The organism is Pseudomonas asplenii (assembly GCF_001293465.1).
GTDB lineage: Bacteria > Pseudomonadota > Gammaproteobacteria > Pseudomonadales > Pseudomonadaceae > Aquipseudomonas > Aquipseudomonas fuscovaginae_B.
In genome coordinates this window covers 84,655-141,287 of record NZ_JSYZ01000002.1, presented here as the reverse complement: position 1 = coordinate 141,287, position 56,633 = coordinate 84,655, and the positions used below count along the sequence as shown (strand labels likewise).

Below are 56,633 nucleotides of genomic sequence, written 5' to 3'. Positions count from 1 at the left end.
AGCGCGGCCCATCTGCGCGAGGCCCAGGAGTTGCTGGATGACCTGGCCGAAATCGACCTGGACAACGCCCAGGCCCATTCCCGCTATGACTGGCTGGGCATGCCGTCACTGGCCCTGGATGCGCTCGCCGAGTTGTCCGAGGCACGCCAGCGCAACCTGTTGCGCCACTGGCTGGAACCGCTGACGCAATTGCCGGACAGCGACCATTGGGCCGGCTGGGAGGACCTGCGCGATGCCGGGCATGATGCCCGGCCCAAGTGGCGCCTGGCCGAGGGCGAGTTGCACCGGGCCGACGAGCACCTGTGGTGGCTGAGTGGTTCCTGGTTGCGCCAGCCGCGGGCGGATATCGACTGGCGCGACCCGCGGCGTGGCCTGGAATTGCCGGACAATGGCGAGTTGCTGATCGTCGGCGAGGCACCCTCCGGTCCGTTGCAGGTGCGCTATCGCCAGGGAGGCGAGGTGCTGCACCTGCCGGATCGCGGGCATCGCGATCTCAAGCGGCTGCTCAATGAAAGCGGGGTGCCCTGGTTCGTCCGTGGCCGCTTGCCACTGGTCTACCGGGACGGCCAGTTGCTGGCCGTGGCCAACCTGGCCGGGCTCGACGGGCGGGCGTTCGGCGACTGGCATTTGCAGTGGCAGCCACCTTCGAGCGATCAAGGTTTGAGCTGAAAGCCGCTTTCCGGTAGACTACGCTCCCTTCTTGATACAACTTCTGTTGATTCGCCTGAATGACAGCAGTTGCCGATTACCAAGCAGTCTTTGCTGGGCGATTCCAAAAAATGTGTAGCGAGCAACGTACCGGTGTTGTCACTTCCGGTCTGTCCCAACGCGGCGGTTTTTTTGAAAGATGCACTGTGATTAATGCTGGTGATCGGGGGCTTCGGCCTTCCTTCGCTTTCCCGGGCGGCTCGGACCGCTTTAACGCAGACTTCTAGGGTTTTTCATGACGCGCTATATATTCGTCACGGGCGGTGTTGTTTCTTCATTGGGGAAAGGCATTGCCTCGGCTTCATTGGCGGCCATCCTGGAGGCGCGGGGGCTGAAAGTCACCATGCTCAAGCTGGATCCGTACATCAACGTCGATCCGGGCACCATGAGCCCGTTCCAGCACGGTGAAGTGTTCGTCACCCATGATGGCGCCGAGACCGACCTGGACCTGGGTCACTACGAGCGGTTCATCCGCACCACCATGACCCAGAACAACAACTTCACCACCGGCCGCGTGTACGAGCACGTCCTGCGCAAGGAGCGCCGTGGTGACTACCTGGGTGCGACCATCCAGGTGATCCCGCACATCACCGACGAAATCAAGCGTCGCATCATCAAGGGTGCCGGCGATGCCGACGTGGCCCTGGTGGAAATCGGCGGTACCGTGGGCGACATCGAGTCGCAACCGTTCCTCGAAGCCATCCGCCAGTTGCGGGTCGAGGTCGGCTCCAAGCGCGCGATGCTGATGCACCTGACCCTGGTTCCGTACATCGCCACCGCTGGCGAGACCAAGACCAAGCCGACCCAACACTCGGTGAAGGAGCTGCGCTCCATCGGCCTGCAGCCTGACGTGCTGATCTGCCGCTCCGACCATCCGGTGGATGTCTCCTCGCGTCGCAAGATCGCCCTGTTCACCAACGTTGAAGAGCGTGCGGTGATCTCCCTGGAAGACGTCGACACCATCTACAAGATCCCGGCCGTGCTGCACGCCCAGGGCCTGGACGATTTCGTCGTCGAGCGTTTCGGCCTGCAGTGCAACGGTGCCGACCTGTCCGAATGGGAAAAGGTCGTCGATGCCAAGCTCAATCCCGAGCACGAAGTCACCATCGCCATGGTCGGCAAGTACATGGAACTGCTGGACGCCTACAAGTCGCTGATCGAGGCGATGAGTCACGCCGGCATCACCAACCGCACCAAGGTCAACCTGCGCTACATCGATTCCGAGGATATCGAGAACCAGGGTACCGGCCTGCTCGAAGGCGTCGATGCGATCCTGGTTCCTGGCGGCTTCGGCCTGCGCGGCGTGGAGGGCAAGATCACTGCCGTCCAGTACGCTCGCGAGAACAAGGTTCCCTACCTCGGTATCTGCCTGGGCATGCAGGTGGCGGTCATCGAGTTCGCCCGTAACGTGCTGGGCTGGAAGGACGCCAACTCCACCGAGTTCGACCGCAGCAGCGGCCACCCCGTGGTCGGCCTGATCACCGAATGGGAAGACGCCTCCGGTGCCGTCGAGACCCGTACCGAAGCCTCCGACCTGGGTGGCACCATGCGCCTGGGCGCCCAGGAATGCCTGCTCGAAGCCGGTTCCCAGGTCCATGGTTGCTACGGCAAGGACGTGATCGTCGAGCGTCATCGCCACCGCTACGAAGTGAACAACAAGCTGCTGCCGCAGATCATGGAAGCCGGTCTGAAGATTTCCGGTCGTTCCGGTGATGGCGCGCTGGTGGAAGTGGTCGAGGCTCCGGATCATCCATGGTTCGTCGCCTGCCAGTTCCACCCCGAGTTCACCTCGACCCCGCGTGACGGTCATCCGCTGTTCAGCGGTTTCGTCAAGGCGGCACTGGCCCAACACCAGAAGAAGGCGTGAGACTGATGGCCCAGAAGATCATTCGCGTCGGCGACATCGAGATCGCCAACGACAAGCCGATGGTGCTGTTCGGTGGCATGAACGTGCTGGAAAGCCGTGACATGGCGATGCAGGTCTGCGAAGAGTACGTGCGGGTCACCGAGAAACTCGGTATCCCCTACGTGTTCAAGGCCAGCTTCGACAAGGCCAACCGTTCCTCCGTGACCTCCTTCCGTGGCCCCGGCCTGGAAGAGGGCATGCGGATCTTCCAGGACATCAAGCAGGCCTTCGGCGTGCCGATCATCACCGACGTCCACGAGCCTGCCCAGGCCGCCGTGGCCGCCGAGGTCTGCGACATCATCCAGTTGCCGGCCTTCCTGTCGCGCCAGACCGACCTGGTGGTCGCCATGGCCAAGACCGGTGCGGTGATCAACATCAAGAAAGCCCAGTTCCTCGCCCCCCAGGAAATGAAGCACATCCTGAACAAGTGCGTGGAAGCCGGCAACGACCAGTTGATCCTCTGCGAGCGTGGTTCGAGCTTCGGCTACAACAACCTGGTGGTCGACATGCTCGGCTTCGGCATCATGAAGCAGTTCGAGTACCCGGTGTTCTTCGACGTCACCCACGCCCTGCAGATGCCGGGCGGCCGTGCGGATTCGGCCGGTGGTCGCCGCGCCCAGGTTACCGACCTGGCCAAGGCCGGCATCAGCCAGGGCCTGGCGGGGTTGTTCCTTGAGGCGCACCCGGATCCGGACCATGCCAAGTGCGATGGCCCTTGTGCCCTGCGTCTGAACAAACTGGAGCAGTTCCTCAGCCAGCTCAAGGCTCTGGATGAACTGATTAAGAGTTTTCCGACCGTAGAAACGGCCTGATCCTCATTTCTCCGGTAAACTGCCACACAATTTTTCGCTCTGGCCTGCCGGCCGCATTGCTTTTGCAGTCGCCGGCTTGCCGGCGATCAGACCCGGCGGTCGGCTATCGACCCCCGCGGACAGCTGATCGCCGGCAAGCCGGTGCCTGCATGGTTTCGTCAACTGTGGAGTGTTTACAACAATGGCAAAAATCGTCGACATCAAAGGTCGTGAAGTTCTCGACTCCCGTGGCAACCCCACTGTGGAAGCGGACGTGCTTCTGGACAACGGCATCATCGGCAGCGCCTGCGCTCCGTCCGGTGCTTCCACCGGCTCGCGTGAAGCGCTGGAGCTGCGTGATGGCGACAAGAGCCGTTACCTGGGCAAGGGTGTACTGAAGGCCGTCGCCAACATCAACGGCCCGATCCGTGACCTGCTGCTGGGCAAGGACCCAGCGGACCAGAAGGCTCTGGACCATGCGATGATCGCCCTCGACGGTACCGAGAACAAGGCGAACCTGGGGGCCAACGCCATCCTCGCGGTGTCCCTGGCCGCGGCCAAGGCTGCAGCCCAGGACCAGGACCTGCCGCTGTACGCACACATTGCCAACCTGAACGGTACTCCAGGTGTCTACTCGATGCCGGTTCCGATGATGAACATCATCAACGGTGGCGAACATGCCGACAACAACGTCGATATCCAGGAATTCATGGTTCAGCCGGTTGGCGCCAAGTCCTTCTCCGAAGGCCTGCGCATGGGCACCGAGATTTTCCATCACCTCAAAGCCGTGCTCAAAGCCCGTGGCCTGAGCACCGCGGTAGGTGACGAAGGTGGTTTCGCACCGAACCTGGCATCCAACGAAGATGCCCTGAAAGTCATCTCCGAAGCAGTTGCCAATGCCGGTTACACCCTGGGCACCGACGTGACCCTGGCTCTGGACTGCGCGGCCAGCGAGTTCTTCGAAGACGGCAAATACAACCTGTCCGGCGAAGGCCAGGTGTTCACCGCCGAAGGTTTCGCCGAATACCTGAAGGGCCTGACCCAGCGCTACCCGATCATCTCGATCGAAGACGGCCTGGACGAGTCCGACTGGGCCGGCTGGAAGATCCTTACCGACAAGATCGGCGAGAAAACCCAACTGGTGGGTGACGACCTGTTCGTGACCAACACCAAGATCCTGAAGGAAGGCATCGACAAGAAGATCGCCAACTCCATCCTGATCAAGTTCAACCAGATCGGCTCCCTGACCGAAACCCTGGAAGCCATCCAGATGGCCAAGGCTGCCGGCTACACCGCGGTGATCTCGCACCGTTCCGGTGAAACCGAAGACTCGACCATTGCCGACCTGGCCGTGGGTACCGCTGCCGGCCAGATCAAGACCGGTTCGCTGTGCCGCTCCGACCGCGTTTCCAAGTACAACCAACTGCTGCGTATCGAAGAGCAATTGGGCGCCAAGGCGAAGTACAACGGTCGTTCCGAGTTTCGCGGTTAAGCCGTAGATGGTAAAAAGACACCGGATTGTGTCGGAAAAGTCGCTATAACGGTTTTTTCGCAACTAATCTGATGGCTGACAAGCACGGGCCTGGGTATATCCAGGCTCTTGCTGTTGGTATATGGACGTCGGCTTGGCTGTCTTTTCACTGGGTAAACGAAATTCGATGCGCAGTCCCAACTGGTTGTTCCTTGTCCTGCTCCTGCTGCTGGCTGGCCTGCAGTACCGCCTTTGGGTGGGTAACGGGAGCCTGGCACAGGTAGCCGACCTGACCCAACAGATTGCCGAACAGCATGCCGAGAACGAGCGGCTGCTGGAGCGCAACCGTGTCCTCGATGCGGAAGTCCTTGAACTGAAGAAAGGCATGGAGACCGTTGAAGAGCGTGCTCGCCATGAGCTGGGCATGGTCAAGGACGGCGAAACCCTTTATCAGCTGGCACAATGACTGACTCATCGCTACCGGCCTTCTGGGCCGTGATTCCTGCCGCGGGTGTGGGTGCCCGTATGGCGGCCGACCGTCCCAAGCAGTATCTGCAACTGGGCGGACGAACCATTCTCGAACACAGCCTCGGCTGTTTTCTCGATCATCCGGGCCTCAAGGGGCTGGTGCTGAGCCTGGCACCCGATGATCCCTACTGGCCGACCCTGGCCTGTGCAGGCGATTCGCGTATCCGGCGTGTCGACGGTGGCGCCGAGCGTGCCGACTCGGTACTCAATGCCTTGTTGCATCTGCATGCCCTGGGGGCGGCGGATGACGACTGGGTGCTGGTTCACGATGCGGCCCGGCCGAATCTGTCCCGCGACGACCTCGATGCCTTGCTCGCCGAACTGGCGGACGACCCGGTGGGTGGCCTGCTGGCCGTACCGGCGCGGGATACGCTCAAGCGGGTGGACAAACAGGGGCGGGTGCTGGAAACCGTCGATCGGGCGCTGATCTGGCAGGCCTATACGCCACAGATGTTCCGCCTGGGCGCCCTGCATCGAGCCCTGGCCGACAGCCTGGTGGCTGACGCGACCATCACCGACGAAGCTTCGGCGATGGAGTGGGCCGGCCAGGCGCCGCGCCTGATCGAGGGACGTTCGGACAACATCAAGGTCACCCGTCCCGAGGACCTGGAGTGGCTGCGCCTGCGCTGGGCCAATCGCCGCTGAGGCGGTTGCTGTTCGCGGGCAAGCCCGGCTCCTACAGCTCATCCTCTTTTATACGACGCGGATCTGTAGGAGCCGGGCTTGCCCGCGAAAGCACCAGGCCCGGCGCCGCCGATCTTCAGGCCTGGTACTCCGGCCGCTTCGCCAACCCCTCCCGGAGATAATCCACCAGCTTGCGTACCTTTGGCGACAGGTGCCGCTGTTGCGGGTACAGCGCCCACACCGCGGTATTCGGCGGCTGGTGCGCTTCGAGCAGGGAAATCAGCGTGCCGTTGTGCAAATGCTCCAGCACGTAATAGTCCGGTAACTGGCACAACCCTACCCCCTGCAACGCCGCATCGAGTACTGCCTGGCCACTGTTGCAGCGCCAGTTGCCCTGGACCCGTTGGGAAAATTCGCGGCCATCCTGCTCCAGTTGCCAGATATCCGAACTGCCGATCAGGCAATTGTGCCGGCTTAGTTCCGACAGGCTGTGGGGCCGGCCATACCGCTCCAGGTAGGAAGGGGAGGCGCACAGGTACATCCGCCTGGGCGCCAGCCGTGTTGCCACCAACCGGGAATCCTGGAGGCGGCCCAGCCGAATGGCCAGGTCGAGGCCTTCATGCACCAGGTCCAGGGTGCGGTTGCTCAACTCGATATCCACCCGCAACTGTGGATACAGCCCCATGAACGCGGTGACCAGCGGCACGATGAAGCGCTCGCCATAGGCCACCGCGCAGGTCATGCGCAGCATGCCCTTGGGTTCGCTGGTCAGGTCACCCACTGCCCGCAGGGCCTCTTCGCGCCCGTCCTGCAGACGCTGGCAGTGTTGCAGGAACGTCTGCCCGGCCTCGGTCAGCGTCACACGTCGGGTGCTGCGATAGAGCAGGCGGGTCTGCAGGCGTTCCTCCAGCCGGGCGATCTGCCGGCTGATGTGCGAAGAGGACACTCCCAGGCGCTCCGCCGCCGCGGTGAACTGGCTGCACTCGGCTACGGCGACGAACTCGTCGATCCCTTCCCAGCCGTTCTCGCTCATCCGATTATCCCTGTATGGCAATAATGTTTTGCTTTCGGCTTGATTATTCACCAATAGTCGATGATTTACACTCTGGTCTTTGCCATTCACTTTTCAGGAGTTGCTGGATGATCAAGTCACGTGCTGCCGTTGCCTTCGAGGCGAAGAAGCCGCTGGAAATCGTCGAAGTCGATGTTGCCATGCCCAAGGCCGGCGAAGTGCTGTTGCGTGTCGTGGCCACCGGCGTCTGTCACACCGACGCCTACACCCTGTCCGGTGCGGACCCGGAAGGTATCTTCCCGTCCATCCTCGGCCACGAGGGCGGTGCGATCGTCGAGGCGATCGGCGAGGGTGTGACCTCGGTGGCCGTCGGCGACCACGTCATCCCGCTGTACACCCCGGAATGCGGCAAGTGCAAATTCTGCCTGTCGGGCAAGACCAACCTTTGCCAGGCGATCCGCGCCACCCAGGGCAAGGGCCTGATGCCGGACGGTACTTCGCGTTTCTCCTACAAGGGCGAGACTATTTTCCACTACATGGGCACCTCGACCTTCTCCGAGTACACCGTGCTGCCGGAAATCTCCGTGGCCAAGATCGCCAAGGATGCGCCGCTGGAGAAGGTCTGCCTGCTCGGCTGTGGCGTCACCACCGGGATCGGTGCGGTGATCAATACCGCCAAGGTCAAGGCTGGCGATACCGTGGCGATCTTCGGCCTGGGCGGCATCGGCCTGTCGACGGTGATCGGCGCGGTGAAAGCCAAGGCCGGCCGTATCATCGCCATCGATATCAACCCGGCCAAGTTCGAGATCGCCCGGCAACTGGGCGCCACCGATTGCGTCAACCCGAAGGATTTCGATCGTCCGATCCAGGAAGTCATCGTCGACATGACCGATGGCGGTGTGGATTTCTCCTTCGAGTGCATCGGCAATGTGCAATTGATGCGTGCGGCGCTGGAGTGCTGCCACAAGGGATGGGGCGAGTCGGTGATCATCGGCGTGGCCGGTGCCGGCCAGGAAATCGCCACCCGTCCGTTCCAACTGGTGACCGGTCGCGTCTGGCGCGGTTCGGCGTTCGGTGGCGTGCGTGGCCGCAGCGAGCTGCCGAGCTATGTCGACATGGCGCAGAAGGGCGAGATCCCGCTGGATACCTTCATCACCCACACCATGGGCCTGGAAGACATCAACAAGGCGTTCGACCTGATGCATGAAGGCAAGAGCATCCGTACCGTCATCCACTTCTGATTACCTTGCAGGGGCCAGCCGTCAGCCGGCCCCTGCAGTGTGGAGTTGTGCTTATGTCCCTGGAAAACCTCTCTTGCCAGAAGAGCTTCGGCGGCTGGCATAAACGCTATAAACATCATTCCGATGTGCTCGGTTGCGACATGGTGTTTGCCGTCTACCTGCCGCCGCAGGCCGAGCAGGGTGTCAAGCTGCCGGTGCTGTACTGGCTGTCCGGGCTGACCTGTACCGATGAAAACTTCATGCAAAAGGCCGGCGCCCAGCGCATGGCCGCGCAACTGGGGTTGATCATCGTTGCCCCGGATACCAGTCCGCGTGGTCCGGAAGTGCCCGGCGATCCCGAGAATGCCTGGGATTTTGGCCTCGGCGCCGGTTTCTACCTGAATGCGACGCAACAGCCCTGGGCCCGCCACTACCGGATGCACGACTATGTGGTGCACGAGCTGCCGGCCCTGATCGAGGCGCATTTCCCGGCCTCCGACAAGCGCGGAATCAGTGGCCACTCCATGGGCGGCCATGGCGCGCTGGTGTGCGCCTTGCGCAATCCGGGGCGTTACCAGTCGCTGTCGGCCTTCGCGCCGATCAGCAACCCGATGGATTGCCCGTGGGGGCAGAAGGCGTTCTCGCGTTACCTGGGCGAGGAGCGTGCACGCTGGCGCGAATGGGATGCCTGCGCGCTGATCAGCGAGGCGAGCGAGAAGCTGCCGATCCTGGTGGATCAGGGCGACCGCGACGACTTCCTGGCCAATCAGCTCAAGCCCGAGGCCTTGCAGCAGGCGGCCAGGCAGGCCGGGCATCCGCTGACCCTGCGCCTGCAGCCGGGCTACGACCACAGCTACTTTTTCATCGCCAGCTTCATCGATGATCATTTGAAGCATCACAGCGAAGCTCTTAGCGGCTAATGTCGGACAAAGCAGGTAGAATCACGCCCTGACTAAATCGGGGCGTTTTTTTATGCGTATTGGCCACGGCTATGATGTTCACCGTTTCGCCGAAGGCGAATTCATCACTCTGGGTGGCGTGCGGATCGCGCACCACCGTGGGCTGCTGGCTCATTCCGACGGCGACGTACTGCTGCATGCCCTGAGTGACGCATTGCTGGGTGCGGCGGCATTGGGCGACATCGGCAAGCATTTTCCCGACACCGACCCGACCTACAAGGGCGCCGACAGCCGCGTGCTGTTGCGTCACGTGATGTCGTTGCTCAAGGAGCGCGGCTGGCGGGTCGGCAACGTCGACAACACCATCGTTGCCCAGGCACCGAAAATGGCACCGTATATCGAGTCGATGCGCGCGTTGATCGCCGAGGACCTTGAAGTTGAGCTGGACCAAGTGAACGTAAAAGCCACCACCACCGAAAAGCTCGGCTTTACCGGGCGTGAGGAAGGCATCGCGGTGCATTCCGTCGCCTTGTTGCTGCGCGCATGACGGAACTGGAACTGCTGGGCCCCCGCGCCCATGGCGAGGCGCTGGGCAGCGCGGTGCTCAAGGCCACCGCGGAAGATTTCCAGGTCGATGAAGTGCTCGACATTCCCCTGTCCGGCGATGGCGAACACCTGTGGCTGTGGGTGGAGAAACGCGGCCTGAACACCGAGGAAGCGGCCCGCCGTCTTGCCCGGGCCGCCGGCGTGCCCTTGCGCACCGTCAGCTACGCCGGGCTGAAGGACCGCCAGGCGCTGACCCGGCAATGGTTCAGCATCCAGTTGCCGGGCAAGGCCGATCCGGACATGACCGCCGCGCAGAACGACACGCTGCGAATCCTCAAGAGTGTCCGGCACAAGCGCAAGCTGCAGCGCGGCGCCCACTCGGCCAACGGTTTCACCCTGCGCCTGAGCCAACTGGCGGCGGATCGGCAGGGGCTGGAGCAACGCCTGGAACAGATCAGCCGGCTGGGCATTCCGAATTACTTTGGTACCCAGCGCTTCGGCCACCAGGGCGGCAATCTCGGCGAGGCCCGTGACTATGCGGCGCGCCAGGCCCTGCCGGAGCAGCGCAATGTGCGTTCGCGGCTGCTTTCCAGCGCCCGCAGCTATCTGTTCAACCAGGTGCTGGCGGCGCGGGTCGCCGATGGCAGCTGGAACCGCGCCCAGGTGGGCGACCTGCTGGCCTTTACCGACAGCCGCAGTTTTTTCCCGGCCAACGAAGCCGAATGCCATGACCCGCGCCTGGCGATTCTCGACCTGCATCCGACCGGCCCGCAGTGGGGGCAGGGGCCTTCCCCGGCGGCCGCCGCGACCTTCGAACTGGAGCAGGCCGTTGCCGCGGGTGAGCCGCAATTGTGCCAATGGCTGGCCAAGGCGGGAATGGAGCACGAACGTCGCATCCTGCGGCTGCCCATTGGCGGGCTGACGTGGCATTATCCATCGCTGGACATTCTGCAACTGGAATTCGTCCTGCCGGCCGGATGCTTCGCCACTGTTCTGGTGCGCGAGCTCGTTGATCTGGTGCCGGTGGGACAGACGGACAGCTCATGCGTATTCTGATTTCCAACGACGACGGGGTTTTCGCCCCCGGTCTCGCCGCGCTTCATGCTGCGCTGGCGGACTATGCCGAGTGCCGGGTGATTGCCCCGGACCAGGACAGGAGCGGCACCAGCAGTGCGCTGACCCTCGACCGTCCGCTGCATCCGCACACCCAGCCCAACGGCTTCATCAGCCTGAACGGCACGCCGACCGACTGCGTGCACCTGGGCGTCAATGGCCTGTTGGGCCACGAACCGGACATGGTGGTCTCGGGCATCAACCTGGGCGCCAACCTCGGCGACGACGTTCTGTATTCCGGCACGGTCGGCGCTGCGCTGGAAGGCCGTTTCCTGGGCCGGACCTCCTTCGCCTTTTCGCTCGCTTCCCATCAGGTCGACAACCTGGCCACTGCGGCGCATTTCGCCCGTTTGCTGGTGCAGGCCCATGAAGGTCTCGAGTTGCCGCCGCGCACAGTACTCAACGTCAACGTGCCGAACCTGCCGCTGGAGCATATCCGCGGCATCCGCCTGACCCGCCTGGGGCACCGGGCGCGGGCGGCGGCGCCGATCCGCGAAGTCAATCCGCGGGGCAAGGCCGGGTACTGGATCGCCGCGGCCGGGGATGTCGAGGATGGCGGCCCGGGTACGGACTTCCATGCGTTGATGCAGGGTTTCGTTTCGGTTACACCGCTGCAACTGGATCGTACCTTCAACGATGCCTTTGCCAGCCTGGGTGGTTGGCTGGAGGGGCTTGCCTGATGGCGCGTGAGAACGATTTGTTGCGGGGCGGGATCGGCATGACCTCGCAGAGAACCCGCGAACGCCTGATTCAGCGGCTTTACGAGGAAGGGCTGTCCAACCCCCAGGTGCTGGAGGTGATCCGTCGCACTCCGCGTCATCTGTTCGTCGATGAAGCCCTGGCCCACCGGGCCTATGAAGACACCGCGCTACCGATCGGCCACAACCAGACCATTTCCCAACCCTACATGGTGGCGCGCATGAGCGAGCTGCTGCTGGAGGCCGGGCCGCTGGACAAGGTGCTGGAGATCGGCACCGGTTCCGGCTACCAGACCGCGGTGCTGTCGCAACTGGTCGAACGGGTGTTTTCGGTCGAACGGATCAAGGTCCTGCAGGACCGTGCCAAGGAGCGTCTGGTCGAGCTCAACCTGCGCAACGTGGTGTTCCGTTGGGGTGATGGCTGGGAAGGCTGGCCGGCCCTGGCACCCTATAACGGCATCATCGTCACCGCGGTTGCCACCGATGTACCCCAGGCGTTACTCGACCAACTGGCTCCTGGCGGGCGCCTGGTGATTCCGGTAGGGTCGGGTGAGGTCCAGCAACTGATGCTGATCGTGCGTGAGGAACATGGATTTTCCCGGCATGTGCTCGGTGCAGTCCGTTTTGTTCCATTGCTCAACGGGCCTCTGGCCTGAACCCGGCTTTATTTGTTCAACAAGTGCGCTGAATTCTGTTGAGTGTTATCGGTCCTAGTGTCGGAACTTGCGAGCAGCGCCTGTTTAAAGTGTGTCGACTTTCGCTGTCGAACTGTACAAGCTGCTCGCCCATGACAGCTTTGCTGTCCGTAAAACTCCAACGGCCAGTTATACTTGCGTCACACTGGCGCCTGTATGGGCACTCCATATTCATTTCAGACAACACAAAGGGAGCGGCGGGTGCATCTCACAGTCATTCGGCAGCGTATGGGTAAAACAAGCGTTCAGCGCCTGATGATCGGTCTTGCCCTCAGTGCTTTACTGGCTGGTTGCTCCAGTGCTCCCAAGAACGGCGTGCGCGTCGTCGATCGCAATGGCAATGTAACTAATTCCGTCAGCTCCGCCCCGCAACGACCGATGACCACCACTGGTCAACATGTTGTTGTCCGCGGCGATACATTGTTCTCGATTGCCTTTCGCTACGGCTGGGACTGGAAAGCCCTGGCCGCGCGCAACAATATCCAGGAGCCGTATACCATCCATGTCGGTCAGGCGATTCGCTTCGACAGCCGTTCAAATTCAACGCCGGCCGTAGCGACTTCGACCACCAGTTCGTCATCCTCGTCGTCGAGCAAGATCACCGTCACGAGGCGTCCGGCGACTGCCGCCGGAGCGCCTGCCACGACTGCGGCAGCGACACCGGCCCCGACCGGTGCGGCGACTGCGACCCCGCCTGCGGGGCCCGCGCCGAAGGGCTGGGCGTGGCCGGCAAACGGTATTTTAATTGGAAAATTTGCTTCAAACGGTAGTTTGAATAAAGGTATTGATATCGCCGGAGATTTGGGACAGCCTGTTTTAGCTGCGTCTGATGGTTCGGTTGTATACGCCGGAAGTGGGTTACGGGGCTACGGCGAACTTGTCATCATCAAACACAGCGATACCTACGTCAGTGCCTACGGTCACAACCGCAGGCTGTTGGTTCGGGAGGGGCAGCAGGTCAAAGTCGGACAGACAATTGCCGAGATGGGATCAACTGGTACAGACCGGGTGAAACTGCACTTTGAGATTCGCCGCCAGGGCAAACCCGTAGACCCATTGCAATTCCTGCCGCGTCGTTGATCCGTTTTCCAGCCTGTTCTCATGACGTAGTGGGAACAGGTTCCAGCGTTGCCAGGGATAAAGGCGCCGCTTGAGCCTGAGGTCGAACTCACCAAAGGACTATAACAATGGCTCTCAGTAAAGAAGCGCCGGGGTTTGACATCGACGATGAGGTGCTCCTTATGGACTCCGACATTGTCATGGATATGATGCCGGAGGACGATAGTTCTCCACCCCCAGTTCGTGCCAAGACCAAAAATGCTGCTGCACTCAAGCAGCACAAATACATTGACTACACCCGGGCCCTGGATGCGACCCAGTTGTATCTCAATGAAATCGGTTTTTCCCCCTTGTTGTCCCCGGAAGAAGAAGTCCATTTTGCGCGGCTGTCGCAAAGCGGCGATCCGGCGGGCCGCAAACGCATGATTGAAAGCAACTTGCGTCTGGTGGTGAAAATTGCCCGACGTTACGTCAACCGTGGGCTTTCGCTGCTGGACCTGATCGAGGAGGGCAATCTCGGGTTGATCAGGGCGGTCGAGAAATTCGACCCGGAGCGCGGTTTCCGCTTTTCGACCTATGCCACCTGGTGGATTCGCCAGACGATCGAACGGGCGATCATGAATCAGACCCGTACCATCCGTCTGCCGATCCATGTGGTCAAGGAACTCAACGTCTACCTGCGGGCAGCCCGCGAGTTGACGCAGAAGCTCGACCACGAGCCTTCTCCCGAGGAAATCGCCAACCTGCTGGAAAAGCCGGTCGGGGAGGTCAAGCGCATGCTCGGCCTGAACGAGCGGGTGTCTTCGGTGGACGTTTCCCTCGGCCCGGACTCGGACAAGACCCTGCTCGACACGCTGACGGATGATCGGCCGACCGATCCCTGCGAGTTGCTGCAGGACGACGACCTCTCCCAGAGCATCGACCAGTGGCTATCGGAGTTGACCGACAAGCAACGTGAGGTGGTGGTGCGGCGTTTCGGCCTGCGCGGTCATGAGAGCAGCACGTTGGAGGACGTTGGCCTGGAAATCGGCCTGACCCGTGAACGGGTACGGCAGATTCAGGTCGAGGGCCTCAAACGCTTGCGCGAGATCCTGGAGAAGAACGGCCTGTCGAGCGAATCGCTGTTCCAGTGACGACAGGTGGGTCATAGCCAGCCGCTTTGGAAGCGGCTTTTTGTGCATGCCGGTGGAAGCAGGCTTGCTGTGGGAGCGGGCTTGCCCGCGAAGCCTTTTGCGGTGCCCCCAAGGCCCTCTTCGCGGGCAGGCCCGCTCCCACAAGGATTCAAGCCACGGGTTTGTCCTTCCGCGCCAGCAGGCTGTAGATGCACGGCAGCACGAACAGCGTAAACAGCGTCCCCACCGACATCCCGGTGGCGATCACCGTGCCGATATCGAAGCGACTCACCGCCCCCGCGCCGCTGGCGAGAATCAATGGCACCATGCCGAATACCATCGCCGCCGTGGTCATCAGCACCGGCCGCAGGCGAATCGCCGCTGCCTCCTCCACGGCTTCCCGCGCCGACAGTCCCTTGTCCTGACGCAACTGGTTGGCGAATTCGACGATCAGGATCCCGTGCTTGCTGATCAGCCCGATCAGCGTCACCAGGCCCACCTGGGTATAGATGTTCATGCTCGACCAGCCGAGGAACAGCGGAACCAGCGCCCCGCAGATCGACAGTGGCACCGTCACCAGGATCACCAGCGGATCACGGAAACTCTCGAACTGCGCCGCCAGCACCAGGAAGATGATCGCCAGGGCCAGGCCGAAGGTCACCCACAGCGCATTACCCTCCTGGACGTACTGTCGCGAGGCGCCGGCATAGTCGCTGGCAAATCCTGTCGGCGCTTCCTCGGCGGAGATCTGGCGAATGGTCTCGATGGCTTCTCCCATGCTGACAAGCGGTACTCCGGAAATGATTGCCGAGTTCAACTGCTGGAACTGGTTCAACTGCCGGGGACGGGCACGGTCGGAAACCTTGATCAGCGTCGACAGGGGCAGCAGCCTGCCCTCGCTGTTCTTCACGTAGTAGTTGTTGAGCCAGTCGGGATTGTCCCGGTAGGCGCGCTCCACCTGGGCGATTACCTTGTAGCTGCGACCCTCGAGGGTAAACCGGTTGATTTCCGCCTCACCGAGCAGGGTCGCCAGGGTCGCGCCCAGGTCCTGCATCGACACCCCCATCTGCGCGGCCTTGGCGCGGTCGATATCCACCACCACCTCGGGCTTGTCGAAGGCCAGGTCGATATCGAGGAAGGCGAACTTGCCGGACTCCAGTGCGCGTTTCTTGATCCGGTCGGCGACGTCCAGCAGCGCGCTGTAGTCGTTCGGGGTGTTGAGCACGTACTGGAACGGCAACCCCTCGCCAGTACCCGGCAGTGACGGCAGGTTGAAACCGAAGACCTGCAGCCCGCCAATGCTCGCCAGCTTGCCCTGGACTTCGGGCAGGATCTGCATCTGCGTGCGCCGGCGTTCGTTCCAGGGCTTGAGCAGGAAGCCGCCGATCCCCGACTGCACGCCATTGAAGCCATTGATCTGGAACGATGAGTAGTATTCCGGGAATTCCTTGAAGATAGTGATGAATTCGTCGGTGTATTGGTTCAGGTAGTTCAGGTTGGTCGGCTGCGGTGCGGTCGCCATCATGAAGATGATGCCCTGGTCCTCGTCGGGCGCCAGCTCCGAATGAGTGAATTTCAGCAGTACCGGAATCAACCCGAGGATGATCACCGCGAACACCACCACCACCGGGCGCGTATCGAGGGTGGTGTGCAACAGTTTGCGGTAGCGCTGCTTGAGGCTTTCGAACATCTGGTCGAGGCGGTGCGCCAGCCCCGTGGTGTTGCCGTCGTGGCGCAACAGCAGGGCGCACATCATCGGTGACAGGGTCAGGGCGACCACGCCGGAGATCACCACCGCACCGGCCAGGGTCAGGGCGAACTCCTTGAACAGCGCGCCGGTCAGGCCCTGCAGGAAGCCGATGGGGGCGTATACCGCGGCCAGGGTGATGGTCATCGACACCACCGGCAGGGCGATTTCCCGTGCGCCTTCGAGGGCGGCCTCCAGCGGGGTCTTGCCTTCCTCGATATGCCGGTGGATGTTTTCCACCACGACGATCGCATCGTCCACCACCAGCCCGATCGCCAGCACCATCGCCAGCAGGGTGAGGAGATTGATCGAGTAGCCCATCAACTGCATGAAGAACAGCACGCCGACCATCGACAGCGGAATGGTGATCACCGGAATCACCACCGAGCGCAGGGCGCCGAGGAACAGGAACACCACCACGATGACGATCAGCACCGCCTCGAAGAGGGTCTTGACCACCTCGTTGATCGAGGCCTGGATGAACAGGGTCGCGTCGTAGGCGATTTCCGCCTTGAGATTGGTCGGCAACTGGGCTTCCAGTTCCGGCATGATCTTGCGCACTTCCTTGATCACATCCAGCGGGTTGGCGCCCGGCGTGGCCTTGATGCCGATGTAGACCGAGGGCGTACCACCGAAGGAGCTGATGGTGTCGTAGTTCTCCGCGCCCATCTCGACCCGTGCCACGTCACCGAGCAGCACGCGGCTGTCGCCGGCGGTCTTGAGCGGGATCGCCGCGAAGGCCTCGGCGGACTTCAGCTCGGTGCTGGCGTTGATGCTGGTGACCACGTACTCGCCCTTGACCTCGCCGGCGGCGGACAGGAAGTTGTAGTGGCGTACCGCATTGGTCACGTCGGCTGCGCTGAGGCCGAAGCCGGCCAGCTTCACCGGGTCCAGCCACAGGCGCATGGCAAACACCTGGTTGCCGAGAATCTCCGCCTCGGCCATGCCCGGCAGGGTCGCCAGCTTGGGCTGGATCACCCGCGACAGGTAGTCGGTGATCTGCGGGTTGCTCAACTGGTCGCTGAAAAAGCTGATGTACATGAGCGCCGAGGCATCCGCGGCCTCCTTGCTCAACACCGGGTCCTCGGCGTCCTGCGGCAGCTTGTTCTTCACCTCGTTGGCCTTGGCCAGCAACTCGGTGAACAGCCGGTCGCTGTTGGCGCCGATCCGGGCATAGATCGAGATCACCGAGAAGTTCTGTCGGCTGACCGAGGTCATGTAGTCGATGCCCTCCGCACTCGCCAGGCTCTGTTGCAGCGGCTGGGTGATGTAGCCCTGGATGGTTTCGGCGTTGGCCCCGGGGTAGGCGGTGGTCACCGTGATCAGGGCGTTCTCCATTTGTGGGTACTGGCGCAGCGGCAGCTTGCTATAGGCCTGGAAACCCAGCAGGACGATCAGCAGGCTGACCACGCAGGCAAGCACCGGACGGCGGATGAACGGATCGGTAAAGGCCATGATCGACTCCCTGATCAGTTCGCCTGAGGGGCGGTGGTCGTGGCGGGCGCCATCTTGTCCGGGCTGATGGCGATGTGCGCGCCATTGTCCAGCTTCAACTGCCCGCCGCTGACCACCTGCTCACCGTCCTTGAGGCCCTCGATGACCTTGACCAGCCCGTCACGCCGTTCGGCGGTCTTGATGAAGCGCCGCTGCGCCATCAGTTGCGGCTGGCCGTCGGTTTCCTTCAGCACGCTGCCGTCCTCGGCCTTTTTCTGGGTCACGACATACACCGAGTTGCCGTAGAGGGTGTAGGTGACGGCGCTTTCCGGTATCACCACATAGGGCTGCGGGTCCGGCAGCAGCACCTGGAGGTTGGCGAACATGCCCGGCAGCAGCTTGCCAGCGGGATTGGCCAGGGTGGCACGCACCAGCACGTTGCGGGTGGTTTCATCGACCTTGGGGTTGATGGCGCTGAGCAGGCCCGGGAAGACTTCCTGCCCATAGGCGGCGACGCTCAGTTGCACCGGTTGCCCGACCGCCAGCTTGGGGATGAACTGCTCGGGCAGGTAGAAATCCACATAGAGGCTGCTCAGGTCCTGCAGGGTGGCGATCACCGTACCGCTGGCGAGATAGTCGCCGACATCCACCTGGCGGATACCGATGGTGCCGCTGAATGGCGCAAGGATCTTCTTCTTGGCCAGGGCGGCCTTGAGCTGGTTGACCGTGGCCCGGTTCTTTTGCCGCACCGCCGAGAGCCGGTCGAATTCACCGCGGGAGATCGCCTGGCTACCGACCAGCTTGGCGCCCCGGCCGTAGTCCAGCTCGGCGAGGCCCAGGTCGGCCTGGGCGGTTTCCAGCAGGGCGCTTTCGACATCGCTGTCGAGTTGCAGCAGCGGCTGTCCGGCCTTGACCTTCTGCCCGGACTCGAATTGCACGGCCTTGACCGTGCCGGCGATTTCCAGGCTCAGGTTGACGCCCTGCAGGGCCTTGAGCGTGCCCACGGTGGGCAGACGCTCCTGCCAGGGGCGGGCATTGGCGGTCACCGCCGCGACATGAATGGCCGGCTTGGGAGCGGAGTAGACCTGGATCTGTTTGTAGATCGAGAAAGCCTTGTAGCCGGCGAGCGCCAGCACGACGAGAAGGACGAGACCCAGCATGATCAGCATGCGGCGACGCAGCATATTCCAGTTCCTTGGAGACGAGGCTAACGGAAGGTCGAACAACCGCCCTGCACGATAACCCCGCACCCAGGCGTCGCCTTGAAGCTACTTGTCAGCAGATATTACGCCAATGGCGTGACTTGAGAAGGGGGGCGTTCGAGGGCTTTGGCGCGATAGCATTCGCGGGCAAGCCCGGCTCCTGCACGACGAGGTCACACTGACGCTCATCGTATCCTTCCTCCCTGTAGGAACCAGGCTTGCCCGCGAACAGGGCCCGTGTGTCTTACACCAGATGCAGGTGGTTGTCCCAGAGCCCCGCAGGCAGATCCAGGGGTTTTGCTGTCAGCTCCTTCTGGCGGCAATCATAGAAACGGCAGCGGCCCTGGCCGGAAGTGACCACGAAGCCGTCGGCCACCGCGCCTACGCCGGCACAGTCGGGCAGGTGGGCATCCAGGCGCAGTTGGCCGCTGTCCAGCTCCCAGATGAAGAACCGGTTGCCCCGTGGCGCGGTCAAGGCCACCAGGCGCAGATCGCTGTGCACCGCGACGCTGGCGGTGTAGTGCCCCATTGCCTGCAACTGCTGTTCGGCCACCGGGAAGGCCACGAACGGTTGCCCGGGACGCTTGATCGCCAGCAACTCGGACGACTCGTGGGACGGCCCCATGAACTGCTGGCCGGCGACAATGGTGCCGTCGGCGGCCACGCCCAGGTGGCGAACACTGTTCATCTGCTGGGCCAGGGCCTCCTTGCTCAGCAGGGTGCCGTCGCGCTGCATCAGCACCAGGCTCGGCTCCATCGCATCGAGGTTCATGTCCACCCGGCTTTCGGCCTCGGTACGGATACCGCCGTTGGCGACGATCAGGGTTTCGCCATCGGGCATCCACGAGACCTGGTGCGGGCCGATGCCGTGGGTGGGGACCTCGCCGGCATGGACCAGGCGCTCACCTTCGAACCGATAGACTCCGAGCAGGCCGCGCCCCGGATCGCTGGTGTCGTTTTCGGTGGCGTACAGCCAGTCGCCACTCTTGTGGATCACCGCATGGCCGTAGAAGTGCCGGTTCGGCTGCGAGACCAGGGTCTGCAGCAGGCGCCCGTCGCGCAGGTCGATCAGGTAGCTCTGCGTGCCGGGGCGGCGGGCGACGAACACCGCCAGGGGCAACGTGGGGTGGTGGATGATGTCGTGGCAACGCTGGCTGACCCGGGTCGCGAAGACCTGCTGGCCATCCAGTCGATAACCCACGGCATAGTGTGCGCCCTCGCCGTCGTCGCGGGCCGAAAGCAGGAGCGGGCTTTTGCCTTTCTGGCGGAACAGGGTCCAGCCGCCCAGCGTGATCGCGCCGAGCAGCAGGCTACCCAGGGTCAGGGCCTGGCGTCGCAGCATCATCAGTCACCGTCGTTGGCATTGAAGCCCAGTTGGATACCCAGCGCCTTGGCCAGTTCACCTTCATGCAGGCGATGGACGACGTTGAGGCTGTCATAGAGGTCGTTGAGCTGCTGGCGACCGGCGTCGTCGCCGAGCATCTCGGTCAGCGAGCGCTGGTTGCTGGCGAACAGCTTCAGCGATGCGGCGTAGGCGGCATCGATCTTGTCGGCCAACGGCTTCTGCTCGGCCGGCAGCAGGCCGCGCAGGCCCTTGTTGTCGACCCCGACCCAGACGGTGCGGGCCGCCGCCAGGCTGGCTTCCAGGCCCTGCAGCGAAGACTGGCTGCGCCAGGCATCGGCCTGGAACGGTTGGGCAATACCCTTGGCCTGACGGCCCATCGGCGTGCCGAGTTTCTTCTTCAGGGTGTCCAGCGCGGTGACCTGGACCCGTAGCAGGTCAGCGATGGCCTCGTGGGAGTCGGCGTAGCGCTGGTTCGGGAACTTGCTCATCTGCGCGAGCATGCCGTCGTTGCTGTTCCAGCGCGACAGGATCTCTTCGGCCAGGGTCTTCTGGCGTTCGCCGATGGCGGTCAGCAGCGGGCAGTAGCGGGCTTTCTGCGCACTGTCGGCCATGTCGATCCGACTGTCGAACAGAATGTATTCGTAGGCCGACAAGCCCTGGACGACCACACTGGATTTGGCCAGGGTGGCGGCATCGATCTGCGGCTGGGCGCTGACCAGTTGCTCGACCTGGCGGCCGACCAGGTTCTTCTTGTCCGGCCAGAACTGAACCTGCCAGGAGCGGTTGCCCTCGGCCAGTGGCCCGATCAGCAACGGCTGCAGTTCGGCCCAGGCTTTCTGGGCGTGGAGGAAGTCGGCACGGGCGGTGTCCAGGCTGGCCTTGCCTTCGCAGAAGGCCAGGGCGCTGATCGCCAGTTGGCGATCGGCCTCGACCCAGCGGCTGTAGGTCGGCAGGATCACCTGCTTGGCGATCGCTGCCGAAGTGAGGGCCTGTGGATCCTGCGGCGAGCAGGCTCCGATGGCGAGTGCGGCGAGGCTGGTGAACAACAGTTTGGGGCGGAACATGTCCAGGTCCTCTGATTAAGGATTTCTTATAGCGAATTCAGGAAAGCCAGCAACGCGGCGCGCTGCTCGGCATTGAACGACAGAACGCGCTGCTGTGCCGGCAAGGCTTCGCCGCCATGCCAGAGCACGGCTTCGAGCAGACTGCGGGCGCGGCCGTCATGCAGGAATCGGGTGTGGCCGCTGACCGTCCCGGTCAGGCCGATACCCCACAGGGGGGGCGTGCGCCAGTCGCTGCCGCTGGCAAGGAACTCGGTGCGGTTGTCCGCCAGCCCAGGGCCCATGTCATGCAGCAACAGGTCACTGTAGGGGCGGATCACCTGGCCGGCCAGCTCCGGCTCGGCGGCAGTGGCCGCAGTAGTGAATTGTGGGGTATGGCAGTTCTGGCAGCCGGCCTGGTGGAACAGGCGCTTGCCGGCCAGTACCTGTTCTGCGCCGACGTCCCGACGAGCCGGGACCGCCAGGTTGCGGGTGTAGAACAGCACCAGGCGCAGGATGTTGTCGCTGACCTCCTGTTCGCCGTCGGCGCCATTGCCGTTGGGGGCATTGCGACAGGCGCTCTGGGTCGCGGTGCAATCATCGAAGGGCCGCAGGGTCGTGGTGAGGCCCATGTCGCCGGAAAACGCGTGAACGTTTTGTTGGTTGAGATTGGGCTGCCCGGCTTTCCAGCCGAAGCGCCCCAGCACGGTCTTGCCCTGGGCGTCGTCCCAGACCCGGTTCGGCCGACCGGCGATGCCGTCGCGCTGCTGCGCTTTCGCGTTGGCGAGGATCGCCTCTTCGGGGATCGCCTCCAGCAGGCCCAGGCCGATCATGGGCGGCGCTACCCGCGCGGAAAAGCGCGTGTCCGGGTGCATCGGGCCGTAGCCCAGCTGGCTGATGAGCAGGCGTGGCCTGCGCAGTTCGACTTCGGTGCCGTCCTTGAAGCGCACCGGCAGCGGGTCGTACTCGACCCGTACCTTGCCTTCCGGTATGACGCCGGGGATGGCCATGTCCTGCAACTGACCGCCATAGACCGGCTCGGGCACCACGCCCTGTTGCTCGATCAGCTTCGCGTAGGCTGGCGCATTGGGGATCGACAGGCGCACCAGCATCGAGACGGCGTTGTCCGAGCCGGCTTCTGGAGGATGGCCGCGACCGTCCCTGATATGGCAGTTCTGACAGGCGTTGGTGTTGAACAGCGGGCCCAGGCCGTCGCGGGCAGTGGTGGTCGACGGAGCGATCACCCAGGGGCTGCGAAAGAAACTGTTGCCGACACTGAAGTCCAGGCGGCGCTCCGGCGACAGGTTGGCCGACGGCAGGGAAAAACTGTTGCGATCGCTCCTGTCCACGGTGGTCCCGCCGCCGGCGCGTGCCTCGCCGGGCTCGGGCGCGTTGAAGCGCGCGGCGTCATCGCAGGCACTCAGGCCCAGGGCCAGCAGCAACGACGACAGGCGAACAGGTAACGAAGGCATGGGCATGGACACAGGGTTCGGGACAGGGCGCGAATCTTATCGGGTCGGGACTGGGCAAGCGTTTGCCCAGATCAGTCATTCGTGTGGTGAGCTATCCGTTTCTCTGTGACGGGCGAACTCGCCACAAGGGTATCGTTCAGCGCAGGACTACCCCCTCCATGGGAGGGGGCGGCCAGGCTACCGATCAGAACTCGTGATCGGCATTGTCCGGGTTCAGGTCGCTGATGCCCAGCTTGGCGGCGGCCTGTTCGATCGAACCGGTCTGCTTGACCAGGGCGGCGATGGCGTCGCGCACGATCTTGTTGCCCGCGTCGTTGCCGGCGGCGATCAACTGGTCGTAATGCTCACCCTTGTTGGCATGGTCAACCATGACCTGGATCTTCGCTTCGGTGCTTTCCAGGTCGCCCTTGAGCGCGGTATCGGCGGCCGGATCGGCCTTCGCCACCAACGACGACAGGCTCGGGCCGGTCAGTTTGGTGCCGTCGACGCGGGTATATTCACCCAGGTAGACGTTGCGGATGCCCTTGGCGTCGTAGAAATGCGAGTTGTGGGTGTTGTCGCTGAAGCAGTCCTGTTCGTCTTCCGGGGAGTTGGCTTCCAGGGATACCTTCATCCGCTCGCCCGCCAGTTCGCCGAGGGACAGGCTGCCCATGCCGAACAGCATCTTGCGCAGGCCGCTTTCGGCCGGCTCGGCTTCCAGGCTGGCGCGATAGTTGTCGGCCACGTTCGGTTTCCAGTTGCCGACCATTTCTTCCAGGTCGTTGACCAGCAGTTGGGTCACGGCCTTCAGGTAGGCACGCCGCCGATCGTTGTGGCCACCGGTGGCGCCGGCACCTTCGAGATAGTCCGAGGCCGGACGGTTGCCGGCGCCCGGGCCGGTGCCGTTGAGGTCCTGGCCCCACAGCAGGAACTCGATGGCGTGGTAACCGGTGGCGACGTTGGCCTCGGAGCCGCCCAGCTCGTTCAGGCTGGCGAGTTTTTCCGGCGTGATCTCGGTCACATCGACCTTGTCCTCGCCAACCTGGATCTGCTTGTTGGCGATGATGTTGGCGCTGGCGCCCGGGTTGCCCAGGGCGTGCTCGTAGGAGGCGTCGACGTAGTCGATCAGGCCTTCGTCCAGCGGCCAGGCGTTCACCTGGCCTTCCCAGTCGTCGATGATGGTATTGCCGAAGCGGAACACTTCGCTCTGCAGGTAAGGTACGCGTGCGGCTACCCAGGCGGCCTTGGCGGCCTTGAGGGTGTCGTCGTTCGGCTTGGCGAGGAAGGCGTCGATGGCCTGCTGCAGCGTCTTCGCGGTGGATTCGGCATCGCTGTACACGGCGAAGACCATGTCGGCGTAGTGCGCGACCACCGCCTTGCCGGCAGCCTCGTCGACCTTGCCGGCAGCGTCGCTGGCAGGTGTGGCCGGAGCACTGGCGGCCGGTGTCGGCGCGGCGGCTGCGGTTTTTTCCTTGTCCTTGTCGCCACAGCCGGCGAGGGCGATGGCAAGGGCCAACAGGCTGGCGGTGGCCAGAGGCATGCGAATCATGGCGGGTATCCTGCTTCGAGAGGTTGGACGAGTGCGCGCGGGGACGCGCAAAACCGACACATAATGCGAAAGATATGCATTTTGTGTAAAGGATTAGTCTTTGAAATATTTACTAATAATCTGCTGCTTGATTACGGATCGGTATATGCGTACCGCTCCGCTTACTGGAGCATTGCCGCGTTACTGCGCTGGGCCTGCTTGAGATAGGCGCCCAGTTCGCGGGCCGGCAGTGGCTTGCTGTAGTAATAGCCCTGGCCCTCATGACAGCCTTCGGAAATGATGTAGGCCTCCTGCTCGACGGTTTCCACGCCTTCGGCGATCACCTGCATGCCGAGGCTCTTGCCCAGCTGGATGATCGCCCGGACGATGGTCGCGTCGTCGTCGTCCTCCAGCAGGTCCTGGACGAAGCTCTTGTCGATCTTGATCTTGTCCAGTGGCAGGCTCTTGAGATAGCTCAGCGACGAGTAGCCGGTGCCGAAATCGTCGATGGCGATCAGTGCACCGGAGCGGCGCAGGCTCAACAGGTGCTGGGCGGCGGTGCTGATGTCTTCCATCAGGCCGGTTTCGGTGACTTCCAGCTCCAGGCTGCGTGGTGGCAGGCGGTACATCTGCAGCAGGTTGTTGACCACCCGCGGCAGTTCGGCGTGGTGCAGTTGCACGGTGGACAGGTTGACCGCCATGCGCAGGTCGGTGAAGCCCAGGTCGTGCCATTCGCGCAACTGTCGGCAGGCCTGGTCCAGTACCCATTCGCCGATGGCGATGATCGTGCCGTTCTGTTCGGCCAGCGGAATGAACAGGTCCGGTGGCACCAGCCCGTGTTCCGGATGCTGCCAGCGGATCAGCGCTTCGACGCCGACCACCCGGTGGTCGCGGTAGCTGATCTGGGGCTGGTAGACCAGATAGAACTGATTGCGGTTGAGGGCTTCGCGCAGATCCTTTTCCAGCTCGCGGCGGCGGCGCATTTCGCTGTCGACGCTGGCGATATAGAACTGATAGCGGTTGCGTGAGCGGCTCTTGGCCAGGGTCATGGTCTGCTCGGCCTTCTGCAGCAGCTTCTCGGTGCTGTCGCCATCCTCCGGGAACAGGGTGATGCCGATGGTCGCGCGCAGGCGGATTTCCTGATGATCGAGGGCGAAGGGCGCTTCCAGGTCGTCGAGAATGCTCTGCGCCAGCTCGGCGGCCTCGTAGGGCTGCTCGATATCGGCCTGGACCAGGGCGAACTGGTCGCCGCCCAGGCGGGCCAGGGCGCCGAGACGGCCGCTGTGGGCGCGCAGACGGTCAGCCAGGGCGAGCAGCAACTGGTCGCCGGTCTGGTAGCCGAACTGTTCGTTGATGCCCTTGAAGTCGTCCAGCCCGACCACCAGCACCGCGACCCGCCGCTGCAGGCGTCCGGCGTCGACCAGGATCTTGTCCAGTTGTTGTTGCAGTTGCAGGCGGTTGGGCAGACCGGTGAGGAAATCGTACTGGGACATGCGCAGCAGGCTGTTTTCCGCCTCGTGGCGCAGATGGGTGTTGCGTTCGATCGAGGCCAGCAACTGGTTGGCGGTATTGATCCAGATCCCCAGCTCGTTGGTTTCGTGACCCTTGAGCAGCGGCAGTTGATTCGCCGCCGGGCGATCCGGGTTGATATTGCTCAGGTGATCGATGATGCGCGACAGCGGCTTGGTCAATAGCCAGTGGTAGACCAGGTACAGCACCAGGGCCATCAACAGCGCCCGCAGTACGCCGGAGATGAAGATGATCACCGAGCTGACGATGAAGCTCTGGCCATAGGTGGCGGTGTCGAGGGTGATGCTCAGGTCACCGTAGTACTCGCTGTAGGGGCCGCGACCAACCAGTTGCGTGGTGAAGGTGCGTTCCTGGCCGAGGATCAGGTCGGTGAGCCAGCGGCTGGAGGAGGTCTGCAGATCGCGGGATTTCTCCGCGAGCATGGTTTCGTTGGGGTGGCCGATGGAGGCCATGCGCACGGATTGGTCCTGGAACAGGCCTTCGATTACCTGCATGCCCATTTCCCGGTCGAGGCTGTAGACGGCCTGGGTCGAGGGGTCGCGAAACATGTCGAGGATCCGCTGGGCGTCGCTGGCAACCGCCTGGCGGGTCTTGTAGGCGTCGAACACGATTTGCGCGCAGCTCAGTACCACGCCGACAATCAATGCCGACAACAGCACGACCCGGAGCAACTTCACCGACAAGCTGTGCTTGAGTTCCAGCTTCAAAGGGCTATTCCTTGTTCCGTGCGGGTAGCATCAAGTTGCCATGAGTATTGGCAATCCGGCTCCGGCAGTCAAAGGGACAATGCGACTGGGGATGATCGGTACGTTTGCTCGACCCGAACGCGGTTTCCGTCCCTTCGGTTCATCAGGTACTGTGTCGGTAGGGGAGTGGCCTAACTTGAGGGTACCTCCTTCAATTTAGCTGACTTGGCGGGCCCCGGCTCATTCGTTTCAGCGATAAGGGAGAGGGCGAGGGCCTTTGGTCGGCAGGCCCGCTCCCTGCGCAGGCCCATGACCTGCAGGCGCCGGACTGGTCCGCGCAATCCTCCCCAAGGTCGCCCGCCGGTCCGGCAGCCAGTTCTGTCCAGGCATAAAAAAACCCGGCAGGGCCGGGTTTTTTCTGAAGGCGGGCTTCAGTCTCAAGCGGTGAAGGTCTTGCCTTCGAACTGCTCGGCGACGAATTTCCAGTTCACCAGGTTCCAGAACGCCTCGACATACTTTGGACGCACGTTGCGGTAGTCGATGTAGTAGGCGTGTTCCCAGACGTCGCAGGTCAGCAGCGGGGTGTCGCCGCTGGTCAGCGGGTTGCCGGCGCCGATGGTGCTGGCCAGGGCCAGGGAGCCGTCAGCCTTCTTCACCAGCCAGCCCCAGCCGGAACCGAAGGTGCCGACGGAAGTCTTGGTGAACTCTTCCTTGAACTTGTCGAACGAACCGAAGGCGGCGTTGATCGCCTCGGCCAGGGCACCGGTAGGCTGGCCGCCGGCGTTTGGCGCCAGGCAGTTCCAGTAGAAAGTGTGGTTCCAGACTTGAGCGGCGTTGTTGAAGATGCCACCCGACGAAGTCTTGACGATTTCTTCCAGAGTCTTGCCTTCGAACTCGGTGCCTGGCACCAGGTTGTTCAGGTTCACGACATAGGTGTTGTGGTGCTTGTCGTGGTGGAACTCCAGGGTTTCCTTGGAGATGTGCGGCTGCAGGGCATCGTGTGCGTAGGGCAGCGGCGGCAATTCGAAAGCCATGGTTATTCTCCTAATCAGGTCAGTTGCGGGGAGCGCAAGGCCGATCACGGGCGGCCCGACAATGCGCCGTGGAGTTTGTACCCCTTGCGGCGCAGGTTTCCGATCATAGCACCGGGGTAGCGGCTTAACCACGCAACAACTGTGTGGGATAAAGGTTCCAGAGCCTTTTGTCCCCTCACCCGGCCGCAATCAGTTGCGCCGCCACGCCGAACATCATCGCCGCCACCAGCAGGTCGAGGACGCGCCAGGTCGCCGGCCTGGCCAGCCAGGGAGCCAGCCATGCGGCCCCCAGTGCCAGGGTGAAGAACCACAGCAGCGAGGCGCTGGCGGCACCGACGACGTAGGCTCCGGGTTCGCTCTGCTGGGCACCGAGGGAGCCGATCAGCAGCACCGTGTCGAGGTAGACGTGCGGGTTGAGCAGGGTCACCGCCAGTGCGCTGAGCAGGACGGCGCGCAACGAGCGTACGGTCTGGCCCTCGCCCTGCTGAAGGCTCTGCCGCGAGCAGGCGCGGCGCAGGGCCTGGCTGCCGTACCAGATCAGGAACGCGGCCCCGCCCCAGCGGGCGACGGCCAGCAGCGTCGGGTTATGGGCCAGCACGGTGGCCAGGCCGAACACGCCGGCTGCCACCAGGATCGCGTCGCAGGCGACGCACAGCGCGGCAACCGGTAGATGGTGTTCGCGGCGCAGGCTCTGCGCCAGGACAAAGGCGTTCTGGGTGCCGATCGCCATGATCAGCCCGGCGGCGACCAGCAGGCCGTTGACATAACTCTGCCACATGCTGTTCAGGCTCCTGTGCGGGTCAGATCGTGCAGTACCGCCATGGCGCGCCCGGCGTCATCGCGACCGACGAACAAGTGGTCGTGGTAGTAGCCGGCGATCACGTTGCAGCTGATTCCGGCCTTGCCCAGGGCGCCGGCGAAAGCGGCGGTGAGGCCGACGGCCTGCAGCGCCGAATGCACGTTCAGGGTGATCCAGGCGGCGCAGTAGTCGAAAAGCAGGCCCAGCGCCTCGGCGTCCTCACGCTTGAGGATCACTGTCAGGCCTTCGCGTTCGCGAAAGCTGCCGAGCACTTCGCGGCCCTGCAGCAGGCTGCTGTTGGCGATGGAGCAGAACACGTAGTCGCCGTCGTTCAGTTGTGGGCTCATGCTGCGCAGCAGGGTTGCCAGGGAGGTTTCGCCAGCCATGCCGGTATCCTTGTATTCGAAGAGTGCTGGCGGGTATTTTCCAGCGCGATCCTGTATAAGAAAAACCAATATTGGTGATCGCTCATTAGGAAAACTGATGTTCGACTACAAACTGCTTTCCGCCCTGGCCGCCGTGGTCGAGCAGGCCGGTTTCGATCGCGCGGCGCAGGTGCTGGGGCTGTCGCAGTCGGCGGTTTCCCAGCGGATCAAGCTGCTCGAGGCGCGGGTCGGCCAGCCGGTGCTGGTGCGGGCCACGCCGCCCAGCCCGACTGAGATCGGCCGGCGCCTGCTCAACCATGTGCAGCAGGTGCGCCTGCTCGAACGCGATCTGCAGGGGCAGGTGCCGGCGCTGGATGAGGAAGGCCAGCCGGAGCGCCTGCGTATCGCGCTGAATGCCGACAGCCTGGCGACCTGGTGGGCCCAGGCGATTGGGGATTTCTGCGTCGCCAACCACCTGCTGCTGGACTTGGTGGTGGAAGACCAGACCGTCGGTCTCAAGCGCATGCGCGCCGGCGAGGTGGCGGCCTGCGTCTGTGCCAGCGAACGTCCGGTCGCCGGTGCCCGCAGCCTGCCGCTCGGCGCCATGCGCTACCGGGCGCTGGTCACGCCGGCGTTCATGGCCCGGCATTTTCCCGAGGGGGTCGATGTCCATTCGCTGACGCGGGCGCCGGCGCTGGTGTTCGGCCCGGACGATCTGCTGCAACATCGCTACCTCGCCGCGCTGGGTGTGGAGGGCGGCTTCGAGCACCATCTATGCCCTTCGGCCGAAGGCTTTCTGCGCATGAGTGAAGCTGGGCTGGGCTGGGGGCTGGTGCCCGAGTTGCAGGCGCAGGAGCAGTTGGCGCGGGGGCGACTGGTGGAGTTGATACCCGATAGACCGGTCGATGTGCCGCTGTACTGGCATCATTGGCGCAACGGGGGCCAGTTGCTTGGCCGCCTCACCGAGCATCTGGCACGCTCGGCCGGGCAATGGTTGGTGCCTCTGGCGTGATCGGCAGCGTTTAAGTAGCAGGCAACACGAATCAAGGTATTTGGAGACGACATGAAAATTCTGGTCACCGGCGCGAGCGGCTTCATTGGCGGGCGCTTTGCGCGCTGTGCCCTGGAGCAGGGCTATACGGTGCGGGTCAATGGCCGCCGGGCCGAAGGTGTCGAGCATCTGGTGCGTCGCGGAGCCGAGTTCGTCCAGGGCGATCTGAGCGATCCGCAGTTGGTCCGCGAGCTGTGCCGTGACGTCGAGGCGGTGGTGCACTGCGCCGGTGCGGTCGGCCTGTGGGGCCGTTACCAGGCGTTTCACCAGGGCAATGTGCTGGTCACCGAGAATGTCGTCGAGGCGTGCCTGAAGGAGCAGGTGCGGCGCCTGGTCCACCTGTCCTCGCCGTCGGTGTATTTCGATGGCCGCTCGCACCTGGGGTTGACCGAGGAACAGGTGCCCGGGCGCTTCCGGCATCCCTACGCGGCAACCAAGTTCCTGGCTGAACAGAAGGTCTTCGGCGCCCAGGAGTTCGGCCTGGAGGTGCTCGCCCTGCGGCCGCGCTTCGTCACTGGTGCCGGCGACACGAGTATCTTCCCGCGGTTGTTGAAGATGCAGCGCAAGGGCCGTCTGGCGATCGTCGGCAATGGCTTGAACAAGGTCGACTTCACCAGCATGCAGAACCTCAACGACGCGCTGCTGAGTTGCCTGCAGGTCAGCGGCTCGGCGCTGGGCAAGGTCTACAACATCAGCAACGGTACGCCGGTGCCGTTGTGGGACGTGGTCAACTACGTGATGCGCCAGATGCAGGTGCCGCAGGTGACACGCTACCGTTCCTACGGCCTGGCCTACAGCGTCGCGGCGCTCAATGAGGCGGCCTGCGCGCTATGGCCCGGGCGCCCGGAGCCGACCCTGTCGCGACTGGGAACGCAGGTGATGAACAAGGATTTCACCCTGGACATCAGCCGCGCACGGCATTATCTGGGCTACGAGCCCAAGGTCAGCCTGTGGGCGGCGCTGGATGAGTTCTGCCACTGGTGGCAGGCCCAGGAATCGACTGTCCGCTGAAACATTCGATAACCAATGCTGAACCGAACGCCCGGTTCGGAGTCGATCAGAGCGGCGGACAACGGGTTTATACTCGGGCATTTCGCCATCAACCTGGTTCGGAAAGGTTCTTTCATGCGTAACGATGCCAACGACGATTTCGATGATGTACCGAGCCTGCGGGCCGATGTGGAGGATGACGACGAGTTTCCGCTCAGCCCCGCCGCCCGTGAGCGCACCCGGGTGGCTTCGCGCAGCACGCCGGTGGTCAAGGTCAGGGCGGCGAGCACAGGTCCCTTGTGGGCGCTGGTGGGGGCGCTGTTCTTCGCCTTCGCCGGGCTGGCCTGGTGGAGCTTCCAGCAGATCTCGCTGATGGAGCAGCAACTGGTGGCCACCCAGGAGAGCTTTGCGCGGATCAGCGAGGAAGCGGCGGGGCGCCTGCAGGCGATCTCCGGCAAGGTGGCTTCCAGCGAGTCGAGTGCCAACAGCGATACCGAGGCGTTGAAACTGCAGGTCCGGCAGCTCGAGGGCAAGTTGCAGGAGCAGGATCGCCAGCAGCAGGGGGTTGCCGGCCAGCAGACCGGACTGGACCAGCGTCTGCAGAAAATGAACGCACAGACCGCGGACCTGCAGACGGCCAACGCTCAATTGCAGGCTCAGCTCAAGAGCCTGGCGAGCGACCTGGCGGCGCTGAAGGCGGCCCAGCCCGACAGCGGCAAGTACGATGCCGAACTCAAGAGCCATGCGGCGGATATCGCTGCGCTGAAGAAGCAGGGCAATCCGAGTGCAGCCCTGGAGCGCCTGGAGCAGGACATGATCGTGCTCAAGAGCGAGCAGGACAATCGCCAGGCGGCGGGTGGCCAGGGCGCGAGTACGGCGGAGTTCGACGCCTTCCGAGGACAGGTCACCCGCAACATCAATACCCTGCAGAGCCAGATCCAGAATCTGCAGCAGCAGATCAACGCGCGTCCTTGAGGGGGCAGTCCAGGACGGTGCTGTCTGTGTAGCGGCTGCTTGAGCCGTTGCCACCCGTCCTGGAAGCGTGTTTCCAAATATTGCCAAACGGCACTTCATCAGGGTTTCACGGTCTTAGAAGTATGCGTCGGCGTTCCTGTCGGCGTATGCCGACCAGCGTCGCTGGCCCGGCTTCTTCGCGGTCCGGGAGGCCGCCATGCATCTTCGACTTCTTCTCACGGCAAGCCTGGCTTTGACCCTTTCTGCGTGTGTGCCTTACTACGAGGACGGCGCGAGCTACTACCGTTCCGATGTCTATACGTCACCCGCGCCGGTCTACTACGGTGGCGGTTCCTACTACCGTCGGGACTATTACTATGCCCCGCAACCTCGCTATTACGCGCCACAGCCACGCTACTACTCGGCACCGCGTTACTACGTCCCGTCGCCGCGGCCTTATCCGAACCGCGGCTGGGGATACCCTTACCAGGGCTGGGGCGACCATGGCGGCGGGCGTGGCGACCATGATCACGGTGGACGCGGCCATGGCGGGCGCGGGCACTAGGCCGCCAGTTGGAGCGGGTGTTGTTCGCGGATGAATCCGGCTCCCACAGGTTTTGTGTCGCCCATGAGACTCATGGGCGCCAGAGTCGGATTCATCCGCGAAGGAGGCCTTGCAAGACAGCCCTGGGCACCAGCGCTTCAGTAGCCCGACAAGTCCGCCAATGGGTGCCGCCCTTCCCAGGCCTTGTGGAAATGCGCCTCGACCACTGCCCGCGGCACGTTCGCCACGTTCGGCCAGTGCCAGCGGGGCTGTTGGTCCTTGTCGATCAGCCGGGCGCGCACGCCTTCGCCGAATTCCGGGTGGCGGCAGCAATTCAGGCTCAGGGTGTACTCCATCTGGAACACCTCGGCCAGCGACAGGTGGGGCGCCCGGGCGATCTGTTCCCAGACCAGATGGGCGGTCAGCGGGCAGCCGTCCCTGAGGTTCTTCGCCGCCTGCGCCAGCAGGCTGTCGCTGTCCTCGGTGTGCTGGGCCAGCACCTTCCAGGCACAACTCACATCGGCGACATCCAGCAGCGCATCGATCCGTTCCCGGCGTGGCAACCACTGCGCTGGGGGATGCCGTTCGCGGGCCTGGTGTTCCAGGGCCTTGAGCAGGCTGTTGAGCTGCAGCGCGGCATGTTCCTGCCAGTTGAGCTGCAGCAGGCCGTCGATCAGTTCGTCCTGCTGGTCGTCACGCAGGATGCGGTCGGCCAGGCCAAGGTCGATCGCATCGCGGGCATTCATCCGGGCGCCGGTCAGGCCGAGGAACAGCCCCAGCTTGCCCGGCAGGCGGGAGAGAAACCAACTGCCACCGACGTCCGGATACAGGCCGATGCCGATTTCCGGCATCGCCAGTTGGCTGCCGGGGGTGACGATCCGGATGCTGGCGCCTTGCAGCAGGCCCATCCCGCCGCCCAGCACATAGCCGTGGCCCCAGCAGATCAGCGGCTTGGGGTAGGTGTGCAGGGCATGATCGAGACGATATTCCGCGGCGAAAAAATCCGCCGCCAAGGCCGGCACTTCCCCGGGCCGGGCACGGCAGGCCTCGGCCAGGCTGCGCACTTCACCGCCGGCGCAGAAGGCCTTGGCGCCATTGCCGCGCAACAGGACACAGGCCACATGAGGATCCCTGGACCAGGCATCGAGCCGTTCATGCAGACCGTTGATCATCGGCAGGGACAGGGCGTTGAGGCTGTGTTCGGCATTCAGGCTGGCGATACCGATCCGGGCGCCATTGCTGCCGATGAGTTCTTCGAAAAGCAGGTTCATCGCGACCTCTGACTGCGGGTTGAATCCTCAGTATGATCCTTGTGTGGGAAACTGCCGGTAATGCGTCGGATCAATTGACAAGCGTGGTAGGCATCCCTAGTGTCCGCCCCATTGTGATTTCCGGACCCCGCCATGACCGACGACGACCGTATCAAACTCGAACCCAGCTGGAAGCAGGCGCTGCGCGAAGAATTCGACAAGCCCTACATGGCCGAGTTGCGCGAGTTCCTGCGCCAGGAGCATGCCGCCGGCAAGCAGATCTATCCGCCAGGTCCGCTGATCTTCAACGCGCTGAACACCACGCCGCTGGACCAGGTCAAGGTGGTCATCCTCGGCCAGGACCCCTATCACGGCCCCGGCCAGGCCCATGGTCTGTGCTTCTCGGTGCAGCCGGGCGTGCCGACGCCGCCGTCGCTGGTGAACATCTACAAGGAATTGCAGCGCGACCTGAACATCGACATCCCCAATCACGGCTACCTGCAGAGTTGGGCCGAGCAGGGCGTGTTGCTGCTCAACACCACCATGACCGTGGAGCGGGGCAATGCGGCGTCCCATGCCAACCGCGGCTGGCAGTTCTTTACCGATAGGATCATCGAGGTGGTCAGCGAGCGCCAGGACAAGCTGGTGTTCCTGCTGTGGGGTTCCCATGCCCAGAGCAAGCAGAAGCTGATCGACTCGACCAAGCACCTGGTGCTGAAGTCGGTGCATCCGTCGCCGCTGTCGGCCTATCGCGGCTTCCTCGGTTGCGGGCACTTCAGCCGGACCAACAAGTTCCTCGAACAGAACGGCCTGACGCCGATCCAGTGGGCCTTGCCACCGCTGTAACCTGGGTGCCGCGCTCCTGGGGCGCGGCGACTTCAGGCGGGTCTGTTCCAGTGGCGGAACAACGGCTCGGCCATGAACAGCACGAACAGCAATCGCATCACCTGCATGGCGGTCACCAGCGGGACCGACAGTTGCAGGGTCTCGGCGGTGAGGCTCATCTCGGCGATGCCACCGGGCATCATGCCCAGGGTCAGCGAGCGCAGGTCGAGATGGCTCAGCGCGCTCAGGGCCCAGGCCGACAGGCTGGCGATCAGCATGGTCAACGCCGTGCCGACCAGGGTGCGGCCCATGAATGATGGTGCCCGGCGGAAGAACTCACGATTGAAATGACAACCCAGGCCGCTGCCGATCAGCCACTGGCCGATCTGGCTGGCGCCGTTGGGCAGGCCGATGTGCAGGTCCCAGGCGATGCTCACCGTTGCGCTCACCAGCAAGGGGCCGAACAACCATGGATTGGGTTGGCGCAGTCGCTGCCAGAGCCAGGCGAGCAGGGCGCCGAGGGGAAACAGCACGGCCAGCCAGTGCCAATCGACGACACTGGAACCTTGAATCGGCACACCTTCACCCAGCAGATACTTGAACGCCGCCGGCACACACAGCACCACCACCAGCACCCGCAGGCTCTGGCCGGCGGCGACCCGGCTGAGTACCGCGCCGTTGCGCGCGCCGAGGTTGACCATCTCCCCGGAGCCGCCCGGCATACTGGAGAAGAACGCCGTGGCGCGGTCCTCACCGGTGCGCCGTAGCAGCCACACCCCGAGCACGCTGGACAGGCTGGTGACCAGCGCGCCGAACAGGATCAGGCCGAAATGCGCCATTACCTGTTCCATCACCTGCGGCGTGAAATGCAGGCCGATACCGATGCCCACCACCCACTGGCCGGTCTTGCGTCCACCGGGAATCTCCTTGAGCTGCCAGGGCGTCAGGCAGCGCACCAGAATGATCGCCAGCAGCGAGCCGACCATCCAGGGCAGTGGCCAGCCGACCTGGCTGGCGAGGTAGCCGCCAGCCAGGCCGACCAGCGGGGTTCCCCACCAGTGACGAAAAGCTCGATCAGGCATTGGCCAGGTCACGGCGCTGGGTGGAGCGCTTGCGCCAGATGCGCAGCAGCGGCATCGCCAGCATGATCACGGTCAGCACCCAGACCCCGATGCTGATCGGGCTGGCCCAGAGAATCTCCAATGCACCGTTGGAGATCGACAGCGCCCGGCGCAGGTTCGACTCCATCAGCCCGCCGAGGATGAAGCCCAGCAACACTGGCGACAGTGGGAAATCGAGCTTGCGCAGGATATAGCCGAAGATGCCGATGCCGATCATCAGGAACAGGTCGAAAGTGGTGGCGTGCACCGCGTAGACACCGATCGCGGTAATGATCGCGATCACCGGCACCAGCGCCCAGTTCGGCACCGCGAGGATGCGGGTGAAGATACGGATCATCGGGATGTTGAGGATCACCAGCATGACGTTGGCGATGAACAGCGAGGCGATCAGGCCCCAGACGATGTCCGGCTGCTGTTCGAACAGCAGCGGGCCGGGGGTGATGTTGTACAGCGTCAGGGCGCCGATCATCACCGCGGTGGTGCCCGAACCGGGTACGCCGAGGGTCAGCATCGGCACCAGGGCGCCGCAGGCCGAGGCGCCGATGGCGGTTTCCGGCGCGGCCAGGCCACGCTTGTCGCCCTGGCCGAACTTGCCGCTGCTGCCGGCCAGGCGCTTTTCGGCCATGTAGGACACGGCACTGGCCAGGGTCGCCCCGGCGCCGGGCAGTACGCCCATGATGAAACCCAGCAGGCCGCAGCGGATGTTGACCACGAACACCGAGGCCGCTTCCTTGAGGTTGAACATCATCCGGCCGGTGGCTTTCACCGCTTCCTGGCCGTGGTGGGTTTTCTCCAGCAGCAGGAGGATCTCGCTGATGGAAAACAGGCCCAGCACCAGGACGACGAACTGGATGCCGTCGGTCAGGTGTACGTTATCGCCGGTGAAACGGTAGACGCCGCTGTTGGCGTCGATCCCGACACTCGACAGGAACAGCCCGATCAGCGCCGCGATGAAGGTCTTGAGCGGACGATCGCCAGCCATGCCACCGAGGCAGACGATGGCGAACACCATCAGTACGAAGTACTCCGCCGGACCGAAGGCGATCGCCCATTTCGCCAGCAGCGGGGCGAACAGCACCATGCCGCAGGTGGCGATGAAGGCGCCGATGAACGAACTCCAGGCCGACAGCGACAGGGCAACGCCCGCCAGGCCCTGGCGGGCCATCGGATAGCCGTCGAGGGTGGTCATCACCGTGGAGGCTTCGCCGGGAATGTTGAGCAGGATCGAGCTGATCCGCCCGCCGTACTCGCAGCCCAGGTAGACCGCCGCCAGCAGGATCAGCGCCGACTCCGGTGGCAGGCCGAGGGCGAAGGCGATCGGGATCAGCAGGGCGACGCCGTTGATCGGGCCGAGGCCGGGCAGCAGGCCGACGATGGTGCCGATCAGGGTGCCACTGAGGGCGGTGACCAGGTTGTAGGGGCTGAGCGCGACGCCGAAGCCCTGGCCCAGGTAGCTGAAAGTATCCATGTCAGTTCTCCAGAACGTCGAGCAGTCCAAGGGGCAGCGGTACATCCATGGCCTTGTCGAACAGCAGGTAGAGGCCAATGCTCATCAGGCTGATGATCACCGCGCTGGGCAGCCAGCGGCCGCCGTACAGGCGCGCCATCGGGATGCCGACGAGGATGCTGCTGAGAATGAAGCCCAGCGGTTCGAAGGTGCCGGCGAACACCAGCAGCAGGCCGACGCAGAGGGCGATCTTGGTCAGAGTTTCGCGATCCAGCGGCGGCTCGTCCTCGCTGTGCTTGAGTGGGGCCGGGCGAAACAGCATGTACAGCAGGGCCAGGCCCATCAGGCCGAGCATCAGCAGCGGGTAGGCGCGCGGCCCCACCGGTTCGTAGGAAAAGGCGGCCTGGTAAGGCCAGGCCATCAGCGCCAGGCCGGCACAGGCCAGCAGCAGCGCGAAGGCGAAGAGACGTTGCAAGAGCATGAGCGACTCCTGGGCCACGCCCCCGTCGCACGGGGTACGTGGCTGCGACTAGAGGGCGGTGGTCACTGGATCAGGCCGAATTCCTTGGCCAGCACCTTGTACTGGGCGACCTGCTTCTTCACGTAGGTGTCCAGCTCCGGGCCGGTCATGGCGAAGGGGAAGAGTTCGCGCTGGTCGCGCAGCTTGGCGAACTCCTCGGAGGCCAGCAGCTTGTCGAACGACTCTTTCCACCAGGCGTAGTCTTCATCGCTGACCTTCGGCCCGAGGTAGAAGCCGCGCACTACCGGCCAGACGATGTCGTAGCCCTGCTCGCGGGCGGTGGGGATATTCTTCATTTCCGGCTCGTCCAGGCGCTGTTCGGAGAACACCGCGAGCAGGCGCATGTCGCCGCTGAGGATGTGTGGCATGGAGTCGGAGATGTCGGTGCTGCCGACCTGGATATGTCCGCCGAGCAGGGCCGTGGCGATTTCGCCGCCGCCCTCGAGGGCCACGTAGCGCAGGTCGCGCGGGTTGATGCCGGCGGCCTTGGCGATCAGGGCGGTCTGCATCCAGTCCTGGCTGCCGACGGTGCCGCCGGAGCCGATCACCACGCTGCCGGGGTCTTTCTTCAGGGCCTTGACCAGGTCGTCGAGGCTCTTGTAAGGCGAGTCGCTTTTCACCGCGATGGCGCCGTAGCTGGTGCCGACGGCGGCCAGCCAGCGCACCGCGCTTTCATCGAAGCGGCCGAACTTGCCCTGGGCCAGGTTCAGCAGCGAGCCGCTGGACCAGGCTACCAGGGTACCGGCATCGGCCGGACGCTGGGCGACCACGGCGTTGTAGGCGACGGCACCCACTCCGCCGGGCATGTAGGTGACGCGCATCGGCTTGCTCAGCACTTTCTCGTTGACCAGGGCGCTTTGCGCCAGCTTGCAGGTCAGGTCGAAGCCACCACCAGGGGAGGCCGGGGCGATGCATTCCGGGCGCTTGGGTTCGGCGGCGAAGGTCTGGCCGGCCAGCAGGGCGAGGCTGGCGGCGAGGGCGAGTTTACGTAGCGACAGGTCCATTGTTCTCTCCAGGGGAGTTGTTGTTATGGGCGTACGGTTTCCACGGGGCAATAGCGTGGCGTGCGAGCGGGCGCGCGCAGTCGTCAGCGTGTGGCGAGAGGTCGATCGGGAGGAGGGGAACCAAAAGAACGGGCAGGCGTGAAAGCCTGAAGCTGTAGAGGCAGCATCGTGTCGGACTCCGTTTTTGTTCTTGTTCTTGATGAAAACGCATCGTGGCGTTTTTCTCGGCATTGCCATTTTTCGGACAGCCATGCGCTGCTGGCAGCGCTGGGCGCAACTGTCCGTGAAAAGACTGTAACGAGCGAACCTTTCACCAACCTTTCATCCGCCAGGGCCCGACAAACATGGGTCTGGCCGGCTAGCGGCGCTACGTTTATTGGGTAAACTCCGTGCTCGAAAGGGCGTTTGGCCGCCCCAGTCAGAGGTGGAAAATTCATGCGTGTACTCTTGGTCGAAGATCATCTGCAGTTGGCCGAAAGTGTCGCCCAGGCGCTCAAGAGTACGGGGTTGACCGTGGATGTGCTGCATGACGGGGTGGCGGCGGACCTGGCCCTGGGCAGCGAGGACTACGCGGCGGCGATCCTCGATGTGGGCCTGCCGCGCATGGATGGTTTCGAAGTGCTGGCGCGGTTGCGCGCACGTGGCAAGAACCTTCCGGTGCTGATGCTGACCGCCCGCAGCGATGTGAAGGATCGGGTGCATGGCCTGAACCTGGGAGCCGACGACTACCTGGCCAAGCCCTTCGAACTCACGGAACTGGAGGCGCGGGTCAAGGCGCTGTTGCGCCGCAGCGTGCTGGGTGGCGAACGACAGCAGCGCTGCGGGGAACTGGTCTATGACCTCGATACCCGCCGTTTCACTCTCGGTGACCAGTTGCTGACCCTGACTTCCCGCGAGCAGGCGGTGCTCGAGGCCCTGGTCGCCCGCCCGGGCCGGGTGATGAGCAAGGAGCAACTGGCGTCCCAGGTGTTCGGCCTGGATGAGGAAGCCAGCGCCGATGCCATCGAGATCTACGTGCATCGCCTGCGCAAGAAACTCGATGGCCATGCGGTGGCCATTGTCACTTTCCGCGGCCTCGGCTACCTGCTGGAAGCCCGTGATGCATAAGCCGGGCAGCCTGCGTTGGCGCTTGTTGTGGAACCTCGCGCTGTTGCTGGTGGTGCTGATGCTCGCCAGTGGCTGGAGTGCCTACTGGAACGGCCGCGAGGCTGCCGACACTGCCTATGACCGAACCCTGCTGGCCTCGGCACGAACCATCGCCGCCGGGCTGTCGCAGCGCGACGGGACCCTCAGCGCCGATGTGCCCTATGTCGCCCTCGACACCTTCGCCTACGACAGTGCCGGACGGATCTACTACCAGGTCAACGACATTCACCAGCAACCGATTTCCGGCTACGAGAATCTCCCGCCGCCACCGCCCGGCACGCCACGTACCGACGACTACCCGGCCCTGGCGCGGTTCTACGATGCCCAGTACCGAGGCCAGCCGGTACGGGTGGTGAGCCTGCTCAAGGCGGTCAGCGAGCCGAACATGAATGGCATGGCGGAAATCCGGGTGGCCGAGACCGATGAGGCCCGGGTCAACATGGCCCGTAGCCTGATGGCCGACACGTTGTTGCGCCTGGGTATGCTGGCGGGGGGCGCGCTGCTGCTGGTGTGGTTCGCCGTGAGTGCCGCGCTGCGCCCGCTGGAGCGCTTGCGCACGGCGGTGGAAGAGCGTCAGTCGGATGACCTGCGGCCCCTGCCGCTGGTCGAGGTGCAGCGCGAGTTGTGGCCCCTGGTCCGTGCTCTCAACCATTTCACCGAGCGTCTGCGCCGGCAGTTCGAGCGCCAGGAACAGTTCATCGCCGATGCTGCCCATGAACTGCGTACTCCCCTGGCGGCCCTGAAGGCACGCCTGGAACTGGGGCTGCGGGCCTCGGATGCCAACACCTGGCGCAGTACCCTGGAAACGGCGGCCCAGGGCACCGATCGCTTGACCCATCTGGCCAATCAGTTGCTGTCGATGGCACGGGTGGAGAATGGCGCCCGGGCGATTGCCGAGGGCGGTGCGCAGTTGCTCGACCTGAGCCAACTGGCCCGGGAGCTGGGCATGGCCATGGCACCCCTGGCCCATGCCCGAGGCGTGGCACTGGCGCTGGAGGCGGATGAGCCGGTGTGGCTGCGTGGCGAACCGACCCTGCTCAATGAGCTGCTGAGCAACCTGGTGGACAACGCCCTGGCCCATACCCCGGCCGGCGGCAACGTGATCCTGCGGGTCAGTGCTCCGGCGGTGCTGGAGGTGGAGGACGATGGGCCGGGTATTCCGCTGGAGGAGCGCGACCGGGTGTTCGAGCGCTTCTATCGGCGCAACCAGCAGGGCGTGGGTTCGGGGCTGGGCCTGGCGATCGTCGGCGAGATCTGTCGGGCGCATCTGGCGCAGATCAGCCTGCATGATGGCGAACAGCGGGGGCTGAAGGTGCGGGTGAGTTTTATCGCCGGTTGAGTGGGTGCCTGCGGTGGCCCGTTTGCGGACTCATCCGCGAACGGAGCACCAAAAGACCCTAGTTGAGCATCATCCGTGCATCATTGAGCTGTTCGACCCAGGCCACATTGTCCGGGGCCAGCCCCAGCTTCCGGAAGGCCGGCAGGCTGGTCGGGTCGATATGGGCAAAGGACTGCGTCGTGCCCTGGTGGCAGAACACCGTGGCGATCTGCACCAGGTCCACGTAGTCGGTGGTCGCGCTGTTCCGGCGCAGGTCCAGGTACTGGCCCGGCAACCTGATCAGCCGCTCCGGGAAGTCCCACACCCGCAGCAGCTTGTCGCCCAGCATCGGGTGGATGCTGTCGATCACATGGTCCAGGCTCAGCGGGTCGGCCAGCAGTTCGTAATGATCCTCGGCATAGGTGAGGATCGGCAGCACGCCGATCTGGTGCACCAGCCCGCCGAGCGCCGCCTGGTCCGGCTTGAGTTGGGTGAAATCGCGGCACAGTACGTAGCAGATCCCGGCAATTTCCAGGCTTTTGCGCCAGACCTCACGCATCTTCTGTTCCACCACCTCGGAGCGGGCATGGAAGATCTGCTCCATCACCAGGCCGACCGCCAGGTTGCTGCTGTAGTTCACTCCCAGTCGGGTGATGGCGGTATACAGGTCGGTCACTTCGTGGCTGGCCCGCAGCAGTGGGCTGTTGACCACCTTGATCAGGCGCGCCGACAGCGCGGTGTCGACACCGATCACCTTGCTCAGGGTACTGACGCTGATCTCCGGATCCTCGGCCGCCTCGCGAATCTTCAGGGCGACCTCCGGCAGCGTGGGCAGAACCAGGTCATCGTTATCGATGGCCGCCACCAAGTCCTGTTGGACCTTTTCCGCCAGCTTGTTCATTCGTGCTCTCTACAGCGGTGCAGTTAACGCTGGATTTCGCGGTCGCGGTCCAGTTGATAGGGCAGATCCAGCAGTGTCAACAGCGGACCTTGCAGATCGCCCAGGTGGACCGTGCCTTCCTCGGCCGCTTCGGCCTGCAGGACGGCCAGCAGTTCGATGCTGTCCTCGGCCTTGGCCGCGATCACCACTTCGCCGACCGAGCTGTTGTGGGACGGTGAGAACAGCTCGCTGCCCGGTTGCGGCAGGTGTTCGCCGTCCAGCGCCAGGCGGTACAGGCGACGCTTGAGCTTGCCCAGGTACTGCATGCGCGCGACGATTTCCTGGCCGGTATAGCAGCCTTTCTTGAAACTGACGCCGCCTACGGCCTGCAGGTTGAGCATCTGCGGGATGAACAGTTCGCGGGTCTGTGGCATGACCTGGCCGATGCCGGCACGCACCTGGCCGAGCAGCCAGGTGTTGAGATCGGCCTCACGCAGTTGGCTGGCCAAGCGGGCACGCACGCTTTCGGCCTGCTGCGCCGGTACCCAGAGTTCGCTGCGACCCGGCGACACACGCACGGCGATCAGGCCATCGGCACGCACTACGCTGTCGCTGTCGGCGGGCAATGGCAGGCCCAGGCCGGCCAGGCAGGTATCGGCTTCGCCGAGGCCGAAACGGACCCAGCCGGCGCTTTCGTCGGTGAGCCTGGCCTTGGAGAACACGGCGTACTTCTTCAGGTCCGCCAGTTGCGGCTCAAGCAGCTCGCCGGCCATGGCCAGCAAGGCTCCGTCACCTTCGAGCAGGATGCGGAAGCTCGATTGCATGCGGCCTTTCTGCGTGCAGCGCGCGCCGAGGCTGGCATGGCTGTCGCTGAGGTAATTGAGGTTGCAGGTCAACTGGCCTTGCAGGAACTTGCTGGCTTCGGCGCCGCGGACAGCGAGGACGCCTTCGTGGGACAGGGTGCAGAAAAAAGCGGAATCGGCCATGAGTCTTCGCAGCATGAAAAAGTCTGGTACACATCATAGAGGGGTGCCCTGGAAATGGATAGTTCGCAAAACGCCGGCTCATGCCGACCAAAGCCGACTGTGCGACGTCGATCAGGCCTGTATACTTGCGGCCAAATTCGAGGAGCGTTCCATGGTCGAAGATGTAGAACTCAATCGCCTCTATTGGCACAGCCGCCGCGGCATGCTGGAGCTGGACGTGCTGCTGGCACCGTTCGTCAAGGAGGTGTACCCGCATCTGAATGACGCCGACCGCGCGTGCTATCGCAATCTGCTCGAGTGCGAGGACCAGGACATGTTCGGCTGGTTCATGGAGCGTTCCGAGTCGCCGGATCCGGAACTGCAGCGCATGGTGCGCATGATCCTGGATCGTGTTCAGCCCAAGTAATCGCTTCGAATGCCGCTGGCGGGCCTCACGGCTGCTGCTGGCGGCGTATCTCGCGGCCCTCGGGTTCGCGCTGCTGTCGTTGTTCTTCCTGGATGTTTCGCTCTGGGCAAGCCTGTCCGGGGCTTTCGCCTGCCTGTTGCACGCGGCCTGGGTGCTGCCGCGACAGATCCTGCTGAGCCATTCTGCGGCTTTTACCGGGCTGCGCCGGGACGAGCAGGGCTGGCAGTTGTGGAGCCGGGCCGGTGGCTGGCAGCCGGTGCGGTTGTGCCGCGACAGCCTGGCCTTGCCCTGGCTGGTGGTACTGCGCTTCCGCCAGCCTGGCAATTGGCTGCCGCGCTCGCTCTGCGTACCTCGCGACGCGCTGGCGCACGATGACCACCGGCGCCTGCGCGTACGGCTCAGGTTCAGCCGGCGTAGGTGGGCGGCACCAGGATAGTGTCGAGGGCCTCGGGCAACTGGCCCGGGTAGTCGAGGGTGTAGTGCAGGCCGCGGCTTTCCTTGCGTTCCATGGCCGAGCGGATCATCAATTCGGCCACCTGGGCCAGATTGCGCAGCTCGATCAGGTCGCGACTGACCTTGTAGTTGCTGTAGAACTCGTCGATCTCGTCCAGCAGCAGGCGCACCCGGTGCTGGGCCCGTTGCAGGCGCTTGTTGGTGCGTACGATGCCCACGTAGTCCCACATGAACCGCCGGAGCTCGTCCCAGTTGTGGGCAATGATCACGTCCTCGTCGGAGTCGGTCACCTGGCTGGCGTCCCAGCTCGGCAGGGCCGCTGGCTGGGCGACCTGCGGAAGTTCCCGGAGGATGTCGGCGGCGGCCGAGCGGGCATAGACGAAACATTCGAGCAGCGAGTTGCTGGCCATGCGGTTGGCGCCGTGCAGGCCGGTGAAGCTGGTTTCGCCGATCGCATACAGGCCGGGAACGTCGGTGCGGCCCTGCTGGTCGACGAGGATGCCGCCACAGGTGTAGTGCGCGGCGGGCACTACCGGGATCGGCTGGCGGGTGATGTCGATGGAGAACGCCAGGCAGCGCTCGTACACCGTCGGGAAGTGCGCCTTGATGAAGGCTTCGGGCTTGTGGCTGATGTCCAGGTAGACGCAGTCGATACCCAGGCGCTTCATCTCGTGGTCGATGGCCCGGGCGACGATATCCCGTGGCGCCAGCTCCGCCCTGGGGTCGAAGCGCGGCATGAAGCGTTCGCCATTGGGCAGCTTGAGGTGCGCACCTTCGCCGCGCAGGGCCTCGGTGATCAGGAAGCTCTTGGCCTGGGGGTGATACAGGCAGGTGGGGTGGAACTGGTTGAACTCCAGGTTCGCCACCCGGCAGCCCGAGCGCCAGGCCATGGCGATACCGTCGCCACAGGCGCCGTCGGGGTTGCTGGTATAGAGGTAGACCTTGGCCGCGCCGCCCGAGGCCAGAATGGTGAAGCGTGCACCGTAGGTATCGACCTCGCCGGTGCCGCGATCGAGCACGTAGGCACCCAGGCAACGCTCGCCGTCCAGGCCCAGGCGTTTCTCGGTGATCAGGTCGACGGCCACGCGCTGTTCCAGCAGTTCGATGTTCGGACGCTGGCGGGCCTGTTCCAGCAAGGTCCTGAAGATCGCCGCGCCGGTGGCATCGGCGGCATGGATGATGCGCCGATGGCTGTGGCCGCCCTCGCGGGTCAGGTGGAACTCGAAACCGCCGTCGTCGACATTGGCCTCTTCATCGCGGGTGAACGGCACTCCCTGGTCGATCAGCCATTGAATGGCCTCGCGGCTGTGCTCGACGGTGAAACGCACCGCGTCCTCATGGCACAGGCCGCCGCCGGCGTTGAGGGTATCCTCGACATGGGATTGCACCGTGTCGGTATCGTCCAGTACCGCCGCGACCCCTCCCTGGGCCCAGAAGGTCGAACCGTTGGCCAGGTCGCCCTTGCTCAGCACGGCGATGCGCAGATGGCCCGGCAGGGTCAGCGCCAGGCTCAGGCCGGCGGCACCGCTGCCAATCACCAGCACATCGTGTTGAAAATGTTGGCTCATCTCAATCAATCCGAAAATAAGCACCGGGTCAACGGTGCGTTGGGCCCGGTCAAGTCAGGGCTCGGAACTCGCCACACGGCCCACTGGTAACTGCTGGGGGGGATCGGCACAATAGCCGGGCCTTCGTGGCATTGTGAAATTACTGCGGGCGGGAAGTGTGCGCCACTCCGGGCTCTCGTGCATATGGTTTTGCACGGTAAGACGATGATTTTTCGGCTATAACGAGGCTCATGCCGCCTTTGCCCGAGGGAACGGCACAATGCTATTACTTGCTGGGGTGTCCGGGAACTTTTAAAACGCCCCGGGCTCCATAGGCAGGTGCCAGAGAGAAGGGGACAGCGTCGGTTGTCTGCGTAGCCTGACGAAGGATACGCCAGCGGATTCGACGACAAGATCATTCACGCAGCCGGCCAGGGCCGTGCTGCGTTTTTCGTGTGGGCCCGTTTGAAGGGTCGCAGGAAACTTGCTTGAAGGGGGAGAACTTTTGCCGACAGTCCGAGTCTATGTTTGCAAGCCTGATCGATTAGCAATGGCAGCCTCCTTCAAGTCCAATGAGGAGCATTCATGCTAACCCAGGAAGAGGATCAGCAGCTGGTCGAACGCGTGCAACGCGGCGATCGGCGGGCTTTCGATCTGCTAGTGCTGAAATACCAGCACAAAATTCTCGGGTTGATCGTGCGCTTTGTGCACGACACCCATGAAGCCCAGGATGTGGCACAGGAAGCGTTTATCAAAGCCTACCGTGCGCTGGGAAATTTTCGCGGTGACAGTGCGTTCTATACCTGGCTGTACCGCATCGCCATCAACACGGCGAAAAACTATCTGGTGTCCCGCGGTCGCAGGCCTCCAGACAGCGATGTGAGTTCCGAAGATGCCGAGTTCTACGATGGCGATCATGGCCTCAAGGATCTCGAATCGCCGGAGCGTGCGTTGCTCCGGGATGAGATCGAAGGCACCGTCCATCGAACCATTCAGCAACTGCCGGAAGATTTGCGTACAGCGTTAACTTTACGTGAATTCGACGGTCTGAGTTATGAGGACATTGCAGCCGTCATGCAATGTCCGGTGGGCACCGTGCGCTCCCGGATTTTCCGCGCTCGGGAGGCCATCGATAAAGCCCTGCAACCGTTGTTGCAGGAAACCTGAGACAGCGGCGACAGCCAAGAGAGGAACCGTCATGAGTCGTGAAGCCCTGCAGGAATCGCTGTCCGCGGTGATGGATAACGAAGCGGACGAATTGGAATTGCGTCGAGTGCTCAATGCCCTCGACGATGCCGACACTCGTGCCACCTGGTCGCGTTATCAGGTTGCCCGGGCTGTGATGCACAAGGATCTGTTGGACCCGCGCCTGGATATCGCATCGGCTGTATCGGCGGCGCTGGCTGGCGAAGATGTGCCAGCCAGGAACACCCGTGGTCCGTGGCGCACCCTCGGTCGCCTGGCGGTGGCCGCTTCGGTGACCATGGCGGTGCTGGCCGGCGTGCGGTTCTACAACCAGGACGAGATTGCCGGCGCCCAACTGGCCCAGCAATCCAATCAGCCGGGTCTGGCCGCGCCAACGGCGAAGGGCCCTGCGGTATTGGCCGGCTATACTGAAGGCTCCGAGCCTACCGGGCCGATGGCCAACGGTGTGCTGCAACAAGGCCAGGCCGGTTGGGACCAGCGTCTGCCAGGCTACCTGCGCCAGCATGCCCAGCAAGCTGCCCTGAAAGGCACCGAGAGCGCGCTGCCCTACGCACGTGCAGCCAGCCTGGAAACCGCCAAGTAAGGAGGATCATGCGCGCACTACCTCTTTTCACGCTTGCCCTGGCCGGCGGATTCGCTCTCGCCGCCCAGGCCGACGAAGCCCAGGACTGGCTGAACCGTCTTGGGCAAGCCGAGCAGCAGCAAAGCTTCCAGGGCACCTTCGTCTACGAACGCAATGGCAGTTTCTCGACCCACAGTATCTGGCATCTGGTCCAGAACGGTCAGGTTCGCGAACGCCTGCTGCAGCTCGATGGGTCGGCACAAGAGGTGGTACGGGTCGATGGACGCACCGAATGCGTCAGCGGCACGTTGGTAGCGGGGCTCGGCCAATCGCCTGATGCCCATGCCCGCGCGCTTGATCCACAGAAACTCAAGTCCTGGTATGACCTCGCGATCGTTGGCAAGTCCCGCGTCGCCGGTCGCCCTGCGGTGATCGTCTCCCTGACGCCTCGCGATCAGCATCGCTATGGCTTCGAACTGCATCTGGACCGCCAGACCGGCTTGCCCCTGAAGTCGTTGCTGATCAACGACAAGGGCCAGTTGCTCGAACGCTTCCAGTTCACCGAACTCAATACCACCGATATCCCTCAGGACAGCCAATTGCAGGGCGGTGCCGAATGCAAGCCGGTGACCCAGGCCGGCAACCAGGCCCAGGCCAGCAAGGTGGCCCAGCAATGGCATTCCGATTGGCTACCGCCGGGTTTCGAGCTGGTGAACAGTTCGGCGCGTGTCGATCCGCAGACCAAAACCCAGGTCAGCAGCCTGATGTATGACGATGGCCTGGCGCGATTCTCGGTGTTCCTCGAGCCCCTCCACGGCGCCAACATCGCCGATACCCGCACCCAACTCGGCCCGACCGTTGCCGTCTCCCGGCGCCTGACCACGCCGACCGGGGAGATCATGGTCACGGTCGTGGGCGAAATTCCCATCGGGACCGCCGAACGTATCGCCCTGTCGATGCGCACCGGCGATGCGCAGGCTGCCCGGCAGTGAGAGACTGAACCATGACGTCTGTCGCCTCGATCCTGCGCCCACCTGCACGCTGTCTGGCAGCGGGATCGAGATGCCGAAATGTCTGGTGATTATTTTCCCTTGCAAACCAATCGGAATTTTCCTATAGGTCAGGACCCTCTCGGCCCTGGCCTTGTGTGTTGTTCCCGGTCCGTAATCCAGGCTTAATCGTCTTTGGGTTTTATGGTACCTGTCGCTTAACCATGCTCGTTATTCACGGGAGCCGTATGTCGATACCAAGCTTGAAATCCTATCTGTCCATTTTCGCCACGGTCCTGCTTCTTGGGCAGGCGGTGGCGGCCCAGGCCGCGGAGCTGCCCGATTTCACCCAGTTGGTGGAGCAGGCCTCGCCGGCGGTGGTGAACATCAGTACCACCCAGAAGCTGCCGGACCGCAAGGTTTCGGATATCCAGGGGCTGGAAGGCCTGCCCCCGGAGATCCAGCAGTTCTTCCGCGGCTTCCCGCAACCGCGCGGCCCGAAAGGGGGCGGCGGCGGTCGGCAGCGTGAAGCCCAGTCGCTGGGCTCGGGGTTCATCATTTCCAATGACGGCTATATCCTGACCAACAACCATGTGGTCGCCGATGCGGACGAGATCCTCGTGCGCCTGGCCGACCGTAGCGAGCTCAAGGCCAAGCTGGTCGGCACCGATCCGCGTTCCGACGTGGCCCTGCTGAAGATCGACGGCAAGAACCTGCCGACCCTCAAGCTCGGCAAGTCCAAGGACCTGAAACCTGGCCAGTGGGTCGTCGCCATCGGTTCGCCGTTCGGCTTCGACCACACCGTGACCCAGGGTATCGTCAGCGCCGTGGGCCGCAGCCTGCCGAACGAGAACTATGTACCGTTCATCCAGACCGACGTGCCGATCAACCCGGGCAACTCCGGTGGTCCGCTGTTCAACCTCAACGGTGAAGTGGTCGGTATCAACTCGCAGATCTACACCCGTTCCGGTGGCTTCATGGGCGTCTCCTTCGCCATCCCGATCGACGTGGCCATGGACGTTTCCAACCAGTTGAAAGCCGGTGGCAAGGTCAGCCGGGGCTGGCTGGGCGTGGTCATCCAGGAGGTCAACAAGGACCTGGCCGAATCGTTCGGCCTGGACAAGCCGGCCGGTGCCCTGGTCGCCCAGGTGCAGGATGACGGCCCGGCGGCCAAGGGTGGCCTGCAGGTGGGTGACGTGATCCTCAGCATGAACGGCCAGCCTATCGAGATGTCCGCCGACCTGCCGCACCTGGTCGGTGCGCTGAAGGCGGGCGAGAAGGCCAAGCTGGAAGTGGTTCGTGAAGGCCAGCGCAAGACCATCGAGTTGACCGTCGGGGCAATTCCGGACGAAGGCAAGGAAATGGACAGCGGCAAGTCGGCCGGTGCCGAGCGCAGCAGCAACCGTCTGGGCGTTTCCGTTGCCGACCTGAGCGATGAGCAGAAGAAGGCCAACGACCTGGTCAAGGGCGGCGTGGTCATCAAGGAAGTCCAGGATGGTCCTGCGGCGCTGATCGGCCTGCAGCCGGGCGATGTGATCACTCACCTGAACAACCAGGCGATCACCGATGCCAAGCAGTTCACCGAAATCGCCAAGGCCCTGCCGAAGAATCGTTCGGTGTCGATGCGTGTCCTGCGTCAGGGACGTGCGAGCTTCATCACCTTCAAGCTGGCCGAGTAAACCAGCCGGTTGGTGACTGGATGTAGAAAAGCCCGCCTTGAAATGAGGCGGGCTTTTTCATGGGCGGGCGGAAAGTCTCAGCGCTGCTTGGGGATGCGTACCAGCCGACTGTCGGAATAGATGTCGTGCCAGCTGCGTTTCTGCTTGTCCAGCAGTACCCAGATGAAGCCCAGGCCAGCGAAGAGCATGGAAACGATGGCGATGAGAAAGCGCAGCAGGGCCTGCCAGAGGCTGATGGCAGAACCATCGGCGTTCTGTACGCGAATGCCCCACACCTGCATGCCCAGGGTCTGGCCCTTGTAGGTCCAGAATTTGGCGAAGAAGCCGAACAGTACGCAGAACACCACGGTCGAGAACAAGGGGTCGCCGTCCAGGGCGCCGGAGTCGGCCAGGGTCTTGAGGCGCTGCTCGCCGATGATTGCCATCTGCGCCAGCTTGTAGATGAAGCCGGTCACGATCAGCAGGGCGGTGCACAGCAGGGCGTCATAGAACATCGCTGCCAGGCGACGGCCCAGGCCGGCGGCGGGGAAGTCACCCTGTGGGCTTAGTACGTGCTTCGTCATGGGGGCTTTCTCTCGAGGAAAAGGCCATTTTACGAAGCTACCCCCATAAAACCAGACCTGCAGCGGTTGATGCATAAACCGCGCACATAAAAAAAGCCCCTGATGTCACCATCAGGGGCTTTTCAGGCATAAAAACCGAACTCAGTTTTCTGCGATGACTTCGTCAGCCTGCAGGCCTTTCTGGCCCTGTACTGCGATGAAGGTCACTTTCTGGCCTTCTTTCAGGCTCTTGAAGCCGCTGCCCTGAATGGCGCGGAAGTGGACGAACAGATCCGGACCGCTCTCAGGAGTGATAAAACCAAAACCCTTTTCGTCGTTAAACCACTTGACGGTACCGCTCTTACGTTCGGACATTTCTTATTTCCTTTGACGCTAAAAATTAATGACAGCCCCTTTCGCTGGAAAGAGTACTGGGCTGGGTTGCAGGAAAGTAAGAGACGTCGAACGGGTTGTAGCGAACTTAAAGCTACTGCCCAGGTCACGATTCCAAGCGACCCATGCAAACACAGTAGGGAAACTCTACGCCAACTGTGGGAGAAAAAACAAGCCCCCGTCCATCCCGCGATTTGAGGCCGTTTGCCGCAGTTTTCGCGGGCTCTGGCGGGGACATCCCGGACATTCAGGCATTCACTTGTGTTCGACTGTTATAAGCCAAGTTCACTTGCGAATATATGCACTGGTTTGTGGCGGACACGTTACAAACCAGTGCACAGTTTCATTACCGTTAGTTGTTACTGTTGGTATCAACCACGATAGTAACGTTGTGCGACAAACGGCATTTTGCTGACTTTCAGCGGGATGCGCTTGCCTCGTACGATGGCCCAGACCTGGCTGTCCAGAGCGCAGTGGGCGGCATCCAGGTAGCCCATGGCCAGCGGTGCGCCGAGGGTCGGGCCGAAACCACCGCTGCACACGCTGCCGATCACCGTGCCGGCTTCGTCGACGATTTCCGCACCTTCGCGTACGGGAGTCCGCTCCTGGGGCAGCAGGCCAACACGCTTGCGCTGCACCCCCTGTTGCTGTTGGGCGAAGACCTGCTCGGCACCGGGGAAGCCACCGGCACGGGCGCCATCGGCACGCCGGGCCTTGGATATGGCCCAGAGCAGGTTGGCCTCCACGGGCGTGGTCTGCTCGTTCATGTCGTGCCCGTAGAGGCACAGGCCGGCTTCCAGGCGTAGCGAATCGCGGGCGCCGAGGCCGATGGCCTCGACTTCGGTCTCGGCCAGCAGGCTGCGGGCCAGGCTTTCGGCACTGGCTGCCGGCACGGAAATCTCGAAGCCGTCTTCACCGGTGTAGCCGGAGCGGCTGACGTAGCAGTCGACCCCCAGCAGGCGCAGTGGCGCGAACTGCATGAAGGTCATCCGGGTTACTTCCGGTGCCAGGCGCGCCAGCACGGTAACGGCGGCGGGACCTTGCAGGGCGAGCAGGGCGCGCTCCTCGAACAGCGGCTGCACCTCGCACAGATGCCCCAGGTGCTTGCGCAGGTGGGCCAGGTCCTGTTCCTTGCAGGCGGCGTTGACCACCAGGAACAGCTCGTCGTTACCCAGGTTGGCGACCATCAGGTCGTCGAGGATGCCGCCGTTTTCGTTGGTGAACATCGCATAGCGCTGCATGCCCACCGGCAGGTCGACGATATCCACCGGCACCAGGCTTTCCAGGGCCTTGGCGGCCCCGGCGCCGACCAGGCGGATCTGGCCCATGTGCGAGACATCGAACAACCCGGCCTGGTCACGGGTGTGCTGGTGTTCCTTGAGGACGCCCAGCGGGTACTGCACCGGCATTTCATAGCCGGCGAACGGCACCATGCGTGCCCCGAGTTGCAGGTGCAGGGCGTGCAGCGGGGTTTTCAGCAGGTTTTCGGTGGACATCTTCAACTCCTGGAAATTGTCGGAAGGCGGCTTGCGCCAGCCTCGCCGATCAGCATTCGATAATGTTTACGGCCAGACCGCCACGGGCGGTCTCCTTGTATTTGCTCTTCATGTCGGCACCGGTCTGGCGCATGGTGCGGATCACCTTGTCGAGGGAAACGAAGTGCTGGCCGTCACCGCGCAAGGCCATGCGCACGGCATTGATGGCCTTGACCGAACCCATCGCGTTGCGCTCGATGCACGGTACCTGCACCAGCCCGCCGATCGGGTCGCAGGTCAGCCCGAGGTTGTGCTCCATGCCGATTTCGGCGGCGTTCTCGACCTGTTGCACGCTGCCGCCGAGCACCTCGCAGAGGGCGCCGGCGGCCATCGAGCAGGCCACGCCGACCTCGCCCTGGCAGCCGACTTCGGCGCCGGAGATCGAGGCGTTCTCCTTGTAGAGGATGCCGATCGCGGCGGCGGTGAGCAGGAAGCGCACCACGCCATCCTCGTTGGCTCCGGGGATGAAACGCATGTAGTAATGCAGTACGGCGGGGATGATCCCGGCCGCACCGTTGGTCGGCGCGGTGACCACCCGGCCGCCGTTGGCGTTTTCCTCGTTGACCGCCAGGGCGTAGAGGTTGACCCAGTCCAGTACCGACAGCGCATCGCGCAGGGCCGCTTCCGGGTTCTTGCACAGCTGCCGGTGCAGTGCGGCCGCCCGACGCTTGACCTTGAGGCCGCCCTGGAGGATGCCTTCATTACGGCAGCCGGCGGCGACGCAGTCCTGCATCACCTGCCAGATCTTCAGCAGGCCGGCGCGGGTTTCCGCCTCGGGCCGCCAGGCGCTTTCGTTGGTCAGCATGACCTGGCTGATGGACAGGCCGTAGGTGCTGCAGTGGCCCAGCAGCTCCTTGGCGCTCTTGAACGGAAAGGTCAGCGGGGTGCTGTCCTCGACGATGCGGTCGGCACCGGCGGCATCTTCGTCGACGACGAAACCGCCGCCGACCGAGTAGTACTCGCGGCTGCGGATCTGGATGCCGGCGCTGTCGAAGGCGCGAAAGATCATGCCGTTGGGGTGATAGGCCAACGGTTTGCGGATCATCGCCAGGTGAAGTTTTTCGCTGAATTCGATGGAATGCTCGCCGAGCAGTTTCAGGCGTCCGCTGCCACGAATGGCTTGCAGACGATCGGCGACGGTTTCGGTATCGACGGTATCGGGGTACTCGCCCTCGAGCCCTAGCAGCACGGCCTTGTCGCTGCCGTGGCCCTTGCCGGTGGCGCCGAGCGAGCCGTACAGCTCAACCTTGACGCAAGTGGTCTGTTCCAGCAGGTTCTCGCGACGCAGGCCTTCGACGAAACGTGCGGCGGCGCGCATCGGTCCGACGGTGTGGGAGCTGGAGGGACCGATGCCGATCTTGAACAGGTCGAACACGCTCAGGGACATGTGGGTTCTCCGGGGTCGTTCTTATTATGGTGAGGACGCAGTCCCCTGCGGGAGCCAGCAAGCCGGCTCCCGCAGGGGGTGAGTCATGTGATCAAGCGTAGTTCTCGATCGATGGGCAGGCGCAGACCAGGTTGCGGTCGCCGAACACGTTGTCGACGCGACCGACCGGCGGCCAGTACTTGCCTTCGACCAGCGATGCCACCGGGTAAACCGCCTGCTCGCGGCTGTACGGGTGCGCCCACTCGCCGACCAGTTCCGCCGCGGTGTGCGGGGCGTTCTTCAGCGGGTTGTCGTCCTTGTCCAGGCTGCCGTTCTCCACCGCGCGGATTTCCTCGCGGATGCGGATCATGGCGTCGCAGAAGCGGTCCAGTTCTTCTCTGGACTCACTTTCGGTCGGCTCGATCATCAGCGTGCCGGCGACCGGGAACGACATGGTCGGGGCGTGGAAACCGAAGTCGATCAGGCGCTTGGCGACGTCGTCGACGCTGATGCCGCTGCTGTCCTTCAGCGGGCGCAGGTCGAGGATGCACTCGTGGGCCACCAGGCCGTTGCTGCCGGTGTACAGCACCGGGTAGTGCTCTTCCAGGCGCCGGGAGATGTAGTTGGCATTGAGGATGGCCAGTTGCGAGGCACGCTTGAGACCTTCGCCGCCCATCATGCGGATGTACATCCAGGTGATCGGCAGAATGCTCGCGCTGCCGAACGGTGCCGCGCAGACCGCGCCTTCCTTGCGCTCCATCACGCCATGGCCGGGCAGGAACGGCGCCAGGTGCGACTTCACGCCGATCGGGCCGACGCCCGGGCCGCCACCGCCGTGGGGGATGCAGAAGGTCTTGTGCAGGTTCAGGTGCGAGACGTCGCCGCCGAACTTGCCGGGGGCGCAGAGGCCGACCATCGCGTTCATGTTGGCACCGTCGATGTACACCTGGCCGCCGTTGTCGTGGACGATGCCGCAGATTTCGCGGATGCCTTCCTCGAACACGCCATGGGTCGACGGGTAGGTGATCATCAGCGCGGCGAGGTGTTCGCGGTGCTCGATGGCCTTGGCCCGCAGGTCCTCGATATCGACGTTGCCACGGGCATCGCAGGCGGTGACCACCACGCGCATGCCGGCCATGTGGGCGGTGGCCGGGTTGGTACCGTGGGCCGACGACGGGATCAGACAGATATCGCGACGGCCTTCGCCGCGGCTCTGATGGTAGGCGCGGATCGCCAGCAGACCGGCGTACTCGCCCTGGGAGCCGGCGTTGGGCTGCAGGGAGACCGCGTCATAGCCGGTGGCGGCGCAGAGCATCGCTTCCAGCTCGTCGGTCAGTTGCTGGTAGCCGGCACTCTGTTCGGCCGGGGCGAAGGGGTGCAGGGCACCGAACTCGGCCCAGGTCACCGGGATCATCTCGCTGGCGGCGTTGAGCTTCATGGTGCACGAGCCCAGCGGGATCATGGTGCGGTCCAGGGCCAGGTCCTTGTCCGCCAGCCGGCGCAGGTAGCGCATCAGCTCGGTTTCCGAGTGGTAGCGGTTGAACACCGGGTGGCTGAGGATCGGCGACTGGCGAACCAGGGCTGCGGGGATGCTGTCCTGGGCCGCAGCGGCGAGGGCGGCGAAGTCCGGCAGCGCCTTGCCCTCGGCCAGCAGGGCCCAGAGGGTTTCGACATCGGCCTGGCCGCAGGTTTCGTCCAGCGACAGGCCCAGGCGCTCGCCATCGACCACCCGCAGGTTGATCTGCTGCTCACGGGCCTTGGCCAGCAAGGCCGCGGTCTGGGCACCGGTCTTGAGTGTCAGGGTGTCGAAAAAGCTGTTCTGCTCGACGGCCAGGCCCAGCGCGGCCAGGCCCTTGGCCAGGATCGCGGTCAGGCGGTGGGTACGCCGGGCGATCTGCTTCAGCCCCTTGGGACCGTGATACACGGCGTACATGCTGGCGATGTTGGCCAGCAGCACCTGGGCGGTGCAGATGTTGCTGGTGGCCTTCTCGCGACGGATGTGTTGCTCGCGGGTCTGCATCGCCAGACGCAGGGCCGGCTTGCCGAAACGGTCCACCGAAACACCGACCAGGCGGCCGGGCATGTCGCGCTTGAACGCATCACGGGTGGAGAAGTAGGCCGCGTGCGGGCCGCCGAAGCCCAGCGGTACACCAAAGCGCTGGGCGCTGCCGATGGCGACATCGGCACCGAATTCGCCCGGCGGAGTCAGCAGGGTCAGCGCCAGCAGGTCGGCGGCGACCGCGACCAGGGCGTTGGCGGCGTGGAAGCGTTCGGTCAGTTCGCGATAGTCGAACAGATCGCCGTTGCTCGCCGGGTATTGCAGCAGTGCACCGAAGAAGCTGCTGACATCGCCCAGTGCGTGTTCGTCACCGACCACCACCTCGATGCCCAGCGGCTCGGCACGGGTGCGCAGCACGTCGAGGGTCTGCGGATGGCAGTGCACGGAAGCGAAGAAGGCGTGGCTGCCCTTGTTCTTGCTCAGGCGCTTGCAGAAGGTCATGGCTTCGGCGGCGGCGGTGGCCTCGTCGAGCAGCGAGGCGTTGGCGATCGGCAGGCCGGTGAGGTCGCTGATCAGGGTCTGGAAGTTCAGCAGCGCTTCCAGGCGGCCCTGGGAAATTTCCGGCTGGTAGGGGGTGTAGGCGGTGTACCAGGCCGGGTTCTCCAGCAGGTTGCGCAGGATCGGCGCCGGCGTGTGACAGTTGTAGTAGCCCTGGCCGATGTAGGTCTTGAACAACTGGTTCTGTGCGGCGATGGCCTTGATCGATGCCAGGGCATCGGCTTCGCTCTGGCCGGCCGGCAGGTCGAGGACGCTGGTGCCCTTGATGCTGTCGGGAATCACGCTGGCAGCCAGGGCTTCCAGGGAGTCGAAACCGAGGGTGGCGAGCATGGCGCGTTCGTCATCCTGGCGTGGGCCGATGTGACGGGCGATGAATTCGTTGGCGGTGCCGAGGTTGATGGTCATGGTGGTTCCTCAGGCCTGGGCTTCGATCAGGCGCTCGTAGGCGGCCTGATCCAGCAGTTGGCCGACAGCGGCGGCATCGGCGGGTTTGAAGCGGAAGAACCAGCCTTCGCCCAGCGGGTCTTCGTTGACCAGTTCCGGGCTGTCTTCCAGTGCCGGGTTGACCTCCAGCACTTCCCCGTCCAGAGGCATGTACACGCCGCTGGCGGCCTTGACCGATTCCACGGTGGCGGCTTCGGCGCCCTTGTCGTAGGCCTGCAGTTCCGGCAACTGGACGAATACGACATCACCGAGGGCGTTCTGGGCGAACGCCGTGATCCCGACCGTTACGCTGCCATCGGCTTCGGTACGCAGCCACTCGTGGTCTTCGGTAAAACGCAACTCGGTCATGGAAACACTCCTCAAGGGCCAGATTCG

At 63.7% G+C, this 56,633-nt stretch carries 53 protein-coding genes (2 of these 53 only partly in view); 28 read left to right on the top strand and 25 right to left on the bottom strand.

Annotated elements, in window-relative coordinates:
* The 6 genes from tilS to ispD form a co-directional block, all read left to right on the top strand.
* Positions 1-669: the 3' portion of a tRNA lysidine(34) synthetase TilS gene (gene tilS, locus PF66_RS02695; protein ID WP_054058432.1), read on the top strand. Its footprint begins 660 nt before the window's first position; 669 of the gene's 1,329 nt are visible here — the last part of the coding sequence; the start codon falls outside the window, past its left edge; its stop codon occupies positions 667-669.
* Positions 670-943: 274 nt separating this feature from the next.
* Positions 944-2,575, top strand: coding sequence for a CTP synthase (locus tag PF66_RS02690; RefSeq protein ID WP_054058431.1), 1,632 nt, complete (start codon positions 944-946; stop codon positions 2,573-2,575).
* Positions 2,576-2,580: 5 nt separating this feature from the next.
* Positions 2,581-3,426: a 3-deoxy-8-phosphooctulonate synthase gene (kdsA, locus tag PF66_RS02685; protein WP_054058430.1), complete on the top strand. Its 846-nt coding sequence runs from the start codon at positions 2,581-2,583 to the stop codon at positions 3,424-3,426.
* Positions 3,427-3,607: 181 nt separating this feature from the next.
* The gene (gene eno / locus PF66_RS02680; RefSeq protein ID WP_054058429.1) at positions 3,608-4,897 is read left to right on the top strand and encodes a phosphopyruvate hydratase; all 1,290 of its coding nucleotides are present in this window, start codon (positions 3,608-3,610) and stop codon (positions 4,895-4,897) included.
* A 166-nt stretch (positions 4,898-5,063) separates the two neighbouring features.
* Positions 5,064-5,342 carry a cell division protein FtsB gene (ftsB, locus tag PF66_RS02675; RefSeq protein ID WP_017906255.1) on the top strand — a complete coding sequence of 93 codons (279 nt, stop codon included), beginning with the start codon at positions 5,064-5,066 and terminating at the stop codon, positions 5,340-5,342.
* Positions 5,339-6,049: a 2-C-methyl-D-erythritol 4-phosphate cytidylyltransferase gene (ispD, locus tag PF66_RS02670; protein WP_054061830.1), complete on the top strand. Its 711-nt coding sequence runs from the start codon at positions 5,339-5,341 to the stop codon at positions 6,047-6,049. The genes ftsB and ispD overlap by 4 nt, the downstream gene beginning before the upstream one ends.
* A gap of 115 nt (positions 6,050-6,164) precedes the next feature.
* Here the strand turns inward: ispD and PF66_RS02665 are convergent, their stop codons facing one another.
* A complete protein-coding gene (locus tag PF66_RS02665; RefSeq protein ID WP_017906253.1) occupies positions 6,165-7,061 on the bottom strand; it encodes a LysR substrate-binding domain-containing protein in 897 nt (298 codons plus the stop codon).
* Between the two features lie 107 nt (positions 7,062-7,168).
* Between PF66_RS02665 and PF66_RS02660 the strand changes: the two genes are divergently transcribed.
* The 8 genes from PF66_RS02660 (at position 7,169) to rpoS (ending at position 14,403) form a co-directional block, all read left to right on the top strand.
* A complete protein-coding gene (locus tag PF66_RS02660; RefSeq protein WP_054061829.1) occupies positions 7,169-8,281 on the top strand; it encodes an S-(hydroxymethyl)glutathione dehydrogenase/class III alcohol dehydrogenase in 1,113 nt (370 codons plus the stop codon).
* Between the two features lie 47 nt (positions 8,282-8,328).
* The gene (fghA, locus tag PF66_RS02655) at positions 8,329-9,180 is read left to right on the top strand and encodes an S-formylglutathione hydrolase (RefSeq protein ID WP_192842706.1); all 852 of its coding nucleotides are present in this window, start codon (positions 8,329-8,331) and stop codon (positions 9,178-9,180) included.
* A gap of 52 nt (positions 9,181-9,232) precedes the next feature.
* The gene (gene ispF / locus PF66_RS02650) at positions 9,233-9,706 is read left to right on the top strand and encodes a 2-C-methyl-D-erythritol 2,4-cyclodiphosphate synthase (protein ID WP_054058425.1); all 474 of its coding nucleotides are present in this window, start codon (positions 9,233-9,235) and stop codon (positions 9,704-9,706) included.
* Entirely contained in the window at positions 9,703-10,761 is a 1,059-nt protein-coding gene (truD, locus tag PF66_RS02645) for a tRNA pseudouridine(13) synthase TruD (RefSeq protein ID WP_054058424.1), read from the top strand. Before ispF ends, truD begins: the two co-directional genes overlap by 4 nt.
* Positions 10,749-11,498: a 5'/3'-nucleotidase SurE gene (gene surE / locus PF66_RS02640; RefSeq protein WP_054058423.1), complete on the top strand. Its 750-nt coding sequence runs from the start codon at positions 10,749-10,751 to the stop codon at positions 11,496-11,498. The genes truD and surE overlap by 13 nt, the downstream gene beginning before the upstream one ends.
* Positions 11,499-11,536: 38 nt before the next feature.
* Complete coding sequence (locus PF66_RS02635) at positions 11,537-12,172, top strand: protein-L-isoaspartate(D-aspartate) O-methyltransferase (RefSeq protein WP_193394187.1); 636 nt, start codon at positions 11,537-11,539, stop codon at positions 12,170-12,172.
* Positions 12,173-12,412: 240 nt separating this feature from the next.
* Positions 12,413-13,291 (top strand): peptidoglycan DD-metalloendopeptidase family protein, encoded by an 879-nt coding sequence (locus PF66_RS31770; protein WP_081009782.1) that lies wholly within the window; start codon positions 12,413-12,415, stop codon positions 13,289-13,291.
* Positions 13,292-13,398: 107 nt separating this feature from the next.
* Positions 13,399-14,403 (top strand): RNA polymerase sigma factor RpoS, encoded by a 1,005-nt coding sequence (rpoS, locus tag PF66_RS02625; RefSeq protein WP_017127149.1) that lies wholly within the window; start codon positions 13,399-13,401, stop codon positions 14,401-14,403.
* Positions 14,404-14,551: 148 nt separating this feature from the next.
* Here the strand turns inward: rpoS and PF66_RS02620 are convergent, their stop codons facing one another.
* From PF66_RS02620 to PF66_RS02575, 10 genes are all read right to left on the bottom strand, one after another.
* Positions 14,552-17,584 carry a multidrug efflux RND transporter permease subunit gene (locus tag PF66_RS02620; RefSeq protein ID WP_054056384.1) on the bottom strand — a complete coding sequence of 1,011 codons (3,033 nt, stop codon included), beginning with the start codon at positions 17,582-17,584 and terminating at the stop codon, positions 14,552-14,554.
* A gap of 14 nt (positions 17,585-17,598) precedes the next feature.
* A complete protein-coding gene (locus PF66_RS02615) occupies positions 17,599-18,747 on the bottom strand; it encodes an efflux RND transporter periplasmic adaptor subunit (RefSeq protein WP_054061827.1) in 1,149 nt (382 codons plus the stop codon).
* Between the two features lie 262 nt (positions 18,748-19,009).
* On the bottom strand, positions 19,010-20,107 hold the full coding sequence (locus PF66_RS02610) for a DUF1513 domain-containing protein (protein WP_054061947.1): 1,098 nt from the start codon (positions 20,105-20,107) through the stop codon (positions 19,010-19,012).
* Positions 20,108-20,109: 2 nt separating this feature from the next.
* Positions 20,110-21,174, bottom strand: a complete 1,065-nt coding sequence (locus PF66_RS02605) for an imelysin family protein (protein WP_054061826.1) — start codon at positions 21,172-21,174, stop codon at positions 20,110-20,112.
* A gap of 26 nt (positions 21,175-21,200) precedes the next feature.
* Positions 21,201-22,622: a di-heme oxidoredictase family protein gene (locus PF66_RS02600; RefSeq protein ID WP_054056381.1), complete on the bottom strand. Its 1,422-nt coding sequence runs from the start codon at positions 22,620-22,622 to the stop codon at positions 21,201-21,203.
* A 184-nt stretch (positions 22,623-22,806) separates the two neighbouring features.
* Positions 22,807-24,150: an imelysin family protein gene (locus PF66_RS02595; protein WP_054061825.1), complete on the bottom strand. Its 1,344-nt coding sequence runs from the start codon at positions 24,148-24,150 to the stop codon at positions 22,807-22,809.
* A 161-nt stretch (positions 24,151-24,311) separates the two neighbouring features.
* Positions 24,312-26,366: a putative bifunctional diguanylate cyclase/phosphodiesterase gene (locus PF66_RS02590; protein ID WP_054056379.1), complete on the bottom strand. Its 2,055-nt coding sequence runs from the start codon at positions 26,364-26,366 to the stop codon at positions 24,312-24,314.
* Between the two features lie 416 nt (positions 26,367-26,782).
* Positions 26,783-27,379, bottom strand: coding sequence for a superoxide dismutase (locus PF66_RS02585; RefSeq protein WP_010452821.1), 597 nt, complete (start codon positions 27,377-27,379; stop codon positions 26,783-26,785).
* Between the two features lie 175 nt (positions 27,380-27,554).
* Positions 27,555-28,157: a LysE/ArgO family amino acid transporter gene (locus PF66_RS02580; RefSeq protein ID WP_054056378.1), complete on the bottom strand. Its 603-nt coding sequence runs from the start codon at positions 28,155-28,157 to the stop codon at positions 27,555-27,557.
* Between the two features lie 5 nt (positions 28,158-28,162).
* On the bottom strand, positions 28,163-28,564 hold the full coding sequence (locus tag PF66_RS02575; RefSeq protein ID WP_054061824.1) for an ACT domain-containing protein: 402 nt from the start codon (positions 28,562-28,564) through the stop codon (positions 28,163-28,165).
* A 97-nt stretch (positions 28,565-28,661) separates the two neighbouring features.
* On the opposite strand from PF66_RS02575, the gene PF66_RS02570 reads away from it, so the two are divergent.
* From PF66_RS02570 to PF66_RS31765, 4 genes are all read left to right on the top strand, one after another.
* A complete protein-coding gene (locus tag PF66_RS02570) occupies positions 28,662-29,555 on the top strand; it encodes a LysR family transcriptional regulator ArgP (RefSeq protein ID WP_054061823.1) in 894 nt (297 codons plus the stop codon).
* Positions 29,556-29,606: 51 nt separating this feature from the next.
* Positions 29,607-30,605 (top strand): NAD-dependent epimerase/dehydratase family protein, encoded by a 999-nt coding sequence (locus PF66_RS02565; protein ID WP_054061822.1) that lies wholly within the window; start codon positions 29,607-29,609, stop codon positions 30,603-30,605.
* A 114-nt stretch (positions 30,606-30,719) separates the two neighbouring features.
* On the top strand, positions 30,720-31,559 hold the full coding sequence (locus tag PF66_RS02560) for an ATPase (RefSeq protein WP_054061946.1): 840 nt from the start codon (positions 30,720-30,722) through the stop codon (positions 31,557-31,559).
* 196 nt (positions 31,560-31,755) lie between these two features.
* Complete coding sequence (locus PF66_RS31765; RefSeq protein ID WP_081006096.1) at positions 31,756-32,103, top strand: hypothetical protein; 348 nt, start codon at positions 31,756-31,758, stop codon at positions 32,101-32,103.
* Positions 32,104-32,240: 137 nt separating this feature from the next.
* Here the strand turns inward: PF66_RS31765 and PF66_RS02555 are convergent, their stop codons facing one another.
* Complete coding sequence (locus PF66_RS02555; protein WP_054061821.1) at positions 32,241-33,353, bottom strand: enoyl-CoA hydratase/isomerase family protein; 1,113 nt, start codon at positions 33,351-33,353, stop codon at positions 32,241-32,243.
* A gap of 132 nt (positions 33,354-33,485) precedes the next feature.
* Here PF66_RS02555 and ung point away from each other — a divergent pair, with 132 nt between their 5' ends.
* Positions 33,486-34,178, top strand: a complete 693-nt coding sequence (gene ung, locus PF66_RS02550) for a uracil-DNA glycosylase (protein WP_054061059.1) — start codon at positions 33,486-33,488, stop codon at positions 34,176-34,178.
* Positions 34,179-34,210: 32 nt separating this feature from the next.
* Here ung and PF66_RS02545 read toward each other — a convergent pair whose 3' ends face one another.
* The 4 genes from PF66_RS02545 to PF66_RS02530 form a co-directional block, all read right to left on the bottom strand.
* Positions 34,211-35,239: an AbrB family transcriptional regulator gene (locus tag PF66_RS02545; RefSeq protein WP_054061820.1), complete on the bottom strand. Its 1,029-nt coding sequence runs from the start codon at positions 35,237-35,239 to the stop codon at positions 34,211-34,213.
* Positions 35,232-36,746, bottom strand: coding sequence for a tripartite tricarboxylate transporter permease (locus PF66_RS02540; protein ID WP_054061057.1), 1,515 nt, complete (start codon positions 36,744-36,746; stop codon positions 35,232-35,234). The genes PF66_RS02545 and PF66_RS02540 overlap by 8 nt, the downstream gene beginning before the upstream one ends.
* Position 36,747: 1 nt before the next feature.
* Entirely contained in the window at positions 36,748-37,206 is a 459-nt protein-coding gene (locus PF66_RS02535) for a tripartite tricarboxylate transporter TctB family protein (RefSeq protein ID WP_054061056.1), read from the bottom strand.
* Positions 37,207-37,268: 62 nt separating this feature from the next.
* Positions 37,269-38,249: a Bug family tripartite tricarboxylate transporter substrate binding protein gene (locus tag PF66_RS02530; protein ID WP_054061819.1), complete on the bottom strand. Its 981-nt coding sequence runs from the start codon at positions 38,247-38,249 to the stop codon at positions 37,269-37,271.
* 435 nt (positions 38,250-38,684) lie between these two features.
* Here PF66_RS02530 and PF66_RS02525 point away from each other — a divergent pair, with 435 nt between their 5' ends.
* Together PF66_RS02525 and PF66_RS02520 are read left to right on the top strand one after the other, a co-directional pair.
* Positions 38,685-39,356: a response regulator gene (locus PF66_RS02525; protein WP_017906220.1), complete on the top strand. Its 672-nt coding sequence runs from the start codon at positions 38,685-38,687 to the stop codon at positions 39,354-39,356.
* Complete coding sequence (locus tag PF66_RS02520) at positions 39,349-40,734, top strand: sensor histidine kinase (protein ID WP_054061054.1); 1,386 nt, start codon at positions 39,349-39,351, stop codon at positions 40,732-40,734. The genes PF66_RS02525 and PF66_RS02520 overlap by 8 nt, the downstream gene beginning before the upstream one ends.
* Positions 40,735-40,792: 58 nt before the next feature.
* Here the strand turns inward: PF66_RS02520 and PF66_RS02515 are convergent, their stop codons facing one another.
* Positions 40,793-41,614 carry an HDOD domain-containing protein gene (locus PF66_RS02515; RefSeq protein WP_054061818.1) on the bottom strand — a complete coding sequence of 274 codons (822 nt, stop codon included), beginning with the start codon at positions 41,612-41,614 and terminating at the stop codon, positions 40,793-40,795.
* Between the two features lie 23 nt (positions 41,615-41,637).
* Positions 41,638-42,579, bottom strand: coding sequence for a YgfZ/GcvT domain-containing protein (locus PF66_RS02510; RefSeq protein WP_054061817.1), 942 nt, complete (start codon positions 42,577-42,579; stop codon positions 41,638-41,640).
* Between the two features lie 151 nt (positions 42,580-42,730).
* On the opposite strand from PF66_RS02510, the gene PF66_RS02505 reads away from it, so the two are divergent.
* Positions 42,731-42,985 carry a succinate dehydrogenase assembly factor 2 gene (locus PF66_RS02505; RefSeq protein WP_054061816.1) on the top strand — a complete coding sequence of 85 codons (255 nt, stop codon included), beginning with the start codon at positions 42,731-42,733 and terminating at the stop codon, positions 42,983-42,985.
* A complete protein-coding gene (locus tag PF66_RS02500) occupies positions 42,969-43,421 on the top strand; it encodes a protein YgfX (protein ID WP_054061050.1) in 453 nt (150 codons plus the stop codon). Before PF66_RS02505 ends, PF66_RS02500 begins: the two co-directional genes overlap by 17 nt.
* Here the strand turns inward: PF66_RS02500 and nadB are convergent.
* Positions 43,390-45,006, bottom strand: a complete 1,617-nt coding sequence (gene nadB, locus PF66_RS02495) for an L-aspartate oxidase (RefSeq protein WP_054061049.1) — start codon at positions 45,004-45,006, stop codon at positions 43,390-43,392. The genes PF66_RS02500 and nadB overlap by 32 nt on opposite strands.
* A gap of 564 nt (positions 45,007-45,570) precedes the next feature.
* Between nadB and rpoE the strand changes: the two genes are divergently transcribed.
* The 4 genes from rpoE (at position 45,571) to PF66_RS02475 (ending at position 49,421) form a co-directional block, all read left to right on the top strand.
* A complete protein-coding gene (gene rpoE, locus PF66_RS02490) occupies positions 45,571-46,152 on the top strand; it encodes an RNA polymerase sigma factor RpoE (RefSeq protein ID WP_010452874.1) in 582 nt (193 codons plus the stop codon).
* Between the two features lie 31 nt (positions 46,153-46,183).
* On the top strand, positions 46,184-46,774 hold the full coding sequence (locus PF66_RS02485) for a sigma-E factor negative regulatory protein (protein WP_017906213.1): 591 nt from the start codon (positions 46,184-46,186) through the stop codon (positions 46,772-46,774).
* An 8-nt stretch (positions 46,775-46,782) separates the two neighbouring features.
* Positions 46,783-47,745, top strand: a complete 963-nt coding sequence (locus tag PF66_RS02480) for a MucB/RseB C-terminal domain-containing protein (RefSeq protein WP_054061815.1) — start codon at positions 46,783-46,785, stop codon at positions 47,743-47,745.
* Between the two features lie 251 nt (positions 47,746-47,996).
* Positions 47,997-49,421 (top strand): DegQ family serine endoprotease, encoded by a 1,425-nt coding sequence (locus tag PF66_RS02475; RefSeq protein ID WP_416773437.1) that lies wholly within the window; start codon positions 47,997-47,999, stop codon positions 49,419-49,421.
* A gap of 77 nt (positions 49,422-49,498) precedes the next feature.
* Here the strand turns inward: PF66_RS02475 and PF66_RS02470 are convergent, their stop codons facing one another.
* The 6 genes from PF66_RS02470 to gcvH form a co-directional block, all read right to left on the bottom strand.
* Positions 49,499-49,984, bottom strand: a complete 486-nt coding sequence (locus PF66_RS02470; protein ID WP_054061045.1) for an RDD family protein — start codon at positions 49,982-49,984, stop codon at positions 49,499-49,501.
* Positions 49,985-50,125: 141 nt separating this feature from the next.
* Positions 50,126-50,338, bottom strand: a complete 213-nt coding sequence (locus PF66_RS02465; RefSeq protein WP_017906209.1) for a cold-shock protein — start codon at positions 50,336-50,338, stop codon at positions 50,126-50,128.
* Between the two features lie 389 nt (positions 50,339-50,727).
* Positions 50,728-51,852, bottom strand: coding sequence for a glycine cleavage system aminomethyltransferase GcvT (gene gcvT, locus PF66_RS02460; protein WP_054061044.1), 1,125 nt, complete (start codon positions 51,850-51,852; stop codon positions 50,728-50,730).
* 49 nt (positions 51,853-51,901) lie between these two features.
* The gene (locus tag PF66_RS02455; RefSeq protein WP_054061814.1) at positions 51,902-53,278 is read right to left on the bottom strand and encodes an L-serine ammonia-lyase; all 1,377 of its coding nucleotides are present in this window, start codon (positions 53,276-53,278) and stop codon (positions 51,902-51,904) included.
* A 91-nt stretch (positions 53,279-53,369) separates the two neighbouring features.
* The gene (gene gcvP, locus PF66_RS02450; protein ID WP_054061813.1) at positions 53,370-56,219 is read right to left on the bottom strand and encodes an aminomethyl-transferring glycine dehydrogenase; all 2,850 of its coding nucleotides are present in this window, start codon (positions 56,217-56,219) and stop codon (positions 53,370-53,372) included.
* A 9-nt stretch (positions 56,220-56,228) separates the two neighbouring features.
* Positions 56,229-56,606, bottom strand: a complete 378-nt coding sequence (gene gcvH, locus PF66_RS02445) for a glycine cleavage system protein GcvH (RefSeq protein ID WP_054061041.1) — start codon at positions 56,604-56,606, stop codon at positions 56,229-56,231.
* On the opposite strand from gcvH, the gene PF66_RS02440 reads away from it, so the two are divergent.
* On the top strand, positions 56,605-56,633 hold the 5' portion of the coding sequence (locus tag PF66_RS02440) for a hypothetical protein (RefSeq protein ID WP_054061812.1). Its footprint extends 259 nt past the window's final position; the window shows 29 of its 288 coding nt (coding positions 1-29); its start codon is at positions 56,605-56,607; its stop codon lies beyond the right edge, outside the window. The two genes, gcvH and PF66_RS02440, sit on opposite strands and share 2 nt — an antisense overlap.

Coding starts and splice junctions, on each gene's coding strand:
- PF66_RS02690 (WP_054058431.1), top strand. CDS start 944: ATGACGCGCTATATATTCGTCACGGGCGGTGTTGTTTCTTCATTGGGG.
- kdsA (WP_054058430.1), top strand. CDS start 2,581: ATGGCCCAGAAGATCATTCGCGTCGGCGACATCGAGATCGCCAACGAC.
- eno (WP_054058429.1), top strand. CDS start 3,608: ATGGCAAAAATCGTCGACATCAAAGGTCGTGAAGTTCTCGACTCCCGT.
- ftsB (WP_017906255.1), top strand. CDS start 5,064: ATGCGCAGTCCCAACTGGTTGTTCCTTGTCCTGCTCCTGCTGCTGGCT.
- ispD (WP_054061830.1), top strand. CDS start 5,339: ATGACTGACTCATCGCTACCGGCCTTCTGGGCCGTGATTCCTGCCGCG.
- PF66_RS02665 (WP_017906253.1), bottom strand. CDS start 7,061: ATGAGCGAGAACGGCTGGGAAGGGATCGACGAGTTCGTCGCCGTAGCC.
- PF66_RS02660 (WP_054061829.1), top strand. CDS start 7,169: ATGATCAAGTCACGTGCTGCCGTTGCCTTCGAGGCGAAGAAGCCGCTG.
- ispF (WP_054058425.1), top strand. CDS start 9,233: ATGCGTATTGGCCACGGCTATGATGTTCACCGTTTCGCCGAAGGCGAA.
- truD (WP_054058424.1), top strand. CDS start 9,703: ATGACGGAACTGGAACTGCTGGGCCCCCGCGCCCATGGCGAGGCGCTG.
- surE (WP_054058423.1), top strand. CDS start 10,749: ATGCGTATTCTGATTTCCAACGACGACGGGGTTTTCGCCCCCGGTCTC.
- PF66_RS02635 (WP_193394187.1), top strand. CDS start 11,537: ATGACCTCGCAGAGAACCCGCGAACGCCTGATTCAGCGGCTTTACGAG.
- rpoS (WP_017127149.1), top strand. CDS start 13,399: ATGGCTCTCAGTAAAGAAGCGCCGGGGTTTGACATCGACGATGAGGTG.
- PF66_RS02620 (WP_054056384.1), bottom strand. CDS start 17,584: ATGGCCTTTACCGATCCGTTCATCCGCCGTCCGGTGCTTGCCTGCGTG.
- PF66_RS02615 (WP_054061827.1), bottom strand. CDS start 18,747: ATGCTGCGTCGCCGCATGCTGATCATGCTGGGTCTCGTCCTTCTCGTC.
- PF66_RS02610 (WP_054061947.1), bottom strand. CDS start 20,107: ATGCTGCGACGCCAGGCCCTGACCCTGGGTAGCCTGCTGCTCGGCGCG.
- PF66_RS02605 (WP_054061826.1), bottom strand. CDS start 21,174: ATGTTCCGCCCCAAACTGTTGTTCACCAGCCTCGCCGCACTCGCCATC.
- PF66_RS02600 (WP_054056381.1), bottom strand. CDS start 22,622: ATGCCTTCGTTACCTGTTCGCCTGTCGTCGTTGCTGCTGGCCCTGGGC.
- PF66_RS02595 (WP_054061825.1), bottom strand. CDS start 24,150: ATGATTCGCATGCCTCTGGCCACCGCCAGCCTGTTGGCCCTTGCCATC.
- PF66_RS02585 (WP_010452821.1), bottom strand. CDS start 27,379: ATGGCTTTCGAATTGCCGCCGCTGCCCTACGCACACGATGCCCTGCAG.
- PF66_RS02580 (WP_054056378.1), bottom strand. CDS start 28,157: ATGTGGCAGAGTTATGTCAACGGCCTGCTGGTCGCCGCCGGGCTGATC.
- PF66_RS02575 (WP_054061824.1), bottom strand. CDS start 28,564: ATGGCTGGCGAAACCTCCCTGGCAACCCTGCTGCGCAGCATGAGCCCA.
- PF66_RS02570 (WP_054061823.1), top strand. CDS start 28,662: ATGTTCGACTACAAACTGCTTTCCGCCCTGGCCGCCGTGGTCGAGCAG.
- PF66_RS02565 (WP_054061822.1), top strand. CDS start 29,607: ATGAAAATTCTGGTCACCGGCGCGAGCGGCTTCATTGGCGGGCGCTTT.
- PF66_RS02560 (WP_054061946.1), top strand. CDS start 30,720: ATGCGTAACGATGCCAACGACGATTTCGATGATGTACCGAGCCTGCGG.
- PF66_RS31765 (WP_081006096.1), top strand. CDS start 31,756: ATGCATCTTCGACTTCTTCTCACGGCAAGCCTGGCTTTGACCCTTTCT.
- PF66_RS02555 (WP_054061821.1), bottom strand. CDS start 33,353: ATGAACCTGCTTTTCGAAGAACTCATCGGCAGCAATGGCGCCCGGATC.
- ung (WP_054061059.1), top strand. CDS start 33,486: ATGACCGACGACGACCGTATCAAACTCGAACCCAGCTGGAAGCAGGCG.
- PF66_RS02545 (WP_054061820.1), bottom strand. CDS start 35,239: ATGCCTGATCGAGCTTTTCGTCACTGGTGGGGAACCCCGCTGGTCGGC.
- PF66_RS02540 (WP_054061057.1), bottom strand. CDS start 36,746: ATGGATACTTTCAGCTACCTGGGCCAGGGCTTCGGCGTCGCGCTCAGC.
- PF66_RS02535 (WP_054061056.1), bottom strand. CDS start 37,206: ATGCTCTTGCAACGTCTCTTCGCCTTCGCGCTGCTGCTGGCCTGTGCC.
- PF66_RS02530 (WP_054061819.1), bottom strand. CDS start 38,249: ATGGACCTGTCGCTACGTAAACTCGCCCTCGCCGCCAGCCTCGCCCTG.
- PF66_RS02525 (WP_017906220.1), top strand. CDS start 38,685: ATGCGTGTACTCTTGGTCGAAGATCATCTGCAGTTGGCCGAAAGTGTC.
- PF66_RS02520 (WP_054061054.1), top strand. CDS start 39,349: ATGCATAAGCCGGGCAGCCTGCGTTGGCGCTTGTTGTGGAACCTCGCG.
- PF66_RS02515 (WP_054061818.1), bottom strand. CDS start 41,614: ATGAACAAGCTGGCGGAAAAGGTCCAACAGGACTTGGTGGCGGCCATC.
- PF66_RS02510 (WP_054061817.1), bottom strand. CDS start 42,579: ATGGCCGATTCCGCTTTTTTCTGCACCCTGTCCCACGAAGGCGTCCTC.
- PF66_RS02505 (WP_054061816.1), top strand. CDS start 42,731: ATGGTCGAAGATGTAGAACTCAATCGCCTCTATTGGCACAGCCGCCGC.
- nadB (WP_054061049.1), bottom strand. CDS start 45,006: ATGAGCCAACATTTTCAACACGATGTGCTGGTGATTGGCAGCGGTGCC.
- rpoE (WP_010452874.1), top strand. CDS start 45,571: ATGCTAACCCAGGAAGAGGATCAGCAGCTGGTCGAACGCGTGCAACGC.
- PF66_RS02485 (WP_017906213.1), top strand. CDS start 46,184: ATGAGTCGTGAAGCCCTGCAGGAATCGCTGTCCGCGGTGATGGATAAC.
- PF66_RS02480 (WP_054061815.1), top strand. CDS start 46,783: ATGCGCGCACTACCTCTTTTCACGCTTGCCCTGGCCGGCGGATTCGCT.
- PF66_RS02470 (WP_054061045.1), bottom strand. CDS start 49,984: ATGACGAAGCACGTACTAAGCCCACAGGGTGACTTCCCCGCCGCCGGC.
- PF66_RS02465 (WP_017906209.1), bottom strand. CDS start 50,338: ATGTCCGAACGTAAGAGCGGTACCGTCAAGTGGTTTAACGACGAAAAG.
- gcvT (WP_054061044.1), bottom strand. CDS start 51,852: ATGTCCACCGAAAACCTGCTGAAAACCCCGCTGCACGCCCTGCACCTG.
- PF66_RS02455 (WP_054061814.1), bottom strand. CDS start 53,278: ATGTCCCTGAGCGTGTTCGACCTGTTCAAGATCGGCATCGGTCCCTCC.
- gcvP (WP_054061813.1), bottom strand. CDS start 56,219: ATGACCATCAACCTCGGCACCGCCAACGAATTCATCGCCCGTCACATC.
- gcvH (WP_054061041.1), bottom strand. CDS start 56,606: ATGACCGAGTTGCGTTTTACCGAAGACCACGAGTGGCTGCGTACCGAA.